Annotated in this window: 42 protein-coding genes and 1 CRISPR repeat array (1 of these 43 cut by a window edge); of the genes, 24 read left to right on the top strand and 18 right to left on the bottom strand. The window is 62.6% G+C overall.

The window, feature by feature from the left end:
- Positions 1–280: FAD-binding protein (locus T31B1_RS06965; RefSeq protein ID WP_353248712.1), on the top strand; the 280-nt coding region annotated here is incomplete at its 5' end.
- 75 nt (positions 281–355) lie between these two features.
- On the opposite strand, the gene T31B1_RS06960 is transcribed toward T31B1_RS06965, so the two are convergent.
- From T31B1_RS06960 to T31B1_RS06935, 6 genes are all read right to left on the bottom strand, one after another.
- Positions 356–1663 carry a TRAP transporter large permease gene (locus T31B1_RS06960; protein WP_353248711.1) on the bottom strand — a complete coding sequence of 436 codons (1308 nt, stop codon included), beginning with the start codon at positions 1661–1663 and terminating at the stop codon, positions 356–358.
- Entirely contained in the window at positions 1653–2174 is a 522-nt protein-coding gene (locus tag T31B1_RS06955) for a TRAP transporter small permease (RefSeq protein WP_353248710.1), read from the bottom strand. The genes T31B1_RS06960 and T31B1_RS06955 overlap by 11 nt, the downstream gene beginning before the upstream one ends.
- Before the next feature lie 98 nt (positions 2175–2272).
- Positions 2273–3280: a TRAP transporter substrate-binding protein DctP gene (gene dctP, locus T31B1_RS06950; RefSeq protein WP_353248709.1), complete on the bottom strand. Its 1008-nt coding sequence runs from the start codon at positions 3278–3280 to the stop codon at positions 2273–2275.
- Between the two features lie 60 nt (positions 3281–3340).
- On the bottom strand, positions 3341–4798 hold the full coding sequence (locus tag T31B1_RS06945; RefSeq protein ID WP_502950922.1) for an aldehyde dehydrogenase family protein: 1458 nt from the start codon (positions 4796–4798) through the stop codon (positions 3341–3343).
- Between the two features lie 62 nt (positions 4799–4860).
- Complete coding sequence (locus T31B1_RS06940) at positions 4861–5223, bottom strand: Rieske (2Fe-2S) protein (protein WP_353248707.1); 363 nt, start codon at positions 5221–5223, stop codon at positions 4861–4863.
- A gap of 1 nt (position 5224) precedes the next feature.
- Positions 5225–6325, bottom strand: coding sequence for an amidohydrolase family protein (locus T31B1_RS06935; protein WP_353248706.1), 1101 nt, complete (start codon positions 6323–6325; stop codon positions 5225–5227).
- A 195-nt stretch (positions 6326–6520) separates the two neighbouring features.
- Between T31B1_RS06935 and T31B1_RS06930 the strand changes: the two genes are divergently transcribed.
- The 4 genes from T31B1_RS06930 to T31B1_RS06915 all read left to right on the top strand — a co-directional run bounded on the left by T31B1_RS06930 (position 6521) and on the right by T31B1_RS06915 (position 9342).
- Positions 6521–7438 carry an NAD(P)-dependent oxidoreductase gene (locus tag T31B1_RS06930; protein WP_353248705.1) on the top strand — a complete coding sequence of 306 codons (918 nt, stop codon included), beginning with the start codon at positions 6521–6523 and terminating at the stop codon, positions 7436–7438.
- 60 nt (positions 7439–7498) lie between these two features.
- Complete coding sequence (locus T31B1_RS06925) at positions 7499–7900, top strand: carboxymuconolactone decarboxylase family protein (protein ID WP_353248704.1); 402 nt, start codon at positions 7499–7501, stop codon at positions 7898–7900.
- A gap of 140 nt (positions 7901–8040) precedes the next feature.
- Positions 8041–8499 (top strand): MaoC family dehydratase, encoded by a 459-nt coding sequence (locus T31B1_RS06920; protein ID WP_353248703.1) that lies wholly within the window; start codon positions 8041–8043, stop codon positions 8497–8499.
- Positions 8500–8559: 60 nt separating this feature from the next.
- Complete coding sequence (locus T31B1_RS06915; RefSeq protein ID WP_353248702.1) at positions 8560–9342, top strand: enoyl-CoA hydratase-related protein; 783 nt, start codon at positions 8560–8562, stop codon at positions 9340–9342.
- A gap of 88 nt (positions 9343–9430) precedes the next feature.
- On the opposite strand, the gene T31B1_RS06910 is transcribed toward T31B1_RS06915, so the two are convergent.
- Positions 9431–9829, bottom strand: a complete 399-nt coding sequence (locus T31B1_RS06910) for a four-helix bundle copper-binding protein (RefSeq protein ID WP_353248701.1) — start codon at positions 9827–9829, stop codon at positions 9431–9433.
- A gap of 190 nt (positions 9830–10019) precedes the next feature.
- Positions 10020–10982, bottom strand: coding sequence for an NAD(P)H-dependent flavin oxidoreductase (locus T31B1_RS06905; protein WP_353248700.1), 963 nt, complete (start codon positions 10980–10982; stop codon positions 10020–10022).
- Positions 10983–11311: 329 nt separating this feature from the next.
- On the opposite strand from T31B1_RS06905, the gene T31B1_RS06900 reads away from it, so the two are divergent.
- From T31B1_RS06900 to cas2, 9 genes are all read left to right on the top strand, one after another.
- Positions 11312–12514 carry an acetyl-CoA C-acyltransferase gene (locus tag T31B1_RS06900; RefSeq protein WP_353248699.1) on the top strand — a complete coding sequence of 401 codons (1203 nt, stop codon included), beginning with the start codon at positions 11312–11314 and terminating at the stop codon, positions 12512–12514.
- 229 nt (positions 12515–12743) lie between these two features.
- Positions 12744–12944, top strand: a complete 201-nt coding sequence (locus tag T31B1_RS06895; RefSeq protein WP_353248698.1) for a hypothetical protein — start codon at positions 12744–12746, stop codon at positions 12942–12944.
- 560 nt (positions 12945–13504) lie between these two features.
- Positions 13505–15736, top strand: coding sequence for a CRISPR-associated endonuclease Cas3'' (locus T31B1_RS06890; protein WP_353248697.1), 2232 nt, complete (start codon positions 13505–13507; stop codon positions 15734–15736).
- Positions 15737–16082: 346 nt separating this feature from the next.
- Complete coding sequence (gene cas5c / locus T31B1_RS06885; protein WP_353248773.1) at positions 16083–16751, top strand: type I-C CRISPR-associated protein Cas5c; 669 nt, start codon at positions 16083–16085, stop codon at positions 16749–16751.
- On the top strand, positions 16748–18547 hold the full coding sequence (gene cas8c / locus T31B1_RS06880; RefSeq protein WP_353248696.1) for a type I-C CRISPR-associated protein Cas8c/Csd1: 1800 nt from the start codon (positions 16748–16750) through the stop codon (positions 18545–18547). The genes cas5c and cas8c overlap by 4 nt, the downstream gene beginning before the upstream one ends.
- A 25-nt stretch (positions 18548–18572) precedes the next feature.
- Positions 18573–19454 (top strand): type I-C CRISPR-associated protein Cas7/Csd2, encoded by an 882-nt coding sequence (cas7c, locus tag T31B1_RS06875; protein ID WP_353248695.1) that lies wholly within the window; start codon positions 18573–18575, stop codon positions 19452–19454.
- 9 nt (positions 19455–19463) lie between these two features.
- Entirely contained in the window at positions 19464–20093 is a 630-nt protein-coding gene (gene cas4, locus T31B1_RS06870) for a CRISPR-associated protein Cas4 (RefSeq protein WP_353248694.1), read from the top strand.
- 3 nt (positions 20094–20096) lie between these two features.
- Positions 20097–21137, top strand: a complete 1041-nt coding sequence (cas1c, locus tag T31B1_RS06865) for a type I-C CRISPR-associated endonuclease Cas1c (RefSeq protein ID WP_353248693.1) — start codon at positions 20097–20099, stop codon at positions 21135–21137.
- Positions 21138–21147: 10 nt separating this feature from the next.
- On the top strand, positions 21148–21438 hold the full coding sequence (cas2, locus tag T31B1_RS06860; protein WP_353248692.1) for a CRISPR-associated endonuclease Cas2: 291 nt from the start codon (positions 21148–21150) through the stop codon (positions 21436–21438).
- Positions 21439–21635: 197 nt separating this feature from the next.
- A CRISPR array of direct repeats spans positions 21636–22604; the repeat unit is 33 nt; unit sequence GTCGCGGCCCGCACGGGTCGCGTGGATCGAAAC.
- Between the two features lie 557 nt (positions 22605–23161).
- On the opposite strand, the gene T31B1_RS06855 is transcribed toward cas2, so the two are convergent.
- From T31B1_RS06855 to T31B1_RS06830, 6 genes are all read right to left on the bottom strand, one after another.
- Positions 23162–24052: a dihydrodipicolinate synthase family protein gene (locus T31B1_RS06855; protein ID WP_353248691.1), complete on the bottom strand. Its 891-nt coding sequence runs from the start codon at positions 24050–24052 to the stop codon at positions 23162–23164.
- 155 nt (positions 24053–24207) lie between these two features.
- Positions 24208–25851: an AMP-binding protein gene (locus tag T31B1_RS06850; RefSeq protein WP_353248690.1), complete on the bottom strand. Its 1644-nt coding sequence runs from the start codon at positions 25849–25851 to the stop codon at positions 24208–24210.
- A gap of 92 nt (positions 25852–25943) precedes the next feature.
- Positions 25944–27137, bottom strand: coding sequence for an acyl-CoA dehydrogenase family protein (locus T31B1_RS06845; RefSeq protein WP_353248689.1), 1194 nt, complete (start codon positions 27135–27137; stop codon positions 25944–25946).
- A gap of 12 nt (positions 27138–27149) precedes the next feature.
- Entirely contained in the window at positions 27150–27929 is a 780-nt protein-coding gene (locus T31B1_RS06840) for an SDR family NAD(P)-dependent oxidoreductase (protein ID WP_353248688.1), read from the bottom strand.
- A gap of 557 nt (positions 27930–28486) precedes the next feature.
- Entirely contained in the window at positions 28487–29401 is a 915-nt protein-coding gene (locus T31B1_RS06835; protein ID WP_353248687.1) for a LysR family transcriptional regulator, read from the bottom strand.
- 90 nt (positions 29402–29491) lie between these two features.
- A complete protein-coding gene (locus T31B1_RS06830; protein ID WP_353248686.1) occupies positions 29492–30523 on the bottom strand; it encodes a putative solute-binding protein in 1032 nt (343 codons plus the stop codon).
- Between the two features lie 234 nt (positions 30524–30757).
- Here T31B1_RS06830 and T31B1_RS06825 point away from each other — a divergent pair, with 234 nt between their 5' ends.
- From T31B1_RS06825 to T31B1_RS06780, 10 genes are all read left to right on the top strand, one after another.
- A complete protein-coding gene (locus T31B1_RS06825; protein ID WP_353248685.1) occupies positions 30758–31252 on the top strand; it encodes a flavodoxin family protein in 495 nt (164 codons plus the stop codon).
- A 189-nt stretch (positions 31253–31441) separates the two neighbouring features.
- A complete protein-coding gene (gene atzF, locus T31B1_RS06820; protein ID WP_353248684.1) occupies positions 31442–33268 on the top strand; it encodes an allophanate hydrolase in 1827 nt (608 codons plus the stop codon).
- Complete coding sequence (gene uca / locus T31B1_RS06815; protein ID WP_353248683.1) at positions 33261–36896, top strand: urea carboxylase; 3636 nt, start codon at positions 33261–33263, stop codon at positions 36894–36896. Before atzF ends, uca begins: the two co-directional genes overlap by 8 nt.
- A gap of 1 nt (position 36897) precedes the next feature.
- On the top strand, positions 36898–37680 hold the full coding sequence (locus T31B1_RS06810; RefSeq protein ID WP_353248682.1) for a GntR family transcriptional regulator: 783 nt from the start codon (positions 36898–36900) through the stop codon (positions 37678–37680).
- Positions 37677–39002, top strand: a complete 1326-nt coding sequence (gene urtA, locus T31B1_RS06805; RefSeq protein ID WP_353248681.1) for an urea ABC transporter substrate-binding protein — start codon at positions 37677–37679, stop codon at positions 39000–39002. The genes T31B1_RS06810 and urtA overlap by 4 nt, the downstream gene beginning before the upstream one ends.
- 84 nt (positions 39003–39086) lie before the next feature.
- Positions 39087–40904, top strand: coding sequence for an urea ABC transporter permease subunit UrtB (gene urtB / locus T31B1_RS06800; protein ID WP_353248680.1), 1818 nt, complete (start codon positions 39087–39089; stop codon positions 40902–40904).
- Positions 40904–42034 carry an urea ABC transporter permease subunit UrtC gene (gene urtC / locus T31B1_RS06795; protein WP_353248679.1) on the top strand — a complete coding sequence of 377 codons (1131 nt, stop codon included), beginning with the start codon at positions 40904–40906 and terminating at the stop codon, positions 42032–42034. Before urtB ends, urtC begins: the two co-directional genes overlap by 1 nt.
- Positions 42031–42864, top strand: a complete 834-nt coding sequence (gene urtD / locus T31B1_RS06790) for an urea ABC transporter ATP-binding protein UrtD (protein WP_353248678.1) — start codon at positions 42031–42033, stop codon at positions 42862–42864. Before urtC ends, urtD begins: the two co-directional genes overlap by 4 nt.
- On the top strand, positions 42857–43585 hold the full coding sequence (gene urtE / locus T31B1_RS06785) for an urea ABC transporter ATP-binding subunit UrtE (RefSeq protein WP_353248677.1): 729 nt from the start codon (positions 42857–42859) through the stop codon (positions 43583–43585). The genes urtD and urtE overlap by 8 nt, the downstream gene beginning before the upstream one ends.
- Positions 43586–43817: 232 nt before the next feature.
- Positions 43818–44066, top strand: coding sequence for a hypothetical protein (locus tag T31B1_RS06780; RefSeq protein WP_353248676.1), 249 nt, complete (start codon positions 43818–43820; stop codon positions 44064–44066).
- Positions 44067–44666: 600 nt separating this feature from the next.
- Here the strand turns inward: T31B1_RS06780 and T31B1_RS06775 are convergent.
- From T31B1_RS06775 to T31B1_RS06760, 4 genes are all read right to left on the bottom strand, one after another.
- A complete protein-coding gene (locus T31B1_RS06775; protein ID WP_353248675.1) occupies positions 44667–46337 on the bottom strand; it encodes a hypothetical protein in 1671 nt (556 codons plus the stop codon).
- A 127-nt stretch (positions 46338–46464) separates the two neighbouring features.
- The gene (locus T31B1_RS06770) at positions 46465–47511 is read right to left on the bottom strand and encodes a putative solute-binding protein (RefSeq protein WP_353248674.1); all 1047 of its coding nucleotides are present in this window, start codon (positions 47509–47511) and stop codon (positions 46465–46467) included.
- A complete protein-coding gene (locus T31B1_RS06765; RefSeq protein ID WP_353248673.1) occupies positions 47492–47746 on the bottom strand; it encodes a hypothetical protein in 255 nt (84 codons plus the stop codon). The genes T31B1_RS06770 and T31B1_RS06765 overlap by 20 nt, the downstream gene beginning before the upstream one ends.
- 20 nt (positions 47747–47766) lie before the next feature.
- Positions 47767–48341, bottom strand: the 3' portion of a protein-coding gene (locus T31B1_RS06760) for a putative solute-binding protein (protein ID WP_353248672.1). 472 nt of this gene lie beyond the right edge of the window; 575 of the gene's 1047 nt are visible here — the last part of the coding sequence; the start codon falls outside the window, past its right edge; it ends in the stop codon at positions 47767–47769.

The raw sequence follows: 48341 nt of genomic DNA, 5'->3' as shown, positions 1-48341 counted from the left end.
CAAGATCGGCGCCGGCGTGGGGGCCTCGCGGGCTGCCGTCGACGCCGGCTTTGTGCCCAATGACATGCAGGTCGGCCAGACCGGCAAGATCATCGCCCCGGAGCTGTACATGTGCTTCGGTATCTCGGGTGCGATCCAGCATCTGGCCGGCATCAAGGACGCCGGCACCATCGTGGCGATCAACAAGGACGAAGAGGCCCCGATCTTCGAGGTCGCCGATATCGGACTCGTCGGGGATCTGTTCCAGATCATCCCCGAACTCGAGAACAAGGTCGGCTAGCCGGTCTTTCGACGTTCGAGCCTCTGATAAGGCCGCCCTCATCGGGCGGCCTTTTTTTGGTCGCGTTTCAGACGTTCAGTTCAGCCAGAGCGTCAAACCCGGGAACACGGCGACCAGAGTCAGCACGATGGCCATGATGCCCACATAAGGCGCCGCGCCGAGCATGATTCGCTCGAGCGATACATCCCGGACCACGCCCTGGACGATGAACAAATTCAGGCCTACCGGCGGCGTGATCAAGGCCATCTCCATATTGATGATCATCAGCACGCCGAACCAGACCAAATCCCATCCGAAACCCTGAATGATCGGCACCAGTATGGGTGTAGTTATGACGATGATCGACAGCGTTTCCAGAAAACAACCGAGAAACAGCAGGAAGAGCATGATCGCAACCAGGATCATCCATGGCGCGATCTGCAGATTGGCCACAGTGGAAGAAATGACAGGCGCGACGGCGGTCGTGGTCGCAACATACCCGAACAGCATGGCCGCGACGACGATCAGAAGTACCATCACGCTGCTGCGTGCGGTTTCCATGAATATATTGAGCAGCACGCGGCCATTCAGTTCTCGATAGATCACGCCGGACAGCAGCAGGCTCGTGATCGCGCCCAGGGCCGCCGCTTCCGTGGGCGTGGCGATGCCCATGTAGATCGACCCCAGAATCACCCAGATCAACACCGCCATGGGAATCAGTTCGAGCAACGCCCAGACACGTTTGGCCGGCGTGATCCGACCCTCACGTATACCCTCCGGCACCCGCAGCTCGCCACGCCGACGCGCCAGCCATGCCTGGTAACCGATAAACGCGCCGGCCATCATCAACCCGGGTACGACCGCGGCGATGAACAAAGAACGGATCGACTGTTCGGCAATAATGCCGTAGATGATCATCGGAATACTGGGCGGGATCAGAATCCCGAGCGTGCCGCCGGCGGCGACCGCACCGCAGGAGTCGTCGTCCCGATAGCCCAGCCGACGCATTTCCTTGACCGACAGACTGCCAATCGCGCCCGCGGTAGCTACGCTCGAGCCGGATACCGCAGCCATGATGGTGGATGCCAGCGTTGTCGCCACAAGCAACGCACCGGGTATGCCGTGCATCAGTACGGCCAGGGCGTTGTAGAGCCGTGCTCCCATGCCGGAAGCCGATATCACGGCCCCCATCAGAATGAACAATGGCACGGCGGTAAGCGTGAACTCCATCACACTGCTGTTGACCGTCGCCGCCACCAGACCCAAAGAAAACCATCCACCCTGCACGATGAGTAGTGACCCGAGGGCGACCGTAAACAGCGAGAATGCCACGGGTACGCCGACCAAGATCAGCGCCAGCAGTGCACCGAACATTGCCAGACCGAGCCAAATTTCAACCGGCATCGGTACGTCCGTCCAGCAGCGACTCCGCTTCCTCGTGTGCCGGCATCGGCCCGCGCCTGACGGTATCGAATGATTGCAGCAGTTGAACAACCAGCAATATCGCCATCCCTATGGGCAGTGCGGCATAGGGAATCCAAAGTGGCACCGCGAACAGCCCGAACGACTGCTCTCCGCTCGTCCACGCGTCGTGGCAATACAGTGCACCGAGCCAGAACAACAAGGATGTCACTCCGATGACGATCAGGTCCGATAACAACTGCAGGAGCCAGCGCAGTCGGAGCGGCAGACGTCGCGTGATCAAATCAACCCGCACATGCGCTTGTTCACGCAGCCCGTAACCGGCGCCGATGAAGGTGATGAACGCGACCAGATAGGTGTTCACATCCACGACCCAGGAGGTCGTCGAACCGAACAGCTGGCGCGCGAGAACATCGTAGGAGACCGACAGGCCGATGAACAATGCAGCCAGACCAACGACGATGCCGCTGACAGTGATTAGCTGATCAAACACCGGTCGCTTCCGGGGTACGGACATGTAACTCTCCGGCCGTGGGGCAAGGCGGCTGCAACCGCCCTGCCCCAGTGGCATGAAAACGGGTGATCGGAGATCTACGGAGCGGCGTTGACGGCCTTTTGGAGCAAGGCCTTGCCGCCCGGCACCTGTTCCTCGAACTGCGGAAAGGCAGTCTTCTGGAACAGATCACGCCACTGTTTCCACTCCGCTTCGGTCAGCTTCTGCACATCCACGCCGTTGTCGGCGAACAACTTTGCAACGCGTGCATCCTCGGCCTTGGCACCCTTGAGGGCCATCGGCTCCACGCTTTTGCCCGCCTCGACCATGATCTTCTGCTGTTCGGGCGACAAGCGTTCCCATGTGCGCATGCTGATCGCAATCGGCTCGATCGTGTAGTAGACGCCGTAGTCCTCCGGCGAGACGTAATACTTGGATACCTCGTACATCCGATAGGCTCCGAGCGAACTCGACGACGTGAGCACCCCGCCCAGCAGACTGCGCTGCATGGCGCCGTAGGTGTCCGATGACGGCATCGATACCGTGCTTGCACCGGCCTGCTGCAGCGCGTATTCCATGAACTTGCCGGCCGCTCGCAGCTTCATGCCCTTGACATCCTCCGGCGCCACGATCGCCTTGGGTCCCGAGGCAAATCCGCCGCCGATCTGGATCCAGGCCAACGTCTTGAAACCATAATTCTCGGCCTTGGCCTCAAGCTCCTTCCAGGCCTGGCTGTTGTGGAACCGATAGACATCATCGTGGCTTTCCCACAAGCCTGGCAGCAGAATCAGATTCATCTGCGGAATAGCGCCTGCCGCATAGATATACGGGTAAATGGCCAGATCAACGGCGCCACTTTTCAGTGCGACATGGGTATCCTTGGCCTTGACCAGCGACTGCGCCGGAAAAAAGCGGATCTTAATATCCCCTCCACTGCGCTTTTCAACCTCGTCGGCGAACTTCTGCGCCGTGGCAATGACGTAGTCATCCTCATTCTGAGGCCATTGATGAGCCAGCTTCAGCGTTATCGCAGCAGCCGTGGTCGGCAACGCCACGCAGACGACGACCCCGACGGCAGCCAGCGCTGCCAGCACTCGTTTGAACATTGTCTTCCTCCAGATACTCGCAATTGACCCACGGCTTCGAACGAGCCGTTGAAAGGCCGGTTATCGTGCATTTGGCTTGATCCGAACGGCCACGTTTTTCAGTTGTGTATAACCGCGCAGGGCCTCCAACCCTTTTTCGCGTCCGAAACCGCTCTTCCCATAACCGCCGAACGGCAGTTCGACTCCGCCGCCGGCGCCGTAGTTGTTCACATACACCTGGCCGCAGCGAATCTGGCCGGCCAGCCAGAGGGCTTTGTGCACGTTGGTCGTCCACACACCGGTGATCAGGCCGTAGTCGGTATCGTTTGCAATCTCGATGGCTTGCCGGGCGTCGTCGAATTCGATTACCGACAAAACCGGCCCGAAAATCTCTTCGCGGGCCAGACGATGATCCGCACTAAGGCCGTCGATCACCGTGGGCTCGAAGAAAAAGCCGCGATCCAGCGGTGGCGAGGTGGCCCGCCTGCCGCCGGTACGAATAGTCACCCCCTCTCCGCATGCGAGTTCCATGTAGGACTCGATGGTATTGAGCTGCTTCTGAGAGATGATCGGGCCTATATCGGGTTCGTCGATACCCGCTCCGAGCGTGAGGGCTTTCATGCGCTCAACGACTCGTTCGACGAACGTTTCGTGGATCGCGCGTTCCACGATCAACCGGGATCCGGCCGAACAGGTCTGGCCCGCGTTCTGAATGATGGATTTGACGACCCAGTCCGCTGCCTCGTCCAGGTCGGCGTCGGCGAACACGATATTCGGTGACTTACCGCCCAGTTCGAGCGTAACCGGCGTGACGTTGCCGGCCGCCGCTCGCATAACGGCAATACCGGTCGGTACCGAGCCGGTGAACGTGACATGGTTGATGCCTGGGTGTGCCGCGAGTGACGCACCGACCCGCGGACCGGTGCCGGTCACAATATTGACCAGGCCGCTCGGCCATTCGGATCGCTCGATCAGCTCGGCGATCTTCAGCGCAGTCACCGGCGTTTCGTCGGCCGGCTTGAGCACGACCGCGTTGCCCGCCGCCAACGCTGGAGCCAGCCCGCGAACCGCGATCTGTAGCGGGTAGTTCCAAGGCACGATATGCGCGGTGACCCCGAGCGGTTCCCGCAGCGTGTAGTCCAGCAGATCGGGGCGGACCGGGATGGTTTCACCGAGCAGCTTGTCCGCGACGCCGGCATAGTATTCACAATAGCGTGCGGCCACTTCGACGTCGGCACGCGACTGGGCCAACGGCTTGCCGGCGTCGAGTGTTTCCCAGCGCGCCAGTTCATCGGCATTGGCCCGGATATCGGCAGCCAAGCGGTTGAGCAATCGTCCGCGCTGGCTCGGCAGCATATCCTGCCATTGCTCGGATTCGTACGCCGCACGTGCGGCATTTACCGCGCGGTCGACGTCATCTGCGCCGGCGCTGGGGACCACCGTCAGTGGTTCGCGCGTTGCCGGATCGATGCTCTCCATCGTTTGCCCATCGGCGGCGTCGACCCACTCGCCACCGATGAACATCTGCATGTGCTCCATTATGCGAACTTCCCTTTTGACACAAACACCCGCCGGCCGTGCCGGCATCGGGCTGCTACCGTCTACATCTGCAGATAGACGTAGTCGTTCTCGACCCGAACGTTGTAGGTCGTCGCGCGTCGGTCGCTTACGCCGAAAAGGCATTCGCCCGTCCGCAGATCGAATTCCCAGCCATGCCAGGGGCATTTGAGCACCTGCTTGTCCATGCCGTACTTCAGCTCCCCCGCCTTGCAGGTGGGCAGCATCGTGCCTTCTACCGTTCCGCGTGCCAGGGGCGCACCGCGATGTGGGCATCGATTGCGTACTGCAAACAATTCTCCGTCGACCTTGAAGATGCCGACCGGCCGACCCTGGACTTCCGTGATCAGTGCTTGGTCATCGGGGATTTCGGAGATATGGGCCACGCGATGTTCCGACACCGCCATGTCACGCCTCCGCCATCGCGCCGAGCCCGAACAGCTCGGCAGCGTTGTCATAGAAGATACGCTGCTTCATCTCCGCCGGTATGCGTCGATAGGCCAGCTTGGGCGAATCCGTGTCCCAATGCGGGTAGTCGGTACTGAACACAAGCGTCCGCTCGGCGTGCATCATTTCCAGTATCTGCGTCAGATACTCCTCTTTCTCGGGCTCTTCGGCGGGCTGGCTGGTAAAACGAACCTGATCGAGGATGTAGTGACTGGGTTCTTTTTCCAGCCAAGGCACTTCGCGCCGGAACTCGCGCCAGTTCTGATCGACCCGCCACAGCAAATGTGGCACCCAGCTGTAACCGAACTCGGCGGCAAGCACCTTGAGCTTCGGGAAACGAACGAAGACCCCTTCGAATAGCAGGCTAGCGATGCTGCCCATCGCGATCTCGGGAAAGATCGTGTGACGCTCGATATAGGTCGTGGGAAAGCCACCGGCGAAATGCAGGCTGGATTGAAACCCGCCCTCGGTGCCGGTCGGATGAATCAGGATCGGCAGACCCAGTTCTTCGGCGGCTTCGTAGATCGGATAGTAGTGACTGTTGCCCATCAAAATATTGAGCAATGGCATGAATACCGCGACCACACCTTCTTCGTGACCGATCCGCCGAATTTCCTCGGCCGCGGCCAACGGTTCGTGGGGCGCAACGCACATGGCCAGACGATACCGAGAGTCGACCGGCAGCCACCGGTCGCGAAAATAATCGTTGAAGGCGCGCGCCAAGACGACCGCTTCACCGCTGTTGGGTAGCGCGACCAGCTTTCCAGCCTGAATCGAAGACATGACCGCATATTCGATATTATTCGGATCCAGATGCTCGGTCTGCATGAACACGGGGTCCGAGCCGCCGGCGCCGCCGCCGGGCGGCGTGGCGTCACGACGAATCGACGTCGCGCCAGCCAACGGCGGGCGCAGTGGGTGGTCCGGCAACGTCGACCGCTTGCCTTCGAAGCGCTTCTGCCATGCGCGCCCCAGATAGGGCATCAACCCTTCGATATCACCATTGATCCAAGGGTGCACATCGGAATCGATGATCGCCGACGCGGGATGATCGTTACCCATCCTCTCCTCCTAATTATTTGCACCGGCGCCGTCAAAGCGGCGATCTGTGCCGCTCGCGGGGTCTGTTTGCCACGCGGCCGATTTTTGTCTGTTGGGCATTGACAATACCCGCATGGTAGTGTTTGTCAACCATACACCGTATACGGTGTACTTATACCTTTGGCCTATTGCCAGTCCGCGCTCAAGCCTTTTTATATGCCGCTTGGCCACACGTACTACACACTGAGAAGAATCATGACAGACCATATCGGGTTGATCGGCCTTGGCAATATCGGCGCTTCGCTATGCCGACATCTACTGGCCAGCGACTACGACATCACGATATTCGATGTCAGTGCACAGGCCCGAGCGCAGTTCGCAGACAGCCGGGCGCACTTCTCTGACACGGTGGCCGAGTTGGGCGAGCGCGTCGACGTAGCGATCCTGTCCTTGCCGAACTCCGACGTAGTCGAACAGGTGATTTTCGGGGATGACGGACTCGCTGACGCCATGGCTGCCGATACGGTGATCATCGACATGTCCAGCTCGCGCCCGGCTTCTACGCGTGAAATCGCACACCGCCTAGCCGAACGGCGGATCCACATGCTCGATGCGCCGGTATCGGGCGGCACCATCCGTGCTGCACAAGGTACGCTGACCATGATCTGCGGCGGCGCGCCGGACGTGTTCGACCGCTGCACGCCGGTGCTGCGTACCTTTGGCTCCGAGATCATTCATGTCGGCCCCAGCGGCGCCGGCCACCTGGCCAAGGCCATCAACAATCTCGTTGCAGCGACGACCCTGGCCAGCGCATGCGAGGCCGTTCAGATGGGCGCCGCGGCCGGGCTCGCGCCCGAGAAGCTGATTGAGGTCATCAATGCAAGTAGTGGCCGCAGTGTGTCCACGGAATTGAAGTTTCCCCGCTATATTCTCAATCGCCGTTTCGATGACGGTTTTGCGATCAGTCTCATGGATAAGGACGCACGTATCGCGCTCGATACCGCCGCCGAGCTTGGCCTGGACACCCCGATCGGAACCACCGTGGCTTCGTTGTGGAAGGACGCGGTGGACGCCGGCTTCGGCCCCAAGAGCCATACCGCAATCTACGAATATCTTGAAACTCGCGGTGACTAGAGCCGCTCACCACTCTCCCCTGGCGGTACCGCACCGCCTATTCAACACAGGCAGGAACAGATGGCGACACAGGAAGAAAAACAGGCGTATATCGACGACATGGCACGCAAGCGTGGCTACGTGTTGCAGTACCATAAGGTCATGGCCGCGCAGGACTACGACGTGTTGCAAGCGGCCAACGGTTTGGTCAATGCAGCCTATCTGAAACCGCGGACGCTCGATGCCAAGACCAAGGAGCTCCTGTTCATCCTGAGCCTAACCGTCATGCGCGCACGAAAAGCGCATATTCAGGCTCATATAAAAGTCGCACTGGATCTGGGATTGAGCAAGGAAGAGATTCTCGAAGCGATCGAGATCGCCCTGCCAGAGGCTGGCGTCGTTGCCTTTCAGGAAGGCTTCGAAGCCTGGCTCGAGGTGACCGGCGCACAAGGCATCGAGCCGACCGTCGAAGTCCATCAGTAAACCAACGCTCGCCGCTGGCATTCATCGGCTTACCGGGCCAGGATTTCATCTTTTACCGCGCGGCCTCATCGCCGACGCACTCGTTTTCGCGCTGGACCCGCTCAACGCGACACAGCGCCCTATCAGATCAAGGACCAACCATGCGCACCATCGAAAACATCGACGCCCTGAGCAAACTCGTCGGTCAGGAGCTGGGCACCAGCAGCTGGATGGAGATCGACCAGGATCGCGTCAATATGTTCGCCGACGCGACCGAAGATCACCAGTGGATCCACGTGGACGTCGAACGCGCCAAGGCCGAATCGCCCTTCGGCGGACCGGTGGCACACGGCTTTCTCACCCTGTCGCTGTTGCCACCGCTCAAGGCCGACGTATTCAAGGTTGAGGGCGTGACCACGCGGGTCAACTACGGACTCAACAAGGTGCGCTTCATGGCGCCGGTGCTGGTGGGCTCGCGGGTACGCGCACGCATTACGCTCAAGTCCATCGAGCCGCGTGGCGAAGGCCGTTACATGGTCTGTAACGAAATCACCATCGAGATCGAGGGTCAGGACAAACCCGCCTGTCTGATCGAAGGCCTGACGCTCTATATTCTGTAAGCTGTCGCATTCAACCCGGCCGGGTTTGGCCCGGCCGGATCGACCGCAAACGGAGTTCGCATGAGTGCGCTTGAAATGCAAAGCGGCCACGTCCGCGTCCAAGTCGAGCAGTCCCTGCTGCATGTCACCCTCGACCGCGCGGACAAGCGCAACGCCCTGACCCGGGTGATGTACGAGGATCTCACCCGGGCGGCAGAACACGCCGGCTCGGACGATGAGATCCATGCCCTGCTGATCGATGCAGAAGGCGATATGTTCTGCGCTGGCAATGATATTGCCGATTTCGCAGGTGCGACGGAGGAAACACGCGAAGCCGGCAGCGCCGGCCCGGCGCTGACGTTCATCCGCTCGCTGATGGCACTGGACAAACCGATCGTGATCGCCGTCCAGGGTCAGGCGACCGGTATCGGCACAACCATGCTGCTGCACGCCGATCTGGTGATCGCAGCCGACAACGCCCGCTTTTTCACTGCGTTCATCGACCTGGCATTGGTGCCGGAGGCCGGTTCGAGCCTGCTGCTGCCGGCGATCATCGGCCGCCAGAACGCGGCGCGTCTGCTTCTCGCCGGTGATGCGCTGACTGCAGAGGAAGCCTTGCGCATGGGCCTGATCGCCTATTGCGTGCCTACCGATACGCTGGCAGAACAGGCCATGACACTGGCCGAGAAGCTCTGTGCCAAGTCGCCCACGTCGATGCGCTATACCAAACAACTCATGCGGACCGGCATGGGCTCGGACGATCTGTCCGGCCAGATCGATCGCGAGGCCGAGCGCTTCGGCGAACGACTGTTCTCGGATGAGGTCCGCGCCATCATGAACAAGTTTCTCAAGCGCAAAGGCTGAGCGGCGCAGAACGCGCTGAAGCCAGACACTAAAAAAGCCCCTGGCCGATGCCAGGGGCTTTAATACAACCTGGATTCGACCGAGGTATTCAGTCGATCAACCCAAGTAGGCGATCGCAGGCGGCAGCACACTCGTTGCATGCCTTCGCACATTGCGCACAGTGGGCATGCTGCGAGCCATGCTGCTCGCAGTGTTGGGCACACTTCTGGCAAGCATCGCGACAGGCCTTGACCTGGGTGGCCGCAGGCGAGTCGTTGAACGCGGTCTGACGCGACAGCACGCGTGCGGTCGCGGTACAGATGTCGGCACAGTCCAGATCGGTGCGAATACAGCCCCGCAGTTCGGCAACCGCCTCTTCAGACAAACAGGCATCGGCACAGGTGCTGCAGTGCTGGGCACAGTCGAAACAGGCGGCAATGCAAGCCGCCAGCTCGTCGTCGAACGCCAGCGGGCTCGGGTGGGTCTTGAGCATTGCTTGTGCGGCCATGACAGGCTCCGTATTGGCAAGTGATCAACGGCATTGCCTAGCTGTCGGCACCTTTCGAGGCAGCACGAGTAGTCCGCATCGACAGGCCAATCAGCCGGCGTTGCCGCGGCCAGATTAAACGTGCCGGACCGCCCGAGGGTATATGGGTACTGCTACGGACCGGTTGCCACACAGTGGCCCGAGCGCAGGTTCAGCGGGGCAGCCGAGCCATCGCAGCCCGGTATTCCGCATCCAACTGGTCGATGATCTCGGCGGCCGGGCGGATCGAGTCGATATTGCCTACGCCCTGCCCGGCGCCCCAGATATCCTTCCATGCCTTTTTCTTCTCCTCGCGGTCGGTGCCGAAGGTCATGGCATCCTTGCCCGACTCGGGCAGGTCGTCCGGGTCCAGGCCGACGTTCTCGATCGAGCCGCGCAGATAGTTGCCGTGCACGCCCGTGAACAGGTTGGAATAGACGATGTCCTTTGCGCTGGAGGTCGTCACCATCTCCTTGTAGGCAGGCGCGGCATTGGATTCGTTGCTGGCGACGAAGCGCGTGCCCATATAGGCGAAGTCCGCGCCCATGGCCTGAGCGGCCAGAATATGTTCGCCGCGCGTGATTGCACCCGACAGTACCAACGGGCCGTCCCAGAAACGACGAATCTCGGAGACCAGCGCGAACGGGCTGAGCGTGCCCGCATGCCCGCCAGCGCCCGCGCAGACCACGATCAGGCCATCGACGCCGGCCTCGATGGCCTTTTCTGCATGACGGACGCTGATCACGTCGTGAAACACCTTGCCGCCGTAATCGCGGGCCACCTCGATCGCCGGGTGCGGCGGTCGCAGGCTGGTGATGATGATCGGGACCTTATAATCGGCACAGACTTTCAGATCCTGTTCCAAGCGATCGTTCGAGCCATGCACGATCTGGTTGACTGCAAACGGCGCGATCTTCGCGTTCGGGTCGGCCTCGCGGTCGGCAGCCAGCGTCTCGGTAATTCGCTCGAGCCAGACCGGCAGCTGATCGGCCGGCCGTGCGTTCAGCGCCGGAAACGCCCCGATGATGCCCGCCCGGCACTGGGCGATCACCAGATCCGGGTTCGACAGGATGAACAGCGGCGCGCCAATGACAGGCAGACGCATCCGTGTCCCGAGCTCCTCGACCAGCGACATGAGGTGTCCTTCTTATTGACCAATGGAACAGCCGGTGCCCAAGCCGGCACCGTACAAGACGGTTGAAGCTAGCAAATAACGCGGGTTAATGGAATTGCGTTTTGCACGCGCACCACTGTATGGCCACCACGGCTGGACGCGTACGCCTGCCAGGCTCGACCTGTCGCCTGCCGTGTTGTTGACGGGCCGTACCGCGATTCACATACTGCGGTCGAGTCCGTTTTCGAAAGAACATTCCAAAAAACATACCGCGTATGTCACCGACGTTCGGCAGGGCCTCGTCCGCTCGCCGGCTCGTGCCATGTTCGCGCGGTCTTCGAGGAGTTCCCATGCGTCAAGCCGTCATCGTATCCACCGCCCGCACGCCGATCGGCAAGGCCTATCGCGGCGCCTTCAACGACACTCAGGCACAGGCCCTGGGCGGCCATGCCATTGCCGAAGCCGTCAAACGCGCACAGCTCGAAGGCGCCCAGGTCGATGATGTGATCATGGGCGCGGCCCTGCAGCAGGGCTCGACGGGCCAGAACGTGGCACGCCAGTGCGCCCTGCGGGCCGGCCTGCCCACATCCGTGCCCGGCATGACCATCGATCGCCAGTGCGCCTCCGGGCTGATGGGCATCGCCACCGCCGCCAAGCAGATCGTCACCGATCGCATGGAGGTGGTCGTCGGCGGCGGGCTCGAGTCCATCTCGCTGGTCCAGAACGAGCACCAGAACACCTTCCGTGCCCGCGACCCGTGGCTGGTCGAGAATCAGCCGGACATTTATATGTCGATGCTTGAAACGGCCGAGATCGTCGCCGATCGCTACAATATTTCCCGTGACGCCCAGGACGAATACGCCTACCAATCGCAGATGCGTACCGCCGCCGCTCAGGAGGCCGGCCGTTTCGACGACGAGATCGTGCCGCTGACCACGGTCAAGAAAGTCCAGGACAAGCAGACCGGCGATATCAGCGATGTCGAAGTCACGCTCGACAAGGACGAAGGCAACCGCCCCAGCACCACGCTGGAAGGCCTTCAGCAGCTCAAGCCCGTGTTCAAGAACGGCCAGGAAGTCGCCGAAGGCCGGTTTATCACCGCCGGCAACGCCTCGCAGCTGTCCGACGGCGCATCGGCGAGCGTGCTCATGGAATACGGCGAAGCCCAGCGCCGCGGACTGCAACCACTGGGCGCCTATCTCGGCATGGCGGTGGCCGGCTGCGACCCGGACGAAATGGGTATCGGCCCGGTCTTTGCCGTGCCGAAACTGCTCAAACGCTTCAATCTGAAGATCGACGACATCGGCCTCTGGGAGCTCAACGAAGCCTTCGCCAGCCAGTGTCTGTACTGCCGCGATGAGCTGGGCATCGACCCGGACCTGTACAACGTCGACGGCGGATCGATCGCCATCGGCCACCCCTACGGCATGTCCGGCGCACGCATGACCGGCCATGCGCTGATCGAAGGCAAGCGCCGCGGGGCCAAGTATGTCGTGGTAACGATGTGCGTCGGCGGCGGCATCGGCGCCGCCGGTCTGTTCGAGGTTTTCTAGATCGAGCCGAGCATCCACCGGATCAGGCCCGCGTACCCCTCGAGGGCCGCGGGCCGGTCGGGCACACGTGGCAGCCCGGTAGCTGCACCCCCGGCAGCACAATCGACACGTCGCGCGTGCTGTCCATTCCCTGTCCCAGCCCAGACGCAATCACCGTACCGCTACGGATTGGGGCTAGTGGCAGCGTGCCCTTACCATCGCGGTCCGTTTCGCAAACACACGATGATCTATGTCCACGAACCTCACCGACTGGCAGACGCTCGAACGCGACGACACCCGCGGCTACGAAATCATGGGCCGCGAAGTCGAAGCCGGCTGGGAAGTCGAAGTCCGTTTCGACAACGAACAAGCCCCCAAGCGCCCCGACAATACCCCCAAGACGCGGGAAGAAGCCATCAAGACAGGCCAGGAACTGGCCAAGATGGGCTGACCCTCGACTTGTTGCCCGAAGCGGTCTATCCGCTATCACGCGATAGGCCGCTGACACCGCACTGAAAAGCACGCCCTCTTCCGGCCGCTACCGCTGCGCCTGACCGCCGGCCTGTCGTGTTCACAGCTACCGCTTGTATCAACCAAGCGCGACACTCAATCCTTCGGCTCGCCCCGACCCTTCTTTCAGTGGGCGAAGGTATGGGCGATGCATAACGCCATTGCGTCGTCACACTACCAATTCGGTTAGACACCCAAGCATAGGGGTGAGCAAATCATTTGAGAGTGTCCGACACGGCTCGACGCTTGCGGCAGCCCGCTCCACGTTCTGGATTGCTATCCGGTCGACTATATCTTTGGCGCGTAACGTCGCGGCAGCGTCCTAGACGCGATTTTCACGGCCCATCACCAGTCGGCGGCCAAATCAGATGATCGCGCCTGTGCGCGTAGCCCCACTGGCAAAATGTCACACTCACTGGTGAACAAAGAATGGCTCGCGGCCCCACGGGGCCTAGCGACGGCTAATAACTTGGTCTACTACAGCGATCAAGGACTACGCGCATGCACTACGCTCATTCCACTAAGTCAGACGATAAGAGTAATTGGCAGAAGCTTTCCGATCACGCTTATCGCGTCGCAGGACTGGCTACACGGCGTGCCGATAGGTTTGGCTGCGGAGCCTTCGCGGAAGTACTGGGGCTATTACATGATCTAGGTAAATACAGCGATGCATTTCAGGCCAGACTCAACGGAAGTAAGCAAACCGTTGATCACTCAACGGCTGGTGCAGTCGAGGCACAGCGGCGCTACGGCAAAAATCTTGGTACGTTGATGGCTTATGCCATCGCTGGTCATCACGCCGGCCTAGCCAATGGCCGCACGCCGGGCGCCCGGCGTGCGCTGATTGATCGACTGGCGGCCGATATTGAGCCGCTGAATCCTGCATGGTTACAGGAGATCTCGCTGACCGAGCTGGGAGCTCCCCCGTTAACGCTGGTTCGCGAGCGCGCATCTTTCCAGTACGCCTTCTTCTGTCGCATGCTTTTTTCATCGTTGGTCGACGCCGATTTCATTGAAACCGAGCAGTTCTACGCTACAACTGAAGACAAGCCGGTGGACCGCGGCGGTCGGCCGTCGCTGGTTTCGCTTCGCGATGAGTTGGACAGATACCTGAACAAATTGACGGGCACAGGCTCAGTGAATGAGCAACGCCGGCAGATACTTTCTCATGTGCGCGGTCAAGCACCGCAACAGCCCGGCCACTTCAGCCTCACGGTACCCACCGGCGGTGGCAAAACGCTGACCTCGTTGGCTTTCGCTTTGGATCATGCATCGACGCACGGTATGGATCGGGTGATCTACGTCATTCCGTTTACCAGCATCGTCGAGCAGAACGCAGCGGTCTTTCGTCAGGCGCTCGGAGCTTACGGACCCGAGGCCGTGCTCGAACACCATGGCTCATTTGATTCGCAAGCCGTGGATTCGCTCAGGCGCGGAGGCACAAAAACAGAAGACAAACTCAAACGCGATAGCCAAAACTGGGACGCGCCAGTCGTCGTGACCACTGCAGTGCAGTTCTTTGAGAGCTTGTTTGCTGCTAAGACATCGCGCTGCCGCAAGCTGCACAACATTGCGAATAGCGTTGTGGTGCTGGACGAAGCACAGACGCTACCGCTCGGATTACTACGTCCCAGTCTGGCGGCGCTCGACGAGCTACGCCTGAATTATCGAACCAGCGTGGTTTACTGCACAGCAACCCAGCCCGCATTGTCCGATTCGCACGGCGAAGCCCTGCCAGAAGCGCTTTGTGATGTGCGAGAACTAGCGCCCTCACCCGGCACGCTTTTTGAGTCATTCAAGCGCGTGCAAGTGCGTCATGTCGGGCCTTTAACCGACACAGAAGTCGTCGATCAACTCGCGCATAACGAGCAGGTGTTGTGCATCGTCAACAACCGGCGTCACGCGCGTTTCCTATTCGACGCCATTGCTGATCAGCCAGGCGCCCGTCACCTGACAACCGTGATGTACGCGATTCATCGGAGTGCCGTGCTTGATGATATCCGCACACGCCTTCGAAGCGGCAAGCCCTGCCGAGTGATTGCCACGTCGCTGATCGAGGCCGGGGTCGACGTTGATTTCCCGCGTGTTCTCAGGGCTGAGGCTGGGCTCGATTCCATCGCTCAGGCCGCAGGGCGGTGTAACCGCGAAGGAACACGCGCATGCTCGGACAGCGAAGTGCTGGTGTTTGGCACAGCAAACGAAGACTGGGCACCGCCACCGGAACTCAAGGCATTTGCTCAGGTGATGGGTGAAATATTGCGCAACAACCCAGGCGCCGATCCGTTGTCGCCCGCGATCATGCAGCGCTACTTTGAAATGCTGTACTGGCAACAAGGCGCAATGGGATTGGACAAGCACGCCATTCTATCGTCGTTGAGTAACGCGCAGATCGATAGCCTGCCTTTTGAACAGATAGAAACCGATTATCGACTGATCGAAAATACGCAGCGCGCGATCATCATTCCCAGAGAACAAGCAGCGAAAGATGCGCTGCAAGCTTTATCTCATGCCGACAAAGTCGGCGGCATCGCACACCGTCTTCAACTCTTTACGGTGCAGGTACCTCGTCAGGGTTTCCGCGCGCTCGACGAAGTTGGGGCGCTTTCGACGATACGGCCGGAAGAATTCGGCGACGAATTCGTGGTTTTGGATAACCTCGATTTATATAACGAAAACAGCGGCCTGAACTGGGATAACCCGTCATTTATGCGCGCTGAGAATTTAATATTCTAGATCTAGTTCATTGAACCGCTTGTAGCCGTTCCAGGAAGCGCGCATGACAAGCACTCGGCCCTATTACGCTTTGGGTGACGAGGATGAGCAACAGCTCAGATGCTGTACAGGGCGATTACAACGTTCGCTTTAGTTCTCCGATGTGCGAGTTGTCGCTTCGATTCAAGCTCCCGCCGCGAACTGTACGGTCGCTTGTCGTCCTTGCGATTGTCGATTTCCTACCTATTTGGTAGATACACGCTGGACGTGGGTCGAAACAATGAGCTAGAACTAGTCGATAAAAGAAAAACGAGATGCGTTGCACATGAACGCATCTCGTCTAGTTAGCGCAATTGGGGGATTACACATGGGCTTTGGGGTCAAGCTGCATGTATGGGGCGATCGGGCATGTTTCACGCGGCCGGAGATGAAAGTCGAACGCGTGTCCTACGACGTAATTACGCCATCGGCTGCACGCGGCATCATCGAAGCTATTCATTGGAAGCCTGCGATCACCTGGGTGATCGATCGTATTCACGTACTCAAACCCATTCGTTTCGAATCGCTGCGCCGCAATGAGGTAGGAGACAAGATTCCTGCTCGGAATATCTCGTCCGCTCGCAATAAAGGGGATCTGTCGGAACTGAACTACACAGTAGAGGATGGCCGCCAGCAAAGAGCGACGACGCTGCTGCGGGACGTGGCCTATGTGATCGAGGCGCACTTCAATCTCACGCCGAAAGCCGGTAAAGACGACTCGGTCGGCAAGCATCTGGATACGTTTAACCGCCGGGCCAGACGCGGGCAGTGCTTTCATGCGCCGTGCCTAGGCGTACGTGAATTCCCCGCGGCGTTTGAGTTGCTCGAAACGAACAGCGCAGTCCCTGTGAGCTGTGACGCTCTCAAAGGAGAACGCGACCTCGGCTTCATGCTCCACGACATCGATTTTGCGAACGGCAATACCCCTTGTTATTACCGGGCGCATATGGTGGACGGCATCATTGCAGTACCGCCGTTCGAGCAGGCGCGGCAATGATTCTTGCCGCACTCAATCGTCTTTACGATCGGCTCGCTGAGCACGGCGAAGTGCCAAGCTTTGGCTACAGCGTCGAGAACATCAGCTTTGTGCTGATCATCGATCGCCAAGGACGCCCGATCGAGTTTTCTGATCTACGCCGCCAAGACGGCAATAAAGCGCGGCCGGCGGCGATGCGAGTGCCGACCAATCCGGAAATTTCACGCACGTCCGGTGTCTACGCCAATCCCCTGTGGGACAAGACATCTTACGCCATTGGCTGCTCCGCAAAGCCCAGCGCTCGAATGGCCAGCGAGCACCAGGCATTCACAGCGCGTCAGAAAGAACTCTTTGGCGCGACTGACGATGAGTCGCTGATAGCACTGCTTGCCTTCCTAGACCGATGGCATCCGGACCATGCTGCGGACCTGCCCGGTTACAGCGACGACGTATTGGATAGCAACGTTGTATTCCGTATTGACGGCTCGCGCGCTTATATACACGACGCACCCTCGGCACAGAAGACTTGGCAAGACTCGCTTGAAAGCGAACATGAAACATTGGCCCAGTGTCTGGTCACGGGCGAGCAAGCGCCGCTTGCTAGCGGGCATCCGCGTATTCGAGGTGTCGACGGCGCACAAACCTCTGGCGGTGCACTCATTTCATTCAACAGCAATGCGTATCTGTCGTATGGATTGAGCAAGGAAGCCACGGCAGGTTTGTCAAAACCTACCGTATTCGGCTACGCCACCGCACTTAATCATCTGTTAAGACGCGACGCTGATAATCGCCATCGCCTTCGTATCGGCGATACCACTACCGTGTTCTGGGCCGATGCGCGCGACGCAAAGGCGGCCGAGGCCGCCGAGGGTTTCTTTGCAGCAGCAAACGAGCCACCGAGCGACGAACAGGAAAACCAGCGTATTCATGATGTGCTCGTACAGATCGCCAAGGGTCGCCCGCTAGCGGATCTCTCGGCCGATATCGACCCAGACACGCGGATGTATGTGCTGGGGCTGGCCCCGAATGCGGCACGGCTATCGATTCGCTTCTGGTGTACCGAGCGCTTGGATACGCTCATGCAACGTTATGCCGATCACTGGCACGACCTTGCGCTCGACCCACCCGCCTGGGCTGGCATTGCACCGGCCGTGTGGCGGTTGGTCAACGCAACGGCACCCAGCCGCGATGGCAAGACCAAGAGCGACGACGTCTCGCCGTTGTTGGCCGGCGAGACCATGCGTTCGATTCTCAACGGTCAACGCTATCCACGCGCGCTGCTTACTCAGACTGTCATGCGCTTTCGCAACGACGGCGATATTGGTTCGCCATCGGCGACCGGCCGTATGCGCATCGCGCTATGCAAGGCGGTTCTGCAACGCGAAGCCCGTCTTGCCAACCCACACTCGCCCACATCCGAGATTGCCATGAGCCTTGACCGTGACTCGATCCACCCCGGCTATCTGCTGGGCCGCCTGTTTGCCGAACTGGAAAACGCACAACGCACAGCGCTCGGCCGCGTGAACGCATCAATTAAAGACCGCTACTTCGGCTCGGCTTCTGCAACGCCAGCCAGCGTATTCCCGATTCTGGTGCGTAACGCACAGCATCATCTATCCAACATCCGCAAAGGCGACAAGCCCGGACTCGCCGGCCTTATCGAGGGCGAGATCGGCCATATCGTTGATGGCCTCGGGGGAACATTTCCAAAACATCTGCGTATCGAGGACCAAGGCCGATTTGCCATCGGCTACTACCACCAGCGCGAAGCACGATTCGCCAAGAAAGCTGAAGAACCCGCATCAGCTGTCGTCTGAATAATTTAAAGTGCCAGGGGGATCCATGACCGCAATCAGCAATCGCTACGAGTTCGTTCTTCTTTTCGATGTTGCCAATGGCAACCCAAACGGTGACCCGGATGCGGGCAATCTGCCCCGGCTTGATCCTGAAACCAATCAGGGGCTGGTAACCGACGTCTGCCTAAAACGCAAAATTCGTAATTTTGTCGCACTGGATAAAGAAAAAGACGCCGGGTATGCGATCTATATGCAAGAGAAAGCGATCCTGAATAATCAGCATCGCAAGGCTTACGACGAGCAGAAACTGACGCCGGAAAAAGGCAAGCTACCTAAAGATAAGGAAAAGGCAGATCAGCTGACACGATTCATGTGCGAGAACTTTTTCGACGTCCGAACCTTCGGCGCAGTCATGACCACCGGCGTCAATGCCGGGCAGGTGCGCGGCCCGATCCAGATCGCGTTCGCACAGTCGATTGATCCGGTCGTACCGCTGGAAGTGTCGATCACCCGTATGGCCGTGACCACAGAAGCCGAAGCGGAAAAACAGAGCGGCGATAACCGGACGATGGGTCGCAAACACATTATCCCTTACGGCCTATATCGTGCCCACGGCTTCATCTCCGCGAAACTCGCTGAGCGCACCGGCTTTTCTGAAGACGATCTCGCGTTGTTCTGGCGGGCATTGATGAATATGTTCGAACACGACCGGTCTGCTGCTCGCGGCGAAATGGCCGCTCGTAGACTTATCGTGTTCAAACATGACAATGCCATGGGTAACGCACCGGCCCATTCGCTGTTCGATCGGGTGTGCGTGGCAAGACAAGACGGCCGAACAGACACACCTGCTCGTCGATACAGCGATTATCAAGTTACGATCAACCGCGAGGGCCTACCGAACGGCGTCACGGTTGAAGAGATGCTTTGAGCCGGCCCGTTGGAAGAAGAAGACATCATCGTTCCAATTTCTGCCCTGCAGCACTATCTGTATTGCGACCGGCAGTGCGCACTCATACATCTCGAGCGTATCTGGCAAGAAAATCGGCACACCGCTGAAGGGCGTGTACTACACGAACGCGCTGATCGGTATGGACACGAACAGCGCCGCGGCGTGCATACCGCAATGGCGCTTCCGCTGGCCTGCGAGCGACTTGGGCTGACAGGCTACGCGGATGTCGTGGAGTTTGAGCAGGGCGACACCGTGCGTATCGTGCGCCCGGTTGAATACAAGCGCGGACGTCCAAAAGCGCATCGGGCGGATGAGGTCCAGCTCTGTGCTCAGGCGCTTTGTCTTGAAGAAATGATGTCAGTAGATATCCCGGAAGGCGCTTTGTTTTACGGCCAGACGAAGCGCCGTAAACCAGTAGCCTTTGATCAAGCACTCCGACAACTCACCGAAGACATTGCTGCTGAGACACGCGCACTGATCAGACACGGCAAGACGCCGCGGGCCGTGTACGTCGCCAAAAAATGCAACGGCTGTTCATTGATCGATCACTGTCAGCCACAGGCCATGTCATCGCATGCGCCCGTGGCCCAGTGGCTTGCCGCCCAGCTCAGACACTGAATCGTGAGACGCCTACTCAATACGCTCTACGTGACGAGCGAAGGTGCTTGGCTGAAGATAGACGGCGCTAATATCGTCATGATGATCGAGAGCGAAGAGCGTGGCCGCATCCCAGCACACATGCTCGAATCGCTAGTCTGCTTCGGGCGTGTATTAGTGTCGCCGCCCTTGATGGCCTATTGCTGCGAGCAGGCCATCGCGATCAGCTATTTCACACCGAACGGCCGATTTCAGGCGCGTGTAGAAGGGCCCGTCTCTGGCAACGTGCTGCTGCGACGCACTCAATACCGCGCGACCGATGATCCCGAGCGATGCGTACCGATCATCCGGCATTTGCTGATCGGCAAGATACACAACCAACGCGCTGTCGCGCGCCGACAGCTGCGTGACCGCGGGGATCGGCTACACGACGCCGACCGCCGCGCACTCGAATCGACCGTCAAACGTCTGGAACGAATCGGCACACGTCTGCTCGAAACCTACGACGCGCAAGTGCTGCGTGGATTGGAGGGCGAAGCCGCGCAAAGTTATTTCGGTAGTTTCGCTGCGCTGATCAACAGCGAAGAAGACGAGTTTGTGTTCAGCGGGCGCAATCGCCGCCCGCCGCGCGATCGCGTCAACGCCCTACTGTCGTTTCTCTACACGTTGCTCACACACGATTGCCGATCGGCGTTGGAACAAACCGGGCTGGATTCGGCTGTGGGATTTCTCCACCGCGATCGACCGGGGCGCCCGAGTCTGGCGCTGGATCTCGCCGAGGAATTCCGGCCGATCCTGGCCGACCGGCTTGCGCTGACTCTTATCAATCGCCGTCAGATCAAGGCCAAGGACTTTTCTGTCGCCGAAAGTGGCGCGGTGTTGCTCAGTGACGATGCTCGCAAAACTGTATTGACGACGTATCAAGAGCGTAAACGCGAAGAGCTGACGCATCCTTTTCTAGGCGAAACAGCCCCACTGGGCCTGGTCCCAAGCCTTCAAGCGCAACTACTCGCACGCCACCTGCGGGGCGACCTCGACGCATACCCCCCATTTATCTGGCAATAGGCAACTCGCCATGATGGTACTGGTCAGTTACGACGTAAGCGTGGTCAGCGGAGATGGTCCGCGGAGACTGCGACGCGTAGGCAAAGCCTGCCTGGATTACGGCCAACGCGTGCAGTACTCAGTATTCGAAATAGAAGTTGAGCCGGATCAGTGGGTCAAACTGAAAAACCGGCTCTGCGATATCATTAACGCGGACACCGACAGTCTACGTTTCTATTTCCTCGGGCGAGAATGGCAGCGCCGCGTCGAACACATCGGCGCCAAACCGGTCCGTGACCTCAACGCGCCACTGATTCTCTGACGCGCTCCAAACGCTGGCTTTTGCGAACCCCAAGCGTACCTAGAATGCACGGGGTATTCGCGGCTCTTTAACAACCCAGTAAATCAGCTTGTTAATCCAGCATCGCCATTGCCCTTTTCTTGAAGTCGGGCAAAATGAACAACGTTCGCCGAAGTATCTGTATTCAGGCATTGAAAACAGTCGCTTGGACGATCGCTGTCGCGGCCCGCACGGGTCGCGTGGATCGAAACTCGGCATCGAAGAAACACTGATCGAGCCCCGCCTGTCGCGGCCCGCACGGGTCGCGTGGATCGAAACCTATTACCGCCAGCTGGGCGACGGCGGCACGCGCGTCGCGGCCCGCACGGGTCGCGTGGATCGAAACTCAATCGGAGCGTTTTTAAATACATCGCCTGTCAGTCGCGGCCCGCACGGGTCGCGTGGATCGAAACCGACTAGAGCCTGCAAATAGATAAGCGGCAAACGTCGCGGCCCGCACGGGTCGCGTGGATCGAAACTACGAGACGCTGCGGGAGGACCTCGGGTCCTCCTGTCGCGGCCCGCACGGGTCGCGTGGATCGAAACCAATATCCAGGCTTTCGAGCGGATCGCATACGCGTCGCGGCCCGCACGGGTCGCGTGGATCGAAACTCGCGCTCGCCGTCGATCTCGGCCGCGATCTCGCGTCGCGGCCCGCACGGGTCGCGTGGATCGAAACCCAGAGCTATATCCAGAGCCGCAGCGGTGAGATGGTCGCGGCCCGCACGGGTCGCGTGGATCGAAACGACTACGAGCGCTGGGCCAGCGAGATCCCGGCCGGTCGCGGCCCGCACGGGTCGCGTGGATCGAAACACGTCTAATGAAACGGACTTTATGCATACCAAAAGTCGCGGCCCGCACGGGTCGCGTGGATCGAAACCCGGTCCCCGCTTGGTCATTCAGGGGCGCATTCGCGTCGCGGCCCGCACGGGTCGCGTGGATCGAAACGATGATAATGCGCGAGTGCTGACGTTCAACAAAAGTCGCGGCCCGCACGGGTCGCGTGGATCGAAACCACGGCATCGCCGCTGGCCTGGAGGTGCCGTACGGTCGCGGCCCGCACGGGTCGCGTGGATCGAAACCCGTGACGGAGCCGGGCGATCCGGTGCGGGTGAGTCGCGGCCCGCACGGGTCGCGTGGATCGAAACATCACCGGCCCCCGCATTCGCGAATGGGGTTTCGTCGCGGCCCGCACGGGTCACCTGTCGACTGGCGGCGGCCCGATGGCCGACTACTTGTCGCGGCCCGCACGGGTCGCGTGGATCGAAACCTGTAGCGATTGCAGCGCTTCCCGCCACTCCTTGTCGCGGCCCGCACGGGTCGCGTGGATCGCAACACCGACCGTCATCTGACGCTGAACCAGATCGCGGCGTCGCGGCCCGCATGGGCCGCGTGGATTGAAACGCCACGTGGCTGGCCGCCTCGAGAGGCCACGTGGATCAGACCAGCTCGACGGTGCACGCATCAATGTCAAGCAGGGATAGCGGTTTGCACTGATCACTTTTTTCGACACACCGATGACATGCAAAGAAATGCCGCTTCGGTGAATGCGTGCAGAAAACACCATTCAGGAGGTTTTTTATGACCAACTCCGCTTGCTAACACCTACCCAGTTCAATGAGCACCGAACTTCACGGCTGCCAATTTCACACGCCGGCGCAACGGGTTGCGGCCTGGATCCGGTCTTACCGGCCGATGGCGTTATTCAGCGCAGTTTCAGGCGCGTGATAACGTCCGCGAGGTCGTCGCTCGCCCGGCTCGGCAGCGGCGCGATCGGGCGCAACGGCGGGCGCGATGTATGGCCCAGCAGGCGGGCGGCTTCATGGGCCACCCGGTAGCTGCTATGGCGGCTACATAAGGCCCACAGCGGCTGCAAGGCCGCATCGAGACGACGTGCCTGCGTTGCGTTGCCCGCACGAGCCGCTCGCGCAAGTGCAAGACAACGCTCGGGAAAGACGCCGGCCATGGCCGAATACCACGCCTGTCCGCCGGCGATGAGGGCTTCGCAGGCCAGCGCATCGACGCTGTAGCCCACCGAGAACGAGGCCTCGACCTGTGCAGTCAGCGACGCATGGTAAGTCGCTGGATCGTGAGCCGGGGCCGGCGTCTTGATGGCTGCGATGTTCGGGTGGGCGCTGAGCTGGCCAACGAGCGCCGCGTGGAAATCGAAGCGCGTGGTCGTCGGGTTGTTATACAGACAGATCGGCCGTTCGGCGGCATTGGCAATGGCTTGCACGTGCGCGCGGACTTCGTCGTCGGTCAGCGGGATATACGATACCGGCGCCAACAGCAGCCCTTCGGCCCCGGCGGCCACCGCGTCTTCGGCCATACCCATGACCGTGTCGGTTCGCATGGCACCGATGCCGGCGATGACGGGCACCCGACCGTTCGCGATGGCTACCGCGATCTCGATCGCACGTCGGCGTTGCTCGCGGTTGAGATACACATACGAGCCGGTGCTGCCGAGCACGCCGATCGAATCCACGCCGGCCGTGATGAGCGGTTCGAGTACGCGCTGGAAGGCGTGTTCGTCGACCCGGGCGTGGGCGTCGGTCGGCGTGATGGGAAAGGCGGACAGTCCTTCGAACAGGCGCATAGCGTGATGCCGCTGGTTCATATGGGCCAATACGCGACCGGGAATGTGACCAGCCACGGTTGTGACTCTACCAGCCGCGCGAACGGTCCGGCCGAGCACACGCGCCGCGTGCTTGGGGCGCGCCGCGCGATGCCAGGTGCTGGATAGGGACGCCGCTAGTCGCGCGACTGCCGATCGGTGCTCGGTGCTTCGGCACGCTCGCGCAGCACGTTCTTTCGGATCTTGCCGGTGGCCGTCTTCGGCAGTTCGCCGAACACGATATGTTTGGGCGCCTTGAAATGCGCCATACGATCGCGGCAATAGGCGATCAGCGTGTCGGCGTCGACGGTTTCTTCCTGGTTGAGGGTGACAAACGCACAGGGCACCTCGCCCCACTTATCGTCCGGCCAGGCGACCACAGCGGCTTCGGCCACGGCATCGTGAGAGTAGAGCACGTCCTCGACTTCAAGGCTGGAAATGTTCTCGCCGCCCGAGATGATGATGTCCTTGGCGCGGTCCTTGATCTCGATATAACCGTCCGGATGGGTTACCGCCAGATCGCCGCTGTGGAACCAGCCGTCGGCGAATGCTTCCGACGTCTTGGACGGATTCTTAAGATACCCCGCCATGACTGTATTGCCGCGAATACAGATCTCGCCCAGCGTCTGGCCGTCGAACGGCACCGGTGTGCCGTCTTCGAGGCCGAGCACGGTGAAATCGTCGATGGCGAAGTTAGCTACGCCCTGTCGCGCCATGCGCCCGGCCAGCTCGTTGACGGACAACTCTCCCCAGGCCGGCTGCCAGACACACAGTGCCGACGGCCCGTAGGTTTCGGTGAGCCCGTAGAGATGGGTGATCTCGAAGCCGATCGCCTTGGCGCGCGAAATGACCGCGGCCGGGGGCGCGGCGCCGCCCAGGGCGAAATCCGCGCTTACGCTCAGCGTCAGCCCGCGCTTGGCGAAATCGGCCAACAGGCTGTTGAGCACGATCGGCGCGCCGCACAGATGCGTCACCCTACAGGTCTCCATGCGTTCGTGAATTCGATCGGTATCGATCGCCTCCAGACAGACATGGGTCCCCCCGGCGGCGGTCACCGCCCAGACATAGCCCCAGCCGTCGCAGTGGAACATGGGCAATGTCCACAGGTAGACCGAGTCGGCGGTCATGTTAAACGCCATGGCGTTGCTCATGGCCGCCAGATAGGCGCCGCGGTGATGGTAGACCACGCCCTTCGGATCGCCGGTAGTGCCGGAGGTGTAGAGCAGCGTCAACGGCGCCCATTCGTCGTTAGGTTTGTCCCATTCGAACGCCGAGTCGCCGTCGGTTATCAGGTCTTCATAGGGCTCGCCGTACAGTTCCCCGGTCGCGCCGTGGTGACTGCTGATCACGACCATGTCGGGCGGCGCATCAAGACGCGCCATCGCGGGACCGGCCTCTTTGCCGAAGGCGTGATCGCAGATCAGCAATTTCGCATCGCCGTGCTCGAGAATGAAGCCGATCGTGGCCGCGTCCAGACGCGTGTTGATCGGGTTGAGCACCGCGCCCAGCATCGGAACGGCATAACGCGCTTCGAGCATTTCATGCGTATTGCGGCACAGGATCGCCACCGTGTCTCCCGGGCCGATACCACGCTGGGCCAGCGCGTCGGCCAGGCGTCGACAACGCTCGTCGAACGCCCGGTAGGTCAACGTCATGTCGCGGTCGATCACCGCGGTCTTGTTGCCGTGGATATACGCCGAGCGTTTCAGAAAGGCCAGCGGCGTAAGCGCCGAATGATTGGCTGGATTGCGGGCCAGCGCTTCGTAATCGGCCTGTGCCATCGAGTCTGTCTCCGAAAGGCGGCTGGGCACGATCGGCACCCGCGCTTTATCGGTACGCGGTATGCCCTTGGCTCGTGCACTCAGCTGTTATTTCACCATGCCCAGAAGTCACGGCCCTCGGCCATCAGCGTGCGCGAGAACACCATCTTGTGCACTTCCGAGGCGCCGTCGACCAACCGGGCCTGCCGGGCATAGCGATAGATCCATTCCAGAACCGTGTCCTTGGAATAGCCGCGTGCCCCGTTGAGCTGGATGGCAGTATCCACGGCCTTGTGGAGCGTCTCGGAGACGTTGACCTTGGCCATCGATACTTCTTTCTTGGCAAAACTGCCCTGATCGAGCTTCCAGGCCGCGTGCATGGTCAGCAGCCGCCCGGTCTGGATCGCCATGGCCGCATCGCCCAGCATGTTCTGCACGCCTTCGCGATCGGCCAGGCGCACGCCGAAGGCTTCGCGCGTGTCGACATAGTCGGCGGCGATCTCCAGCGAGCGGCGCGCCAGGCCTAGCCAGCGCATGCAGTGGGTCAGCCGCGCCGTGCCCAGCCGGATCTGGGTGACCTTCAGACCGTCGCCCACCTCCATGAGGCGGTTGCGATCGGGAATCCGCAGGCCGTCGAAACGAATCTCGCAATGCCCGCCGTGTTCTTCGGGGCCCATGATCGGGATCCGGCGGATGATCTCCCAGCCCGGGTCGTCGGCATGGAACAAGAAGGCCGTTAGACCCTTGCGCGTGTCGTCCGAGGTGCGCGCAATGAGAATGAAATGCTTGGCCACGCCCGAACCGGTGATGTAATGCTTGTGACCGTTGATGATCCAGTCATCGCCGTCGCGGGTGGCCGTGGTCTTCATCACCGTCGGGTCGGAACCGGCGCCCGGCGGCGGCTCGGTCATGGCGAACGACGAGCGGACGTCGCCATCGACGATCGGCTGGAGAAACCATTCCTTCTGTGCCTCGGTGCCCACCTTCTCCAGCACGATCATGTTGCCGTCGTCCGGCGCGGCCGAGTTGAAACACACCGGCCCGAAGATCGAGCGGTTCATCTGCTCGTAACAGGCGGCCATGCCGACAATCGACAGGCCTTGGCCGCCGCGTGCCTTGGGCATCTGCAACGACCACAGACCCGCCTGTTTCACCTTGGCTTTCATGCGCTCGAGCAGCTCGGGCGCAATGTTCTCATGTTCATCGTAGCTGGCCGGATCGGCTTCCAGCGGAATGAGCTCGTCGTCCACGAATGCACGGATGCGTTCGCAGTAGTCTTGAATCTCGGGCGAGAGTTGAAAATCCATGGCAGGCGGCCCTTATAGAGAGGATTGCAGGTGGCCGCCATCGACCACGATGGTCGAGCCGGTCATGTAACGGCCAGCGTCGGAGGCCAGCAGAAGCAATGCGCCGGACAGGTCGTCGACCTCGCCCAGCCGCTGTTGCGGAATACGCTTGATCATCTTCTGCCCGGGTTCGGAATCGAAGAACGCGCGGTTCAGATCGGTCGCGATATAGCCCGGCGCGAGCGCGTTCACGCGGATGCCATAGCGCGCCCATTCCAGTGACAGGCTGCGCGTAAGCTGTTCCAGCCCGCCCTTGGACGCGGCATACGGCGCGACCATGCCGGCCACGCGATGGCCGAGAATGGAAGTGATATTGATCACGCTGCCCGGCGTCTCGGCGGCACGCAGACGCCGGGCGCATTCGGTCGCGACCCGCCAGCAGCCCGACAGATTGACCTCGATCGTGGTCAGCCAGTCGTTCTCGTCCATGTCGATGGCCTTTCCGGCCACGGCCACGCCCGCATTGCAGACCGCGATGTCCACCACGCCCAGCGCTTGCTCGGCGGTGTCGAACGCGTCCGCCACGGAAGCGGCATCGGTGACGTCCATGGGTGCGGCACAGGCGCGACCGCCCTGCTCGACAATGCGCTCGGCGACAGCCTGGAGCGGCGCTTCGCGACGGCCGCACAGCACCACGGCCGCACCTGCCTCGGCCAGCGTCATGGCAAAACTGGCGCCCAGGCCGGTCCCGGCGCCGGTCACCAGCGCAACGTGGCCGTTCAGGCTGAATCGATCGTTGGCTCGTTCGTTCATGTCATCTCCTTTGGCCGACAACATAGAACGAACGTTCGTTCATTACAACGGTTACAGGCAGTGGCGCGTGATTCGCCTGGCTTTGTGCTTTGGCCGGCCCGCGAATACACCGGCCGGCGCGGTCGAAAACCGCATGCCCGCACAAGCCACGGGTCAGCGCTGCCGCACGATGCGCGGCCGTGCCGGCCCCGTACGGCCGGGGCCTGTGCCGCAGCGCTCGTCATACTCGCTGCAACCGGTCGGCTTGTCTGTTCGCACGCCGGGAGGCCGCCCCGCGTCTAAGGTACGAAGTCGCCGGTGCGTGCCGGAACGTGCCCATGTACAGGACACCGTGCGAAAGGCCGGGCCGGTGCACAGGCCCGGCCTGTGGCGGTACATAGGGCAGCGCCGACCGAGCCGTCGCCACCGTGGTTGGCGGCGGCGTGCCCAATACGACGGCCTCTTCGGGACGCCGCCACCGGCCTGCGGAAGCTCAGCGGGCCGGGGGTGTGTCCGGCAGCGAGGCTGGCGTCGAACCCGGCATCACAAGCATGCCGGCACCCCGCGATGCAGCGGCATCAGAACGCTTCGCGCGCGATTGCCACGATACGCTCGCGTAGCCAGCGATGGGCGACATCGTGATGGTCGAGCGCGCCCCAGGCGATGCCGATATGAAACTCCGGCAGCTCCACCGGTGGCTCGAGCACGGCCAGGCCGAGATGCCGTGCCTGATAGCGGGCGATACGTGCAGGCAGCGCCACGATCATGTTGCTATTGGCGACCAGCTCGCGTGGAAGCTGGTAATGCCGAGTAAGCACGCTGATATCGCGAGCCAGGCCACGGTCGGCCAGCTCTTCGTCGATACGGCTCAGCCCGATGCCGGTCTGGGTGATCAGCACGTGTTTTTGTGACAGAAACGTCTCCAGCGTCAGCACGCCGTCGTTGGCCACCAGCGCCGGGTGATCCTTGCGGATCAGACAGGCCAGGCGATCGCTCCACAGCCGCTGCTGATGAAAATTGGCCGGCAGCTTGCCGAACCGGTTGACCAGAAAGTCCGCTTCGCCGCGTTCGATCTGGTCGATGGCGTCGCTGGATGCGGACAGGATATTGAGCGCGATATTGGGCGCCTCGGCCTCCAGCACGCTCACCACGCGCGGCATGAGCACGGACGCGGCATAGTCGGTGATCAGCACGGTGAACAGCCGCGTGGCCGTGGCGGGCTCGAAGGCACGGTTGGGGGCGATCGCGGCTTCCATCTGGGCCAGGGCGTTGCGAACCGGCCGGTGCAGCTGTTCGGCGCGCGCGGTCGGCTGCATGCCGCCGGCCGTGCGTACCAATACCGGGTCACCCAGCAGCGTACGCAGACGCCGAAGCGCGTTGCTCATCGCCGGCTGGCTGATATCCATGGCCTGGGCGGCCTTGGTCACGCTGCGCTCACGCAGCAGCGCGTCCAGAAAGACCAGCAGGTTCAGGTCGATATCCCTGATATTCATACGCAGAATGATAGTCCGAACGATATCGACTGTGATTATATCGGGTGCATGCGGCCGTTGGGCGACGTCGCTCGCGCGATGGCGGCGCGCTCAGTTCACCGCCCCGCCTTCCGAGTCGAGACTGCACTCGGCCAGGCCGCCGTCGCTGGCACAGCGGATCTTCTTCAACAGATGCTGCATGCGATGGTTGTACCAGCCCTGGTCCCAGAGCCGCTGACGAATCTCCCGCAGCATGCCGCGGTACTTGGTCTCGCGCTGGCCGTCGATGGGCACCCAGTAATGCTCGGGTATCTCACGGTCGGCCTGGCGGATACGCGGGATGACCCGATCCCAGGCGTTGTCCAACGCCCAGCGACGCGAGGCGGCCGGAAAGTCCGCAGGAAAACGATCGCGATGAACCACCATTTGCAACGACAGCATGCCGAGCACGAAATCGGCAACGCCCCCGGACTCGCCCAGCCCCTTGTACAACTCCAACGGTCGGTAGGCGATCGACGGGGCATAAGCCATATCGACACTGTGGTTGTTGAACAGCGGCCCGAAGCTGGCGATGGTCGCTGGCACCGGCGAAGCCCCCGCCACGTTGGCCACCACACGGGCCTGCCGGTCATAGCCGATGACCGCGACCTTCTTTCCCGCGGCCGCCTCGAGGCTGTCTAGAAAACGCTTGTCGCGCGAGAACAAAAACACCTTGCCGCCCGGCACGATACCCGCAATCTCGTAACCGTTCTCGTGCATCAGCGGCGCGGCCTTGTCGCTGGCCATCACCCGAATCGCGGTATGCAGCTGTTCGTAGGTCTGCAGCCCGCCAACCATGTCCAGGCTGCCGGCGAAATCGACGAACTGTTTGACACGAATGCCGGTCAGGCCCGCGGCGTCGCATCGCCCGGCCTTGAAATCGGAGGCCACGACCTCCTCGCTGGTATACGGGCGCAGATCGAAGACGACGCCATGGTCTCGCGCGAAGATCACATAGTCCTGGAACTGCTCGATGATCGGCCCGCTGGCACCCACCGGGTCATAGACACAGATCGTACGAGTAGCGGAATCGGCCCAGGCGGCATGGCCCACGAGGCAGAGCAGCCCGGTCGTGAGCATCCGGATCAAGCGGGGCGCAGGCATGGGGATCATCACTCGGCAAAACCTCCGGGCCAGAATACCCGGGTCGGGCGCGCGGACGCGATACCACCCGCCTGATAGGGCCGACACCACCCAACATCACCCCGTTACACGGACCGAAGCCGCGAACACGACCGGACAAACCGGCCACGCGACCGCCGCGCCGTCAGCTAAACCGGGACTGGTGACGCGACGACAGGCTGCGGCCGGTTGCGGTAGGGGCGGGTACCGATCACGATGATCTTCGGCCCGCTTGCTATCTGTTTCGTCATGCTCAAACTGCTGGTCGTCGCGCATGCACCCTCGCCCAATACCCGGCGCCTCGTCGACGCCGTGTTGCGCGGTGCCGGTCATCCGGATATCGGGCAGGTCGAGGCCGAATGGCGTGCACCACTGGATGCCGGACCCGAAGATGTACTCGCCGCCCAAGGGCTGATCCTGGGGACGCCCGAAAACCTTGGCTATATGAGCGGCGCGCTCAAGGACTTCTTCGACCGTATCTATTACCCCTGTCTCGATCACACCGACGCGCTGCCCTTTGCCTTCTATGTGCGCGCCGGCCACGACGGCACCGGCACGCGCCGCGGCATCGAGAGCATCACCGGCGGGCTGCGCTGGAAGGCGGTCCAGGAACCGCTGATCTGTCGCGGCCCCTTCGACCCGGCCTTCGAAACCCAGTGCGAAGAGCTGGGCTTGATGGTGGCGGCGGGCCTGGATAGCGGACTGTTCTAAACACGCTGCACGGAAATGGCGCGGCCGGGAGGCCGGCCGCACCGAAACAGGTCGAACACGCGTTTTTCAAAGGGCGTCCCACCTTCATAAAACACGACCAGATCTCGCGATCAGCGTGATATAGCGCCCTGCCGGCGGACTGGCACAGGCGTTGCTTAGTCGTTGTATACATCCCTGTATGCAGACGACATGACGATAGCGACCCTGGCCGATTGGCGCGACCGCTACGCCGAGGCGACACAAACGCCGCGCCGTGCACTCCACGCCCTGCGCGACGCACTCTCGAGCGACGATCCGGCATGGATTCATATCGTTAGCGCCGTCGAGCTCGATGCCCAGCTGGCCGGTCTCGACGCCCGGCTGAGCGACTGCGCCGGCGATCAGGCAGCACTGCCGCTCTACGGCGTGCCGTTCGCGGTCAAGGACAATATCGATGTCGCCGGCCTGCCGACCACCGCGGCCTGCCCGGACTATGCCTATACGCCCACCCGTAGCGCGCATGCCGTCGAACGGCTACAGGCGGCCGGCGCAATCCTGCTGGGCAAGACCAATCTCGACCAGTTCGCGACCGGACTGGTCGGTACGCGCTCGCCGTTCGGCGCCGTGCCCAACGCTTTCGATCCAGCCTATATCAGCGGCGGCTCGAGTTCCGGCTCGGCGTCGGTCGTGGCCCGGGGCCTGGTGGCGTTTTCGCTGGGCACGGACACGGCCGGCTCCGGGCGCGTGCCGGCCGGCTTCAACAATCTGGTGGGTGTCAAAGCTACCTGCGGCGCGATCAGCACCCGCGGCGTGCTGCCGGCCTGTCAATCGCTCGACTGTGTCTCCATCTTCACGCTGAACGTCGAAGACGCGGACACCGTTCGCGACGTGCTCGTCGATTTCGATACCGAAGACGCCTATTCGCGGCGCCAACCGCAGGCCGCGCCGATAGCGCCCCCGAGCACCTCAAAGCCCAGACTCGGCGTGCCCAACGCGCCGGAGTTCTTCGGCGACGACAAGGCGCGCGCGGCTTTCGAATCCGCCGTCGGGCGATGGCGGGATGCCGGCGCCGAGATCGTGGCGCTGGATTTCGCGCCCTTCCACGCTGCCGCCGCCCTGCTCTATCAAGGGCCGTGGGTGGCCGAACGCTATGCCGCGGTCGGCGAGTTCATCGATGCCCATCCCGATGCGGCCGATCCGGTGGTAGCCGACATCATCACCGGCGGCAAGAACGCCAGCGCGGTCGATGCCTTTCGGGCGCAGTACGCCCTGGCCGCGCTCCGACGCGAAGCCGACGCGCTCATCGCAAACGTCGACGCGCTGCTGGTCCCCACCTCGCCGAGCATCTACAGCCAGGCCGAAATCGCGGCCGAACCAGTCGAGCTCAACAGCCGTCTGGGCACCTATACCAACTTCGTGAACCTGCTCGATTACTGCGCGCTCGCGCTGCCCGGCGGCTTTCGCGACGACGGCCTGCCCGCCGGCATCACCCTGATCGCGCCTGCCTGGCACGACGCGCGTCTGGCTGCGCTCGGCGCACGCTGGCAGACCCACCAACCCTGGCCGCTGGGTACCGACGAGCGCCTCGCCGCACCGATAGCCGATACCGACGGCGCGCCAGCCGCCGACGCCATGATCCGCGTCGCCGTCGTCGGTGCACACCTGCGCGGCATGCCGCTGAACGGGCAGCTCACCGAGCGCGACGCGGTGTTCGTCGAGCAGACCGAAACCGCACCTGAATACCGGTTGCTCGCACTCGCCGGCACCACGCCGCCCAAACCGGGGCTGATCCGCGGCGACGGCGGCGCGGCGATCCAGGTCGAGCTGTGGGACGTGCCCGTGGCGGCGTTTGGCTCATTCGTTGCACTCATTCCGGCACCCCTGGGCATCGGCACATTGACGCTTGCCGATGGCCGCGAAGTGAAAGGTTTCATCTGCGAAGGCTGGGCCGCCGACAGCGCGCGCGACGTGACCGCATTCGGCGGCTGGCGCGCCTATATCGCGGACCAGAAAGCAAAGGCGAACGACAATGGCTGAACTCGATACCGTCCTCATCGCCAACCGTGGCGAGATCGCGGTGCGCATCGCGCGCACGCTCAAGGCCATGGATATCAAGAGCGTCGCGGTCTATGCCGACAGCGATCGCGACAGCGGCCACGTCGGCGCGGCCGATATGGCCATAGCCCTCGGCGGCGACACGGCCGCGGAAAGCTATCTCAACGTCGAGGCCGTGTTGAACGCGGCGCGCGAATCCGGCGCCCAGGCGATCATCCCCGGCTACGGTTTTCTATCCGAGAACGCGGACTTCGCCCGGGCCTGCGAAGACGCCGGCATCGCTTTCGCCGGGCCCACGCCCGAACAGATCGAACAGTTCGGTCTCAAGCACACCGCCCGCGAACTGGCCGAGAACGCCGGCGTGCCGCTGGCGCCCGGGACCGGTCTGCTCGACAGCCTGGACGCGGCGAAAACCGCGGCCAGCGAGCTCGGCTATCCGGTCATGCTCAAGTCCACGGCCGGCGGCGGCGGCATCGGCCTGTCGCGCTGCAACGACGAAGCCGAGCTGGAAGCGGCCTTCGACAAGGTCGCCCGTCTGGGCCAGAACTATTTTTCCGATGACGGCGTGTTTCTCGAGCGCTTCATCGAGTCGGCACGGCACGTGGAGATCCAGATATTCGGCGACGGTAACGGCACGGTCGTGGCCCTGGGCGAGCGCGACTGTTCGCTGCAGCGGCGCAACCAGAAAGTCGTCGAGGAAACCCCGGCGCCGCATCTGCCCGCGGCCACGCGCGACGCGATGATGGCCGCGGCCGTGAGCCTGGGCGAGTCGGTGAACTATCGCTCGGCGGGCACGGTGGAATTCATCTACGACGGCGCGCGCGACGCATTCTATTTCCTCGAGGTGAACACACGCCTGCAGGTCGAGCACCCGATCACCGAGGCGGTGACCGGCGTCGATCTGGTGGCTTGGATGGTGCGCACCGCGGCCGGCAACCCGCCCGATCTGTCGGCGTTTGAAGCCGACCCGCAGGGCGCGGCGATCGAGGTGCGCATCTATGCCGAACAGCCGGCGCGCGATTTCCAGCCCTCGCCCGGCGTGCTCACCGAGGTGGTGTTCGACGAACATGCGCGCGTGGATACCTGGGTCGCCGCGGGCACCGAGGTGTCATCGCACTTCGACCCGATGATCGCCAAGCTCATCGTGCACGGCAATACCCGCGACGAAGCGCTGGCACGGCTGATCAATGCGCTGGATGCGACACGCCTGTCGGGCATCGCCACCAATCTGGATTATCTGCGCCAGATCGCGGCCGACGAGAAATTCGCCGCCGGCGAGGTCTCGACCGCGTTTCTGGCCGATTTCGACTACGCGCCGCCGTTTCTGGAGATCGTCAAACCGGGCACGTACACCAGCATCCAGGATTTTCCGGGGCGTACCGGCTACTGGCATATCGGCGTACCGCCGTCCGGGCCAATGGACGATTACGCCTTTCGTCTGGCCAATGCCATCGTCGGCAACCACGCCTCGGCGGCCGGTATCGAATGCACGATCCTGGGGCCACAGATCAGATTCCATACCGACGTGGTCATCGCACTCACGGGCGCAAAAACGGCCGCGACGCTGGACGACGCGCCGGTCGATTTCTGGGCACCGATCGAAGTGCGCGCCGGCCAGACGCTGGTCGTCGGCAAGGCCGAATCCGGCTGTCGGACCTATATCGCGGTCCGCGGCGGTATCGACGTCCCCGATTATCTGGGCAGCAAGTCGACCTTTGCGCTGGGTCAGTTCGGCGGCCATGCCGGCCGGCCGCTGCGAACGACCGACATGCTCGCCGTCTGCGATGCCTCCAGGCCCAACGCCCCGACGCCCGCTCCGATTAACGCGCCACAGGCCGCGCCCGCGGCGCTCGTGCCCGAGTACACGAAGCACTGGGAAATCGGCGTGCTCTACGGCCCGCACGGCGCGCCCGATTTCTTTACCGAAGATTCGATTGCGGCCTTCTTCGATACCGACTGGGAAGTCCACTACAACTCCAACCGCCTGGGCATTCGCCTGAACGGCCCCAAGCCGACCTTCGCCCGCGAGGACGGCGGCGAGGCCGGGCTGCATCCGTCCAATATCCACGACACCGAATACGCGGTCGGGGCCATCAACTTCACCGGCGACATGCCGGTGATCCTGACCCGCGACGGGCCGAGCCTGGGCGGCTTCGTCTGTCCGGTGACGATCGCGGCGGCCGAGCTGTGGAAGGTCGGCCAGGTCGCCCCCGGCGATACGATCCGTTTCGTACAGATCGGCTTCGACGAGGCAGCGGCCCTGCAACGCGAACAGGACGCCGCCTGCAACGAGCTCGCGGTGCCCGCCGAGCGCCGCCCGCTGGCCCTGCCGACGCCTGCGGATACGGTCTCGCCCTGCGTACTCGCCGAGCGCCCGGCCGAGGGCAGCCGGCCGGCTGTGGCCTACCGCCAGGCCGGCGATCGCTGCATCCTGATCGAGTACGGCCCGAACGTGCTCGACCTGCGCTTTCGCCTGCGCGTGTACCTGCTCATGCAGGCGCTGGAAAAGAACCCGGTCGACGGCATCCTCGAACTCTCGCCCGGCGTGCGTTCGCTGCAGGTCAACTACGACGGCCAGCGTATCCACCAGCGCGATCTCATCGAGGCGCTGCTGGCGATCGAAGCCAATCTGCCCGAAGTCGACGACCTCAAGCTGCCCACCCGCGTGCTGCACCTCCCGCTGGCCTTCGAGGACAGCGCCACGCTGGATGCCGTTTCGCGCTATCGCCAGTCGGTCCGCGACACCGCGCCGTGGCTGCCGAACAACGTCGACTTCATCCAGCGCATAAACGGCCTTGAATCGCGCGACGAAGTGCGCGAGACGATTCTGGCGGCCAGCTATATGGTGCTGGGGCTCGGTGATGTCTATCTCGGCGCGCCCTGTGCGGTGCCGATCGACCCGCGCCACCGCCTGGTCACCTCCAAGTACAACCCGGCACGCACCTATACCGCCGAGGGCACGGTGGGCATCGGCGGCGTTTATATGTGTATCTACGGCATGGACTCGCCGGGCGGCTATCAGCTGGTCGGGCGCACCCTGCCGATCTGGAACAAGTTCGGGCACAACGAGCAGTTCGCACCGGGCGAGCCCTGGCTGCTGCGATTCTTCGACCAGGTGCGCTATTACCCGGTCGACGAGGACAGGCTCACCGAGATGCGGGCCGAGTTCCGTGCCGGCCGCCTGCATGCCGAGATCACCGAGGAAGTCTTCGACTTCGCCGAATACCAGCAGTTTCTGGATGCCAACGCCGACGATATCGCGGCCTTTCGCGAGTGCCAGAGCCAGGCCTTCGCCAAGGAGGTCGAACACTGGCAGGCCCAGGCCGAGGCCGAACCGGAAGCCAAGGCCGGCCCGGCTGCGGCACCGGTCGAGGACGACATCGACGGCGAAGCGGTGACCGCCGACGTGTCCGGCAACGTCTGGAAGCTGCACGTCGACGAAGGCGCGACCGTCGAGGCCGGGGACCCGCTGGTGATCGTCGAGGCGATGAAGATGGAGTTCGCGGTCGAAGCGCCCTGTGCCGGCACGGTGGTAGCGCTGCGCTGCGAACAGGGCACGCTGGTTTCGGCCGGCGATGTGCTGCTCGTGATCGAGCCGAACGCGGGCTGACATGAGTATCGCGCCGACGCCCCGAACGGCCCCGGGTACACGCGCCAAGCGCGTGAACCTGGCTGATCGCGTCTATGCCCAGCTCAAGAGCGAGCTGTTCGATTTTCATCTCATGCCCGGCGATCGGATTTCCGAGACCGATATCGCCGCGCGGGTACGGGCCAGCCGTACGCCGGTACGCGAAGCCCTGTTCCGGCTGCAGCGCGACGGCTATGTCGATGTGCTGGACAAGGGCGGCTGGCGCGTCAAACCCCTGGACTTCAATGCGTTCGACGAACTCTACGACGTACGCATCACGCTGGAATGTGCGGCCGTGCGGCGCCTGTGCACGCGCGACGAAACACCGCCGATTCTGGCCGAGCTTGCCGGGGTCTGGCAGATCGACCCGGCCGAGCGCGAGACCGACAGTACCACCCTCTGGCAGCTCGACGAACGGTTTCATGCCGAGATCGTGGCCGCCGTAGGCAATCGCGAAATGGCGCGGATTCACCGCGACGTGACCGAACGCATCCGCATCGTACGGCGGCTGGATTTCGTCAAGCCCGCCCGCGTCGACGCCACCTACGACGAACACGCGGCCATTCTGCGGCGGCTCGCCGAGCGCGACGCCGAACCCGCCCAGCAGCTGCTCGAAGCTCATATCAAGGCCAGCCGCGATGCGGTGCGCCAGATCACCCTGCACGGGCTCTACGAAGCCCGCGATGCAATGCGTGCCGGCGGGCCGCTGCGCATCGATACCACCGCTCATCCGTCACCACTCGAAAAAACGGGGAAACCACGATGAAGACGACGACGCTACATAAACTCACCACGGGCGTGCTGGCACCGGCGCTGCTCGCACTCGGCGCGTTTGCCGGCAGCGCCCAGGCGGCCGACGACGCCAAGAAGGCCGATTGCCCGATCAAGGTCGGCGTGCTGCATTCGCTGTCCGGCACGATGGCCATCAGCGAGTCCACGCTCAAGGACACCGCCCTGATGCTGATCAAGCAGCAGAACGAGAAAGGCGGCCTGCTCGGCTGCCAGCTCAAGCCGGTGGTCGTGGATCCGGCCTCCAACTGGCCGCTGTTCGCCGAAAAGGCACGCCAGCTCCTGTCGCAGGACAAGGTCGACGTCGTGTTCGGCACCTGGACGTCGGTGTCGCGCAAGTCCGTGCTGCCGGTGTTCGAGGAATTGAACGGCCTGCTGTTCTATCCCGTCCAGTACGAGGGCGAGGAGTCCTCGCGCAACATCATCTACACCGGTGCCGCGCCCAACCAGCAGGCGATTCCGGCGGTGAACTACCTGATGAACGAGGTCGGCGTGGAGCGCTGGGTGCTGCTGGGCACGGACTATGTGTATCCGCGTACCACCAACAAGATCCTCAAGCAGTATCTGATGGACAACGGCGTGGCCGAGTCCGACATCATGATCAACTACACGCCGTTCGGCCATTCCGACTGGCAGAGCATCGTCTCGCGCGTGAAAGCCTTCGGCTCGGTCGGCAAGAAAACCGCCGTGGTCTCGACCATCAACGGCGACGCCAACGTGCCCTTCTACAAGGAACTGGCCAACCAGCAGATCTCGGCCGCGGATATCCCGGTGGTGGCGTTCTCGGTGGGCGAACAGGAGCTTTCCGGCATCGATACCGGCCCGCTGGTCGGCCATCTCGCCGCCTGGAACTATTTCGAGAGCATCGATACGCCGGCCAACGAGCAGTTCATCAAGAACTGGCATGAATACACCGGCGACGACGACCGCGTGACCAACGACCCGATGGAGGCCACCTATATCGGCTTCAATCTGTGGGTGAAGGCGGTCGAGAAGGCCGGGACCACCGATGTGGATACCGTCATCGACACCCTGCCCGGCCTGAAGGTCGACAACCTCACCGGCGGCACCGCCGAACTGCTGCCCAACCACCACATCACCAAACCCGTCTATATCGGCGAAATCACCGACGACGGCCAGTTCTCGGTGGTCTGGGAAACCGACGACGAAGTGCCGGGCGATGCCTGGTCCGACTTCCTGCCGGACAGCAAGAAGCTCAAGGCCGACTGGGTCGATCTCGACTGCGGGCACTACAACACCGAAACCAAGTCCTGCACCGGCCAGAGCGCTACGCAGTAGTCGGAGCGCGTCCCAGACGCCATCCGATGCAATGGGGCACCGGGCCGCCAGGCCCGGTGTCTTCGGCCACCCAACGAGTCCGCCATGGACAGAACCAGAACAACCGGCACCGCGCGCCGCCTGATCGCGATAATCCTCGCGCTCGGCCTCGCGTTCGCCACGGCCGCGGCGACGGCCCAGGACGATCCGAGCGGCGACGATCCGAGCAGCGCCGTTACCGCGCCCGCGGCTGACAGCGCAGCCACACCATCGACGCCGTCGGCATCGGCCGAAACGGGTGATGGCAGCACGGCCTCGGCCGATGCCACGACAGCCACGCCCGACGACGCCCCGTCCGAAGACAACGGCTTCGACTACGACGGCACCGTCGCCGCGCTTGCCACGGCCAACTATCCGGAAAAACGGCGCATCGTGACCGCGCTCGCCGCCCACCCACGGGCGCATACCGCCGAGCTGCTGGCCGCTTTTGCCGACAACCGGCTGGTGGTTCGCAAGGCCGACGACAAGGTCTTCGTGGCCGAGGACAACGGCGACGACTACGCCCTGCGCGACCCGATCACCTTCGAGCCGGCCGGCAGCGCCTCCACGCGCGATTTCGAGCCAGTGCGTACCAACATCGGCCTGCGTCAGAACATCGGCGTGGCCCAGGCCCAGCTCGAACTCGACGCCGACGATGCCGATACGCGCCTGGCCGCGGTCGAAACCATGTCGGAAAAGCTCGACGACAATGCCGCCGACGCCATGCGCGCGCATCGCGCCAGCGAAACCGACGACGACGTGCTCAAAGCCATCGACCGCGCGCTCGCGATCAACGACCTGAACACCGGCGACAACGCCGCCAAGCTCGAGGCCATCGAGCGGCTGTCCGGCGACAACAGCCAGATGGTCTACAACCGTCTCAAGAACATGCTCATCCTCATTCCCGAGGATACGGCCGATGCCGATCAGGCGCGCCTGCGTGCGGCGGCCGCCGCCCAGGTCGAACGTGTCGACTGGTGGCGCACGGTCTACGACTATCTCGAAACCCTGTTCTTCGGCCTGAGCCTGGGTTCGATCCTGGTGCTCGCCGGCATCGGCCTGGCGATCACCTTCGGCGTGATGGGCGTGATCAACATGGCCCACGGCGAGCTGATCATGCTCGGCGCCTATACGGCCTTTGTCATGCAACAGCTGCTGCCCGGCCATATCGGCGTCGCGCTGGTGCTGGCCGTGCCGGCCGCGTTTCTTGTCTCCGGCCTGGTGGGCATTCTCATCGAACGCTCGATCGTGCAATGGCTCTACGGCCGGCCGCTGGAAACACTGCTGGCCACCTTCGGCGTGAGCCTGTTCCTGCAGCAACTGGTGCGCAGCGTGTTCACCCCGCTCAACCGGTCGGTGGCCTCGCCGGAATGGATGAGCGGCCTGATCCGGTTCAACGATCTGTTCGCGCTCACCGCCAACCGGCTCGTGATCCTGGCGTTTTCGATGGCGGTGTTCGCGGCTCTCATTCTGGTCATGCACAAGACCTCGCTGGGCCTGAAAGTACGCGCGGTGTCGCAGAACCGCGATATGGCACGGGCGATGGGCATCCGCACGCAGCGCCTCGACGCGCTCACCTTCGGCCTGGGTTCGGGGGTGGCCGGCATCGCGGGCGTGGCCTTGAGCCAGTTGACCAACGTCGGCCCGAACCTGGGCCAGAGCTACATCATCGATTCGTTCATGGTCGTGGTCTTCGGCGGCGTCGGCAATCTGTGGGGCACGCTGGTGTCGGGCCTGTCGCTGGGCGTGCTGACCAAGTTCATCGAGCCGCAGGCCGGCGCGGTGCTGGCCAAGATCATCGTGCTGATCTTCCTCATCCTGTTCATTCAGCGGCGACCGCGCGGGCTGTTCCCGCAGAAAGGCCGCACGGCGGAGGGCAGCTGATGACACGCACTCATGCCAACCACGGTCCCGTTCTCACACGCATGCTCGGGGATACGGGCAGCCTGATCTTCGTGCTCGCGCTGATCGCCCTGACCGTGGCCATTCCGATCTGCAATCTGCTGGTCGCGCCGTCCAGCGCGCTGCACGTATCGAACTTCACCGTCGCACTGGTGGGCAAGTACCTCACCTATGCCCTGCTCGCGGTCGCCCTCGATCTGATCTGGGGTTATTGCGGCATTCTGAGTCTTGGCCATACCGCCTTCTTCGGGCTCGGCGGCTATGCCATGGGCATGTACCTGATGCGCCAGATCGGCGATCGCGGCGTCTACGGCAACCCGGTCCTGCCGGACTTCATGGTGTTTCTGAACTGGGACACCCTGCCCTGGTACTGGCACGGCATGGATATATTCGCCGTCGCCATGGCCATGGTCGTGCTGGTGCCCGGCCTGCTGGCGCTGGTGTTCGGCTGGCTGGCGTTTCGCTCGCGGGTGACCGGCGTGTATTTCGCCATCATCACCCAGGCGATGACCTATGCGCTCATGCTCGCCTTCTTTCGCAACGAGATGGGCTTTGGCGGCAATAACGGGCTGACCGATTTCAAGGACATCCTCGGCTACAGCCTGTCGGCCGACGGCACCCGCGTGGGACTGTTCGTGGCCTCCGGCGTGGGGCTTCTGATCGGCTTTCTGATCGCGCGTTTCATCGTCACCTCGCGCGCCGGGCGCGTGCTCGAGGCCATTCGCGATGCCGAAAGCCGCACCCGCTTCACCGGCTATCGCGTGGAGCTGTACAAGGTCTGGATTTTCACGATTTCGGCCATGCTCGCGGGCGTGGCCGGCGCGTTGTACGTGCCGCAGGTGGGCATCATCAACCCGAGCGAGTTTTCGCCGATCGCCTCGATCGAGGCGGTGGTCTGGGTCGCGGTCGGCGGACGCGGCACGCTTTACGGCGCGGCGCTGGGCGCGGGCGTGGTCAACTTCGCCAAGACCTGGCTGACCGGCGCCTTTCCGGATATCTGGCCCTATGCACTGGGCGCGCTGTTCGTGGCCGTCACCCTGTTTCTGCCCAAGGGCATCGTCGGTCTGGTATCGCAATTACGCCGGCGGATGCGTCGCAAGGAGCCGTCATGAAAAAACCGGCCCTGGTGGAGAGTTTCTTCGATCGATCGCGGGTGTTCGATTTCGTCAACCGCCCGGCGGCGGGTGCCAAGCCCGACGTGCGCCACGGCACGATCCTCTACGTCGAGGACATCACCGTGAGCTTCGACGGCTTCAAGGCGCTGGACGCGCTCACCCTCTATGTGAACGCCGGCGAACTGCGCTGCATCATCGGCCCCAACGGCGCCGGCAAGACCACCATGATGGACGTGATCACCGGCAAGACACGCCCGGACGCGGGGCGGGCCTGGTTCGGCCAGAACATCGACCTGCTCACGCTCGACGAACCACGCGTCGCCCAGGCGGGTATCGGGCGCAAGTTCCAGAAACCCACGGTGTTCGAAAACCATACCGTGCACGAAAATCTGGAACTGGCGATGGCCGGTGCACGCGGCGTCTGGCCGGTGCTGTTCGCGCGCCTGTCCAGCGAACAGGCCGCACATATCGACGAAACGCTGGAGCTCATCGGCCTCGAGGCGCGCGCCCAGACGCTCGCCGGCGCGCTGTCGCACGGCCAGAAACAATGGCTGGAAATCGGCATGCTGCTGATGCAGGAGCCGGAACTGTTGCTGGTCGACGAACCGGTCGCCGGCATGACGCCGCAGGAAGTCGAACGCACGGCCGAACTGCTCACGCGTCTGGCCGGCAAGCGTTCGGTGGTCGTGGTCGAACACGATATGGAATTCGTACGCTCGATCGCCCGAACCGTGACCGTGCTCCACGAAGGCCGCGTGCTCGCCGAAGGCTCGATGGACGCGATCCAGAACGACCCTAAGGTCGTGGAGGTCTATCTCGGTGAATGATGCCGCCCCCCAAACCGACGCCGCGCCGAGCCTGATCATCCGCGGGCTCGACCAGTACTACGGCGGCAGCCATATCCTGTGGGATGTGGATCTGGACGTCACCCCGGGCGCGATCAGCTGCCTGATGGGCCGCAACGGCATGGGCAAGACAACCCTGCTCAAGACCATCATGGGGCTGGTGCCGGCCACCGGCGAGATTCGTTTCGGCGATACCGATCTGCTCAAGCTGCCTGCCGACAAGCGCGCGGGGCTGGGCATCGGCTATGTGCCCCAGGGCCGCGAGATCTTCGGCCAGTTGTCGGTGGCTGAGAACCTGGAACTGGGGCTGTACGTGCGCCGCGATCGGTCGCGCGCGGCACTCGACCGGGTCTTCGAACTGTTCCCGGTATTGAAGGACATGCGCAGCCGACGCGGCGGCGACCTGTCCGGCGGCCAGCAGCAACAGCTGGCGATCGCCCGGGCGCTGGTATTCGACCCGACGCTATTGATTCTCGACGAGCCCTGCGAAGGCATTCAACCGAACATCGTCGCCCAGATCGGCGACACGCTCGAAAAGCTCAACCGCGAGGACGGGCTCACCGTGCTGCTGGTCGAACAGAAACTGCCCTTCGCCCGACGCGTGGCCGACGAATTCCGCATCCTCGACAACGGCCGGCTGGTCGCCCAGGGCGGTATCGCGGAACTCACCGACGAGATCGTGAACAGGCATCTGAGCGTATAGAGCGAATCCGGTGTTGAACCGTGCCAAATAATCAGGCGCCTGAAGCAGCCCGGGATGTCTACGCGTTGTTCAGCGAGCCGCCCGCCCACGATGGACTGCCGTCAGCAGTAATAATTTGGCGCTAAGAATCCGCCGCCACGGCGGGTCCGAATCTCTTGAAATCCAGACAGCACATGACTGATCCCCAACGCTGTCTTTCAAGCGTTTGAAGCCACTCGGACCTGGCGGCCAAGTGGTCCTGGAAACGCTGAATCAACAGCGGCTGACGAACTCCCGACCGTTTGATGATGGTCTGCCGCTGCGTGTGCAGCGCTTGCATCAGCCGCTGCAGACCGCGCGTGATCCGTGCGACTTCTTCGGCGACGGCACCTTTCAAGCTGCGGTGAGCGCGGTCGCGCGCCTGCCGCCCCACCGGGTCAATCTGGTCGCCGCGTTGGCATCGCTGCAGTGTCTGCCATGCTCGAGGCGACATCGTTCCTGACTCATTCCATAGCCGAGAAAACCAGCTCGCTCGGATCGACATCGCGAGTACTGGTACGAATGCGGGGCCCGGTTAGCCACTTCGACTGCGAAAGCGATTTCCGCAATCGATGCAGCGCATGTGGTTGCGCAGCCGAAGCATCTTGCGCCACGCACGGCGCCGGATCGGGACCACGCCAAAGCTTGCGCATTTTGGACATCGTTGGGTCTTCATCGGTTGGCTCCGGGTCGGATGGATCAGGACTTGAACCAGTCGCAGGCTGGCAGCATTTGGTTCTGCGCTGTACGGCGCACTCGCCATTTCCTCCAGCCAACGGAGCTGACGAGTGGCGCCCTCCAGTCGTGAGCAGATTTGATGATCATTTCGAGTTCATCGCTTTTGATCCGGAATCAGACGACCCAGAACCTGGCGATCTGACGCTGATCGCGTCGACGGTTAGCCGGCCATCGTTAGCGCACAGATAAGCCACCGCAGACGAATCGCCAAGGAGCTGTGCCGACTGGCCGGATCGCATGGTCACCAAGGCTGGGCAGCAACGTGCAAGGCCATCCACTTGAGCCGCACTCGCAGCGGTCCGGGTTGCATTGCATGATTGGGTCATCACCACGTCGACGAGGCATCCCGACATTGCGCCACCAGTTCGGTTAGGCCAGCGCCACGCATGCCATGTTGTGCGGCGACGAGGATGTCGAGATCGTCGGTCAGCGCGTCCAGCCCGGCTCCGATGAGGCGCTTGAGGCCCTCGACCTGGGCGCTGTCAGGTAGCACACGCTTGTTGATCAGGCTGACCGCGAACCGTACGAAGAAGTTGTCCAGCATGTCGCCGTCCGCAGCAACGGATAAAAGGCTGCTGTCTTGCGATACCTGCTCGAACGACACGTCCAGCTTTGCCCCCGCGCCGCCGTTGCTTTGCGTGAGCACCTGCATGAAGTCGTTCACGATGCCTTCGATATTGTTCGGAATCACGGCATCGACCACGCCGGTGGGAATGAACCCGAGCGCGGCGCCGCCGACGCTTACCTTCGGCTGCGTGACGATGCGCCCGTCGTAGGTAGCCCCGTCATTCGACCGACGGTACGTCCAGTCGATCGGCCACTGATCGAGACGGACGGTTACCCCCAGCGCCTTGAGCTTGATATCGGCGACGGACTGGTACGACAGGTGATCGAGGGTTTCGGCGGGGTCGATGGCATCGAGGCGTGGCGTGCCGTCGCGACTGGGCACCAGATGCCCGTCCTTGACCCAGGCATCGACCACGAGACGCTGTTGCACGCTGTCCAGGTCGATATCGAGCCAGCGCCCCGCATCGTTCTCGATCGAGACCTGGGCCGATATGAAGCCCTTGATCTGTTCCAGATAATCGGCGACCCGCGGGTAGTGCTCGCGCAATCCCTGGTCGAGCTGGACCACCAGATGCAGGTGTTCGGCCGGCGATCGCGCGCTATCCGGGGCGAGTATGTCCGGAATGTTCGATATGCCGAGATACCAGCGAAAAAAGTTCGGAAAAGCCGGCTGCAGTTGCAGCAGAATCTCCGCATCGCTGCCGGTGCCACCGAAGAACCCGCCGCCGCTGGGCGCCGGCAGCGGTGCGGTCGTGGTCAGATGATCAAGACTCATCCACGCGGCTTCGAGCACGTTTGCCCATTCGATGGGCCCGATGTCGGCGCGCATACGCGCGCGCACCTTGTAGCGATCGCCGGCCGGGCCCTCGGGCGGCACGACGCCCGGTCGCATGGACAGCTGCGACGTGGTTTCTCCCAACGCGCCCAGGGGCTGGTCGAACGCGTCGGGCGCGATCCGGCTCACCCGATACGCGGACGATGCCGGACGACCTTGCAACGTCAAGGCACGCCAATCCCCGTCCTCGGTCGGCAACGTCCGGTATAGGCCACTCAGATTGAAATCGCGTACCGCATCCCACAACGCCGCTCGCACTGCGTCGACATCCGGGTCCAGCCGGGTGGCGGTCACCACATTACGCTGCCAGTTCAGGTGATCGCGCAGTAACGACACCGCCTGCGTCTCGGGCACATCGCCGGCCAGTGCCAGCGGCGGATGCCAGCCGCGCAGGGTCAGCACCGTATCGCAGGCGGCCTTGCGCGCCGGCGTCATCGCCAGCGCGGCGGGGGCCAGCCCGAGCAACGCTAATCCGAATACGCAGATCGCCAGCCGAGTGGCGCGCCGCATCCATGTACTGCGGTCACGGCGGCCGCTGTCATCGCCAGACTGATCGCCCTTACGCGTGACGGAACCGGACAGAGCGGCGTTCATGCGCAATACCGCAGCACGGGCGGCAGCGCCGATCGCTCGAACGGCCGTTCCGGCCACAACGGCAACCGGTTAGAAGGCCGCGGCCCAGGCGCCATGCAACCCCTGCGCTCACAGTGACTCATTGTACTCATTCGATTGCGCCGCCTTCGCTGTCCAGGCTGCATTCGGCCACGCCGGGGTTCGTCGAACAGCGGATCTTTTTGAGCAGATGCTGCATGCGGTGGTCGTACCAGCCCTGATCCCACAGGCGCTGGCGGATCTCGCGCAGCATGCTGCGATATTTGGTCTCGCGTTCACCGTTGATATGCACCCAGTAGCGATCCGGAATTTCGTCGTCGGACTGACGGATCCGGGTGATCACACGGCCCCAGGCATTGTCGACCGCCCAACGGCGCGAGGCGGCGGCGAAGCCGTCGGGAAAGCGATCGCGATGCACGACCATCTGCAACGACAGCATGCCGAGTACGAAATCGGCGACGCCGCCGTTTTCGCCGAGCCCCTTGTAGAGCTCCAGCGGCTTGTAGGCGATCGCCGGCGCGTACGCCATATCGACACTGTGGTTGTTGAACAGCGGCCCGAAGCTGGCGATCGTCGCCGGCACGGGCGAGGCACCGGCCACGTTGGCGACCACACGCGCCTGCTTGTCATAACCGATCACCGCGACCTTCTTGCCGGCCGCGGCCTCGAGGCTGTCTAGAAAACGCTTCTCGCGGGAAAACAGATAGACCTTGCCGCCCGGCACGACGCCGGCAATCTCGTAGCCGCCGTCGCGCATGAGCGGCGCGGCCTTGTCACTGGCCATCACCTTGATCGCGGTATGCACCTGATCGTAGGTCTGCAGCCCGCCGACCATATCGAGACTGCCGGCAAACGGCACGAACTGCTTCATGCGGATACCGGTCAGCCCGGCCGCATCGCAGCGTCCGGCCTTGAAATCCGATGCGACTACGTCTTCGCTGGTATAGGCACGCAGATCGAATGCCACGCCGTGCTCGCGGGCGAAGATGATGTAGTCCTGAAACTGTTCGATCACCGGCCCGCTGGCCCCCACCGGGTCGTAGACACAGATCGAGCGAGTCGGAACACCGCTGTCGGCGCTCGCGATGGCCATGCCCGCCCCGGCCAGAATGATGCCGGCAAACCAGGCGCCAAGACTATGCATATTGGGTGACATAACCGCCCTCCTGCAGCTTGAGCGAAATGCCGATTGCCGCCAGCTCAACGCGGCGCGAGCCGATTGCCGCCGTGGCTACAAGCGTGAAGATCGCGGACCTACGGCAATTGATCCCATGACGCCTGTCGAACCGGCGATACAGCGTTACTTCAGTGGCGCGGACCAACGAGTGATATCGATAACCGCATGGGGTGATCCAGGCCGACCGCCTGCCTTCGGCGATCGCCTGACTCACGTGCCACTACAGACCGACCGCTAGTTAACCGCCCCCCCTTCGCTGTCCAGGCTGCATTCCGCGAGCCCCGGATCACTGGAGCAGCGGATTTTCTTGAGCAGATGCTGCATGCGATGGCTGTACCAGTCCTCTTCCCATAATTTCACGCGCACCGTGCGAAACATCTCGCGGTATTTCTGATCGCGCTCGCCACTGATATGAACCCAGAACTTTTCCGGAATCTCGTCTTCTGCACCGGTCACACGAGAAAGCGTGGAATCGAACATATTGTCGAACACCCAGCTACGCGACTTCTGGCCGAAGTCCGCATCGAAACGGTCGGCGCGCGCGATAAGCTGGCCCGAGAGCATACCCAGCACGAAATCGGCGATGCCTCCCTTCGTGCCAAGCCCCTTGTAGAGCTCGAGTGCGTTGTAGGCGAACGCCGGCGCATAGGCCAGATCGACGCTGCCATTGTTGAACATCGGCCCGAAACTGGCGATGGACGCACCCACCGGTGATGCACCGGCCACATTGGCCAGCGTCGAGGCTTGCTTGTCGTAGGAGAGCACCGCCACTTTCTTCCCGGCGATATTGGAGATGCTGTCGAGCAGGT

This window comes from Salinisphaera sp. T31B1 (assembly GCF_040361275.1).
Classification (GTDB): Bacteria; Pseudomonadota; Gammaproteobacteria; order Nevskiales; family Salinisphaeraceae; genus Salinisphaera.
Note: the sequence above shows the minus strand (reverse complement) of the source record. Positions and strands in the feature narration are given on the sequence as shown.

Excerpts from the sequence above, each read along its gene's own strand:
- T31B1_RS06960 (WP_353248711.1), bottom strand. The coding sequence starts at position 1,663 with ATGCCGGTTGAAATTTGGCTCGGTCTGGCAATGTTCGGTGCACTGCTG.
- dctP (WP_353248709.1), bottom strand. The coding sequence starts at position 3,280 with ATGTTCAAACGAGTGCTGGCAGCGCTGGCTGCCGTCGGGGTCGTCGTC.
- T31B1_RS06945 (WP_502950922.1), bottom strand. The coding sequence starts at position 4,798 with ATGGAGCACATGCAGATGTTCATCGGTGGCGAGTGGGTCGACGCCGCC.
- T31B1_RS06940 (WP_353248707.1), bottom strand. The coding sequence starts at position 5,223 with ATGGCGGTGTCGGAACATCGCGTGGCCCATATCTCCGAAATCCCCGAT.
- T31B1_RS06935 (WP_353248706.1), bottom strand. The coding sequence starts at position 6,325 with ATGGGTAACGATCATCCCGCGTCGGCGATCATCGATTCCGATGTGCAC.
- T31B1_RS06930 (WP_353248705.1), top strand. The coding sequence starts at position 6,521 with ATGCCGCTTGGCCACACGTACTACACACTGAGAAGAATCATGACAGAC.
- T31B1_RS06925 (WP_353248704.1), top strand. The coding sequence starts at position 7,499 with ATGGCGACACAGGAAGAAAAACAGGCGTATATCGACGACATGGCACGC.
- T31B1_RS06920 (WP_353248703.1), top strand. The coding sequence starts at position 8,041 with ATGCGCACCATCGAAAACATCGACGCCCTGAGCAAACTCGTCGGTCAG.
- T31B1_RS06915 (WP_353248702.1), top strand. The coding sequence starts at position 8,560 with ATGAGTGCGCTTGAAATGCAAAGCGGCCACGTCCGCGTCCAAGTCGAG.
- T31B1_RS06910 (WP_353248701.1), bottom strand. The coding sequence starts at position 9,829 with ATGGCCGCACAAGCAATGCTCAAGACCCACCCGAGCCCGCTGGCGTTC.
- T31B1_RS06905 (WP_353248700.1), bottom strand. The coding sequence starts at position 10,982 with ATGTCGCTGGTCGAGGAGCTCGGGACACGGATGCGTCTGCCTGTCATT.
- T31B1_RS06900 (WP_353248699.1), top strand. The coding sequence starts at position 11,312 with ATGCGTCAAGCCGTCATCGTATCCACCGCCCGCACGCCGATCGGCAAG.
- T31B1_RS06895 (WP_353248698.1), top strand. The coding sequence starts at position 12,744 with ATGTCCACGAACCTCACCGACTGGCAGACGCTCGAACGCGACGACACC.
- T31B1_RS06890 (WP_353248697.1), top strand. The coding sequence starts at position 13,505 with ATGCACTACGCTCATTCCACTAAGTCAGACGATAAGAGTAATTGGCAG.
- cas5c (WP_353248773.1), top strand. The coding sequence starts at position 16,083 with ATGGGCTTTGGGGTCAAGCTGCATGTATGGGGCGATCGGGCATGTTTC.
- cas8c (WP_353248696.1), top strand. The coding sequence starts at position 16,748 with ATGATTCTTGCCGCACTCAATCGTCTTTACGATCGGCTCGCTGAGCAC.
- cas7c (WP_353248695.1), top strand. The coding sequence starts at position 18,573 with ATGACCGCAATCAGCAATCGCTACGAGTTCGTTCTTCTTTTCGATGTT.
- cas2 (WP_353248692.1), top strand. The coding sequence starts at position 21,148 with ATGATGGTACTGGTCAGTTACGACGTAAGCGTGGTCAGCGGAGATGGT.
- T31B1_RS06855 (WP_353248691.1), bottom strand. The coding sequence starts at position 24,052 with ATGCGCCTGTTCGAAGGACTGTCCGCCTTTCCCATCACGCCGACCGAC.
- T31B1_RS06850 (WP_353248690.1), bottom strand. The coding sequence starts at position 25,851 with ATGGCACAGGCCGATTACGAAGCGCTGGCCCGCAATCCAGCCAATCAT.
- T31B1_RS06845 (WP_353248689.1), bottom strand. The coding sequence starts at position 27,137 with ATGGATTTTCAACTCTCGCCCGAGATTCAAGACTACTGCGAACGCATC.
- T31B1_RS06840 (WP_353248688.1), bottom strand. The coding sequence starts at position 27,929 with ATGAACGAACGAGCCAACGATCGATTCAGCCTGAACGGCCACGTTGCG.
- T31B1_RS06835 (WP_353248687.1), bottom strand. The coding sequence starts at position 29,401 with ATGAATATCAGGGATATCGACCTGAACCTGCTGGTCTTTCTGGACGCG.
- T31B1_RS06830 (WP_353248686.1), bottom strand. The coding sequence starts at position 30,523 with ATGCCTGCGCCCCGCTTGATCCGGATGCTCACGACCGGGCTGCTCTGC.
- T31B1_RS06825 (WP_353248685.1), top strand. The coding sequence starts at position 30,758 with ATGATCTTCGGCCCGCTTGCTATCTGTTTCGTCATGCTCAAACTGCTG.
- atzF (WP_353248684.1), top strand. The coding sequence starts at position 31,442 with ATGACGATAGCGACCCTGGCCGATTGGCGCGACCGCTACGCCGAGGCG.
- uca (WP_353248683.1), top strand. The coding sequence starts at position 33,261 with ATGGCTGAACTCGATACCGTCCTCATCGCCAACCGTGGCGAGATCGCG.
- T31B1_RS06810 (WP_353248682.1), top strand. The coding sequence starts at position 36,898 with ATGAGTATCGCGCCGACGCCCCGAACGGCCCCGGGTACACGCGCCAAG.
- urtA (WP_353248681.1), top strand. The coding sequence starts at position 37,677 with ATGAAGACGACGACGCTACATAAACTCACCACGGGCGTGCTGGCACCG.
- urtB (WP_353248680.1), top strand. The coding sequence starts at position 39,087 with ATGGACAGAACCAGAACAACCGGCACCGCGCGCCGCCTGATCGCGATA.
- urtC (WP_353248679.1), top strand. The coding sequence starts at position 40,904 with ATGACACGCACTCATGCCAACCACGGTCCCGTTCTCACACGCATGCTC.
- urtD (WP_353248678.1), top strand. The coding sequence starts at position 42,031 with ATGAAAAAACCGGCCCTGGTGGAGAGTTTCTTCGATCGATCGCGGGTG.
- T31B1_RS06775 (WP_353248675.1), bottom strand. The coding sequence starts at position 46,337 with ATGAACGCCGCTCTGTCCGGTTCCGTCACGCGTAAGGGCGATCAGTCT.
- T31B1_RS06770 (WP_353248674.1), bottom strand. The coding sequence starts at position 47,511 with ATGTCACCCAATATGCATAGTCTTGGCGCCTGGTTTGCCGGCATCATT.